50 protein-coding genes, 2 tRNA genes and 1 pseudogene are annotated in these 56,878 nt (G+C 69.6%); 34 read left to right on the plus strand and 19 right to left on the minus strand.

Going from position 1 to position 56,878, the window contains the following annotated elements; all coding sequences use genetic code 11:
* Positions 1–51 precede the first annotated feature (51 nt).
* Positions 52–201, minus strand: a complete 150-nt coding sequence (locus AB0I15_RS40280) for a putative ATP-grasp target RiPP (protein ID WP_358108094.1) — start codon at positions 199–201, stop codon at positions 52–54.
* A gap of 163 nt (positions 202–364) precedes the next feature.
* On the opposite strand from AB0I15_RS40280, the gene AB0I15_RS40285 reads away from it, so the two are divergent.
* The 4 genes from AB0I15_RS40285 to AB0I15_RS40300 are packed head-to-tail and all read left to right on the plus strand — an operon-like array spanning position 365 to position 4,504.
* Entirely contained in the window at positions 365–913 is a 549-nt protein-coding gene (locus AB0I15_RS40285) for a PadR family transcriptional regulator (RefSeq protein WP_358108097.1), read from the plus strand.
* Entirely contained in the window at positions 888–1,565 is a 678-nt protein-coding gene (locus tag AB0I15_RS40290; protein WP_358108387.1) for an ABC transporter ATP-binding protein, read from the plus strand. The genes AB0I15_RS40285 and AB0I15_RS40290 overlap by 26 nt, the downstream gene beginning before the upstream one ends.
* Positions 1,562–3,646, plus strand: coding sequence for an FtsX-like permease family protein (locus AB0I15_RS40295; protein WP_358108099.1), 2,085 nt, complete (start codon positions 1,562–1,564; stop codon positions 3,644–3,646). The genes AB0I15_RS40290 and AB0I15_RS40295 overlap by 4 nt, the downstream gene beginning before the upstream one ends.
* 9 nt (positions 3,647–3,655) lie before the next feature.
* Complete coding sequence (locus AB0I15_RS40300) at positions 3,656–4,504, plus strand: patatin-like phospholipase family protein (protein ID WP_358108102.1); 849 nt, start codon at positions 3,656–3,658, stop codon at positions 4,502–4,504.
* Positions 4,505–4,506: 2 nt separating this feature from the next.
* Here AB0I15_RS40300 and AB0I15_RS40305 read toward each other — a convergent pair whose 3' ends face one another.
* Both AB0I15_RS40305 and AB0I15_RS40310 read right to left on the minus strand, forming a co-directional pair.
* Positions 4,507–5,322 (minus strand): alpha/beta hydrolase, encoded by an 816-nt coding sequence (locus tag AB0I15_RS40305; RefSeq protein WP_358108105.1) that lies wholly within the window; start codon positions 5,320–5,322, stop codon positions 4,507–4,509.
* 70 nt (positions 5,323–5,392) lie between these two features.
* Positions 5,393–6,535, minus strand: coding sequence for a cytochrome P450 (locus AB0I15_RS40310; RefSeq protein WP_358108107.1), 1,143 nt, complete (start codon positions 6,533–6,535; stop codon positions 5,393–5,395).
* A gap of 96 nt (positions 6,536–6,631) precedes the next feature.
* Between AB0I15_RS40310 and AB0I15_RS40315 the strand changes: the two genes are divergently transcribed.
* Entirely contained in the window at positions 6,632–7,111 is a 480-nt protein-coding gene (locus tag AB0I15_RS40315; protein ID WP_358108110.1) for a MarR family transcriptional regulator, read from the plus strand.
* Between the two features lie 83 nt (positions 7,112–7,194).
* Complete coding sequence (locus tag AB0I15_RS40320) at positions 7,195–8,097, plus strand: hypothetical protein (RefSeq protein WP_358108113.1); 903 nt, start codon at positions 7,195–7,197, stop codon at positions 8,095–8,097.
* 60 nt (positions 8,098–8,157) lie between these two features.
* Here AB0I15_RS40320 and AB0I15_RS40325 read toward each other — a convergent pair whose 3' ends face one another.
* Positions 8,158–9,753, minus strand: a complete 1,596-nt coding sequence (locus AB0I15_RS40325) for an SMI1/KNR4 family protein (RefSeq protein WP_358108116.1) — start codon at positions 9,751–9,753, stop codon at positions 8,158–8,160.
* 212 nt (positions 9,754–9,965) lie between these two features.
* Here AB0I15_RS40325 and AB0I15_RS40330 point away from each other — a divergent pair, with 212 nt between their 5' ends.
* Entirely contained in the window at positions 9,966–10,670 is a 705-nt protein-coding gene (locus tag AB0I15_RS40330; protein WP_358108119.1) for a DUF4097 family beta strand repeat-containing protein, read from the plus strand.
* Between the two features lie 34 nt (positions 10,671–10,704).
* On the opposite strand, the gene AB0I15_RS40335 is transcribed toward AB0I15_RS40330, so the two are convergent.
* Positions 10,705–11,745, minus strand: coding sequence for a trypsin-like serine protease (locus AB0I15_RS40335; protein WP_358108122.1), 1,041 nt, complete (start codon positions 11,743–11,745; stop codon positions 10,705–10,707).
* 114 nt (positions 11,746–11,859) lie between these two features.
* The gene (locus AB0I15_RS40340; protein ID WP_358108125.1) at positions 11,860–12,789 is read right to left on the minus strand and encodes a type II CAAX endopeptidase family protein; all 930 of its coding nucleotides are present in this window, start codon (positions 12,787–12,789) and stop codon (positions 11,860–11,862) included.
* A 463-nt stretch (positions 12,790–13,252) separates the two neighbouring features.
* Here AB0I15_RS40340 and AB0I15_RS40345 point away from each other — a divergent pair, with 463 nt between their 5' ends.
* Together AB0I15_RS40345 and AB0I15_RS40350 are read left to right on the plus strand one after the other, a co-directional pair.
* Positions 13,253–14,098 carry a peptidoglycan-binding protein gene (locus AB0I15_RS40345; protein ID WP_358108128.1) on the plus strand — a complete coding sequence of 282 codons (846 nt, stop codon included), beginning with the start codon at positions 13,253–13,255 and terminating at the stop codon, positions 14,096–14,098.
* A 94-nt stretch (positions 14,099–14,192) separates the two neighbouring features.
* Positions 14,193–15,128, plus strand: coding sequence for a SpoIID/LytB domain-containing protein (locus AB0I15_RS40350; protein WP_358108131.1), 936 nt, complete (start codon positions 14,193–14,195; stop codon positions 15,126–15,128).
* A gap of 45 nt (positions 15,129–15,173) precedes the next feature.
* Here AB0I15_RS40350 and AB0I15_RS40355 read toward each other — a convergent pair whose 3' ends face one another.
* The 4 genes from AB0I15_RS40355 to AB0I15_RS40370 form a co-directional block, all read right to left on the minus strand.
* Positions 15,174–16,220 (minus strand): NBR1-Ig-like domain-containing protein, encoded by a 1,047-nt coding sequence (locus AB0I15_RS40355; protein ID WP_358108134.1) that lies wholly within the window; start codon positions 16,218–16,220, stop codon positions 15,174–15,176.
* A gap of 410 nt (positions 16,221–16,630) precedes the next feature.
* The gene (locus AB0I15_RS40360; protein ID WP_358108137.1) at positions 16,631–17,296 is read right to left on the minus strand and encodes an SDR family NAD(P)-dependent oxidoreductase; all 666 of its coding nucleotides are present in this window, start codon (positions 17,294–17,296) and stop codon (positions 16,631–16,633) included.
* 98 nt (positions 17,297–17,394) lie between these two features.
* Entirely contained in the window at positions 17,395–17,916 is a 522-nt protein-coding gene (locus AB0I15_RS40365; RefSeq protein WP_358108140.1) for a MarR family transcriptional regulator, read from the minus strand.
* A 185-nt stretch (positions 17,917–18,101) separates the two neighbouring features.
* Complete coding sequence (locus AB0I15_RS40370) at positions 18,102–18,254, minus strand: hypothetical protein (RefSeq protein ID WP_358108143.1); 153 nt, start codon at positions 18,252–18,254, stop codon at positions 18,102–18,104.
* Positions 18,255–18,270: 16 nt separating this feature from the next.
* Here AB0I15_RS40370 and AB0I15_RS40375 point away from each other — a divergent pair, with 16 nt between their 5' ends.
* The gene (locus AB0I15_RS40375; RefSeq protein WP_358108146.1) at positions 18,271–18,786 is read left to right on the plus strand and encodes a hypothetical protein; all 516 of its coding nucleotides are present in this window, start codon (positions 18,271–18,273) and stop codon (positions 18,784–18,786) included.
* A 102-nt stretch (positions 18,787–18,888) separates the two neighbouring features.
* On the opposite strand, the gene AB0I15_RS40380 is transcribed toward AB0I15_RS40375, so the two are convergent.
* From AB0I15_RS40380 to AB0I15_RS40395, 4 genes are all read right to left on the minus strand, one after another.
* Positions 18,889–21,129 carry an NACHT domain-containing protein gene (locus tag AB0I15_RS40380; RefSeq protein ID WP_358108149.1) on the minus strand — a complete coding sequence of 747 codons (2,241 nt, stop codon included), beginning with the start codon at positions 21,127–21,129 and terminating at the stop codon, positions 18,889–18,891.
* A 182-nt stretch (positions 21,130–21,311) separates the two neighbouring features.
* The gene (locus tag AB0I15_RS40385; RefSeq protein ID WP_358108152.1) at positions 21,312–23,498 is read right to left on the minus strand and encodes a PQQ-binding-like beta-propeller repeat protein; all 2,187 of its coding nucleotides are present in this window, start codon (positions 23,496–23,498) and stop codon (positions 21,312–21,314) included.
* Between the two features lie 10 nt (positions 23,499–23,508).
* On the minus strand, positions 23,509–23,859 hold the full coding sequence (locus tag AB0I15_RS40390) for a hypothetical protein (protein ID WP_358108154.1): 351 nt from the start codon (positions 23,857–23,859) through the stop codon (positions 23,509–23,511).
* A 386-nt stretch (positions 23,860–24,245) separates the two neighbouring features.
* Positions 24,246–24,980, minus strand: a complete 735-nt coding sequence (locus tag AB0I15_RS40395; RefSeq protein WP_358108156.1) for a TetR/AcrR family transcriptional regulator C-terminal domain-containing protein — start codon at positions 24,978–24,980, stop codon at positions 24,246–24,248.
* Positions 24,981–25,077: 97 nt separating this feature from the next.
* Between AB0I15_RS40395 and AB0I15_RS40400 the strand changes: the two genes are divergently transcribed.
* Positions 25,078–26,283: an FAD-dependent monooxygenase gene (locus AB0I15_RS40400; protein ID WP_358108159.1), complete on the plus strand. Its 1,206-nt coding sequence runs from the start codon at positions 25,078–25,080 to the stop codon at positions 26,281–26,283.
* Between the two features lie 36 nt (positions 26,284–26,319).
* On the opposite strand, the pseudogene AB0I15_RS40405 reads toward AB0I15_RS40400, so the two are convergent.
* Positions 26,320–26,439, minus strand: a pseudogene (locus AB0I15_RS40405) (transposase); the annotation flags it as partial.
* 278 nt (positions 26,440–26,717) lie between these two features.
* On the opposite strand from AB0I15_RS40405, the gene AB0I15_RS40410 reads away from it, so the two are divergent.
* Entirely contained in the window at positions 26,718–27,152 is a 435-nt protein-coding gene (locus AB0I15_RS40410) for a recombinase family protein (protein ID WP_358108390.1), read from the plus strand.
* A gap of 300 nt (positions 27,153–27,452) precedes the next feature.
* Here AB0I15_RS40410 and AB0I15_RS40415 read toward each other — a convergent pair.
* Positions 27,453–27,538: transfer RNA gene (locus AB0I15_RS40415), tRNA-Leu, on the minus strand.
* 340 nt (positions 27,539–27,878) lie between these two features.
* Here AB0I15_RS40415 and AB0I15_RS40420 point away from each other — a divergent pair.
* On the plus strand, positions 27,879–28,460 hold the full coding sequence (locus tag AB0I15_RS40420) for a hypothetical protein (RefSeq protein WP_358108162.1): 582 nt from the start codon (positions 27,879–27,881) through the stop codon (positions 28,458–28,460).
* A gap of 257 nt (positions 28,461–28,717) precedes the next feature.
* Positions 28,718–30,841: a chaplin family protein gene (locus AB0I15_RS40425; protein WP_358108165.1), complete on the plus strand. Its 2,124-nt coding sequence runs from the start codon at positions 28,718–28,720 to the stop codon at positions 30,839–30,841.
* Positions 30,842–30,942: 101 nt separating this feature from the next.
* Here AB0I15_RS40425 and AB0I15_RS40430 read toward each other — a convergent pair whose 3' ends face one another.
* On the minus strand, positions 30,943–31,128 hold the full coding sequence (locus AB0I15_RS40430) for a DUF5703 family protein (RefSeq protein ID WP_103957247.1): 186 nt from the start codon (positions 31,126–31,128) through the stop codon (positions 30,943–30,945).
* A gap of 189 nt (positions 31,129–31,317) precedes the next feature.
* Here AB0I15_RS40430 and topA point away from each other — a divergent pair, with 189 nt between their 5' ends.
* The 12 genes from topA (at position 31,318) to AB0I15_RS40490 (ending at position 45,298) form a co-directional block, all read left to right on the plus strand.
* Complete coding sequence (topA, locus tag AB0I15_RS40435) at positions 31,318–34,011, plus strand: type I DNA topoisomerase (RefSeq protein WP_358108169.1); 2,694 nt, start codon at positions 31,318–31,320, stop codon at positions 34,009–34,011.
* Between the two features lie 63 nt (positions 34,012–34,074).
* Positions 34,075–35,361: a metallophosphoesterase gene (locus AB0I15_RS40440; RefSeq protein ID WP_358108172.1), complete on the plus strand. Its 1,287-nt coding sequence runs from the start codon at positions 34,075–34,077 to the stop codon at positions 35,359–35,361.
* Positions 35,362–35,436: 75 nt separating this feature from the next.
* Entirely contained in the window at positions 35,437–35,994 is a 558-nt protein-coding gene (locus tag AB0I15_RS40445; RefSeq protein WP_358108175.1) for a helix-turn-helix transcriptional regulator, read from the plus strand.
* A gap of 141 nt (positions 35,995–36,135) precedes the next feature.
* A complete protein-coding gene (gene tmk, locus AB0I15_RS40450) occupies positions 36,136–38,178 on the plus strand; it encodes a dTMP kinase (protein ID WP_358108178.1) in 2,043 nt (680 codons plus the stop codon).
* A 9-nt stretch (positions 38,179–38,187) separates the two neighbouring features.
* Entirely contained in the window at positions 38,188–39,363 is a 1,176-nt protein-coding gene (locus AB0I15_RS40455) for a DNA polymerase III subunit delta' (protein WP_358108182.1), read from the plus strand.
* Between the two features lie 359 nt (positions 39,364–39,722).
* Positions 39,723–39,980 carry a hypothetical protein gene (locus tag AB0I15_RS40460; protein ID WP_358108185.1) on the plus strand — a complete coding sequence of 86 codons (258 nt, stop codon included), beginning with the start codon at positions 39,723–39,725 and terminating at the stop codon, positions 39,978–39,980.
* The gene (locus AB0I15_RS40465) at positions 39,977–40,600 is read left to right on the plus strand and encodes a permease-like cell division protein FtsX (protein WP_358108188.1); all 624 of its coding nucleotides are present in this window, start codon (positions 39,977–39,979) and stop codon (positions 40,598–40,600) included. Before AB0I15_RS40460 ends, AB0I15_RS40465 begins: the two co-directional genes overlap by 4 nt.
* A 54-nt stretch (positions 40,601–40,654) precedes the next feature.
* On the plus strand, positions 40,655–41,224 hold the full coding sequence (locus AB0I15_RS40470) for a SigE family RNA polymerase sigma factor (protein WP_358108191.1): 570 nt from the start codon (positions 40,655–40,657) through the stop codon (positions 41,222–41,224).
* The gene (locus AB0I15_RS40475) at positions 41,221–42,267 is read left to right on the plus strand and encodes a permease-like cell division protein FtsX (RefSeq protein ID WP_358108194.1); all 1,047 of its coding nucleotides are present in this window, start codon (positions 41,221–41,223) and stop codon (positions 42,265–42,267) included. Before AB0I15_RS40470 ends, AB0I15_RS40475 begins: the two co-directional genes overlap by 4 nt.
* Positions 42,268–42,384: 117 nt before the next feature.
* Positions 42,385–43,221: a regulatory iron-sulfur-containing complex subunit RicT gene (ricT, locus tag AB0I15_RS40480; RefSeq protein ID WP_358108393.1), complete on the plus strand. Its 837-nt coding sequence runs from the start codon at positions 42,385–42,387 to the stop codon at positions 43,219–43,221.
* A 453-nt stretch (positions 43,222–43,674) separates the two neighbouring features.
* Positions 43,675–45,165 (plus strand): alpha/beta hydrolase, encoded by a 1,491-nt coding sequence (locus AB0I15_RS40485; protein ID WP_358108197.1) that lies wholly within the window; start codon positions 43,675–43,677, stop codon positions 45,163–45,165.
* Positions 45,166–45,224: 59 nt separating this feature from the next.
* A tRNA-Thr gene (locus tag AB0I15_RS40490) sits at positions 45,225–45,298 on the plus strand.
* Positions 45,299–45,559: 261 nt separating this feature from the next.
* Here the strand turns inward: AB0I15_RS40490 and AB0I15_RS40495 are convergent.
* Positions 45,560–46,531, minus strand: coding sequence for a hypothetical protein (locus tag AB0I15_RS40495; RefSeq protein WP_358108200.1), 972 nt, complete (start codon positions 46,529–46,531; stop codon positions 45,560–45,562).
* Between the two features lie 753 nt (positions 46,532–47,284).
* Between AB0I15_RS40495 and AB0I15_RS40500 the strand changes: the two genes are divergently transcribed.
* Entirely contained in the window at positions 47,285–48,166 is an 882-nt protein-coding gene (locus AB0I15_RS40500) for a helix-turn-helix transcriptional regulator (protein WP_358108203.1), read from the plus strand.
* Between the two features lie 114 nt (positions 48,167–48,280).
* Here the strand turns inward: AB0I15_RS40500 and AB0I15_RS40505 are convergent, their stop codons facing one another.
* Entirely contained in the window at positions 48,281–48,496 is a 216-nt protein-coding gene (locus AB0I15_RS40505) for a DUF397 domain-containing protein (RefSeq protein WP_358108206.1), read from the minus strand.
* Between the two features lie 165 nt (positions 48,497–48,661).
* Between AB0I15_RS40505 and AB0I15_RS40510 the strand changes: the two genes are divergently transcribed.
* From AB0I15_RS40510 to AB0I15_RS40540, 7 genes are all read left to right on the plus strand, one after another.
* Positions 48,662–49,906 (plus strand): AfsR/SARP family transcriptional regulator, encoded by a 1,245-nt coding sequence (locus AB0I15_RS40510; protein WP_358108209.1) that lies wholly within the window; start codon positions 48,662–48,664, stop codon positions 49,904–49,906.
* A gap of 16 nt (positions 49,907–49,922) precedes the next feature.
* Positions 49,923–52,142, plus strand: coding sequence for a hypothetical protein (locus tag AB0I15_RS40515; protein ID WP_358108212.1), 2,220 nt, complete (start codon positions 49,923–49,925; stop codon positions 52,140–52,142).
* Between the two features lies 1 nt (position 52,143).
* The gene (locus AB0I15_RS40520) at positions 52,144–53,124 is read left to right on the plus strand and encodes a hypothetical protein (protein ID WP_358108215.1); all 981 of its coding nucleotides are present in this window, start codon (positions 52,144–52,146) and stop codon (positions 53,122–53,124) included.
* Positions 53,121–54,152: a hypothetical protein gene (locus tag AB0I15_RS40525; protein WP_358108218.1), complete on the plus strand. Its 1,032-nt coding sequence runs from the start codon at positions 53,121–53,123 to the stop codon at positions 54,150–54,152. The genes AB0I15_RS40520 and AB0I15_RS40525 overlap by 4 nt, the downstream gene beginning before the upstream one ends.
* A gap of 68 nt (positions 54,153–54,220) precedes the next feature.
* Positions 54,221–55,102 (plus strand): serine/threonine protein kinase, encoded by an 882-nt coding sequence (locus tag AB0I15_RS40530; protein WP_358108220.1) that lies wholly within the window; start codon positions 54,221–54,223, stop codon positions 55,100–55,102.
* Entirely contained in the window at positions 55,099–55,806 is a 708-nt protein-coding gene (locus AB0I15_RS40535; RefSeq protein ID WP_358108223.1) for a vWA domain-containing protein, read from the plus strand. Before AB0I15_RS40530 ends, AB0I15_RS40535 begins: the two co-directional genes overlap by 4 nt.
* A 335-nt stretch (positions 55,807–56,141) precedes the next feature.
* Positions 56,142–56,555: a hypothetical protein gene (locus AB0I15_RS40540; protein ID WP_358108226.1), complete on the plus strand. Its 414-nt coding sequence runs from the start codon at positions 56,142–56,144 to the stop codon at positions 56,553–56,555.
* The last annotated feature ends 323 nt before the right edge of the window (positions 56,556–56,878 follow it).

Genomic DNA, 56,878 nt, shown 5'->3' on the forward strand with positions numbered 1-56,878 from the left:
TAGGTGAGGACCGGCGTGGCGGGCCGTACGGCCCGCCACGCCGGTCCTCACCTAGATCAGCCACCACTCGTAGGGCACGTCGTCGAGGGTCCAGGCGCTGGCCTGCCACTCCTTCTTGCGGCTGCCCGCCACGTCGCCGAGCTCGGCGTCGGTGAGCTCCGCACCCTCGAAAGGCAGGTCGTCAATCGTGATCTTCGACATCTCGTTCCTTCCGGCCGCCCCGCGGCGGCCTGCACATCGGCTTGCGTCGAGAAATCTAGGAACGGCGTCTTGGAAGTCACTTGGGATCTACTGCGCCTCAGGCGAAACCGATCTTGACCTGGGTCTACCCACTGGGTATACCCGGTGTGTATAGTCCGCTGGTATGACCGTCTCGCACACCCTGCTGGGGCTCCTGGAGGAGGCCGACCGCCACGGCTACGACCTGAAGCAGGCCTACGACCGCCGGTTCGGCGCGGCCAAGCCGATCAGGTTCGGGCAGGTCTACCGCACGCTGGCCCAGCTCGTACGCGATGGGCTGGTCGAGGTCGTCGGCGTGGAGCCGGGAGCGGGCCCCGACCGCAAGCGTTACGCCATCACCCCGGAGGGAGTGACCGACTTGGACCGCTGGCTGGCCGAGCCCGAGGATCCGCAGCCCCAGCTCCAGACGGTGCTGTTCACCAAGGTGACGCTGGCGTTGATGTCCGGCAGGCCCGCCGGGGAGTTCCTCGACGCCCAGCGCCTGCGGCACCTCGACGCGATGCGCGTCCTGACCGCCGCGCGGCGCGAGGCGGTGTCGGCGAAGGACGCCCTGCTGGCCGACTACCGGCTCTTCCACGTCGAGGCGGACCTGCGCTGGATCGAGCACGCGGCGGGCCGGCTGCCCGCCCTGGCCGAGGAGGTCGATGATGACCACGGTCCTGACCGGTCGTGAGCTGCGCAAGAGCTTCGGCCGTACACAGGCGCTGCGGGGCGCGAACGTCTCCGTGTCCGGCGGCGAGATCCTGGCCGTCATGGGCCCCAGCGGGTCGGGCAAGTCCACGCTGCTGCACTGCCTGGGCGGCGTGCTGCGGCCCGACTCGGGCGAGGTGGCCTTCGGGGAGGTCCGGCTCGACCGGCTGGCCGACCGCGAGCGCAGCAGGCTGCGCCGGACGAGCTTCGGGTTCGTGTTCCAGTTCGGGCAGCTCGTGCCCGAGCTGCCGGTGCTGGAGAACATCGCGCTGCCGCTGCTGCTCGAAGGCCGCGCACGGCGGGCGGCGCTGGCGGAGGCGGCCGAGTGGGCGGCCCGGCTGGGCCTCGACGGCCTGTGGGACCGCCTGCCGGCCGAGCTGTCCGGGGGGCAGGTGCAGCTCGCCGCCATCGCGCGCGCGTTGGTCGCCCGGCCCCGGGTGGTGTTCGCCGACGAACCGACCGGCGCGCTCGACTCCGTCGCCGCCGACGAGGTGATGGAGCTGCTCGTCGACACCGTACGCGACCACGACGCCGCCATGATCATCGTGACCCACGAGCCCAGGGTGGCGGCGTTCGCCGACCGCACCCTGATCGTCCGCGACGGGCTCGACGTCCAGCCGGTCGGTGCCCGGTGAACGCCGTCGTGCTGGGCCTGCGCTTCGCCGTCGCCGGTGGGCGCGAGGGCCTGGCCAGGTGGGCGCTGACCGCGTTCGGGGTCGGCGTGGGTGTGGCCCTGCTGCTGCTCTGCCTGACCGGGCAGTCCGCGTTACAGGGGCGGGCGGACAGGTCGGCCTGGCGCGACTCGACGCCGGCCACCCCGGCCACGGCGCCGGACCCGGCGCTCTGGCTCGCGGTCAGCGACCACTACGCGGGCGAGCCGCTGTTCCGGCTGCACGTCGCCGCGCTGGGATCGCGGCCACCGGTCCCGCCGGGGCTCGACCGGCTCCCGGCGGCCGGAGAGGTGGCCGTCTCGCCGGCGCTGCGGCGGCTGATCGAGGCCATACCGCGTGATCAGCTCGGGGCCCGCTTCCCCGGCCGGATCACCGCGACGGTCGGCCCCGCCGCGCTGGCGCACCCCGACCAGCTCATCGCCATCGTCGGACACACCCCGGAGAAGCTGCGCGAGCTCACCGGCGCCAAAGAGGTGCGCGGCATCCAGACGGGGCCGCCCGGCGACTACGCCTTCACCGCCGCCGCCCGGCTCCTGCTCGTCTTCGGCGCGCTCCTGCTGCTCATCCCCGTCGTCGTCTTCATCGTCATGGTCACCAGGATCGCCGCGATCCGCCGTGAGCAGCGCTTCGCGGTGATGCGCCTGGCCGGCGCCACCCGGGTGCAGGCGGCCGTGATGGCGGCGGCCGAGACCGGGCTCGGGGCCGTGACGGGCGCGGTGCTCGGCCTGCCGGCCTACCTCGTGGCCCGCCCGGTCGTGGCCGCGCACCTCACCCACGGCGGGGCGCGTTTCTTCGACGCGGACGTCTCCGATCCGCCCGGCCTCATGGCTCTGGTGCTGGCCGGAGTGCCGCTGCTGGCGATGGCCACCACGGTCGTCTCGCTCCAGGTGACCCCGCTCGGCCTCGGCGCCCGCCCTCCCCGCCGGCGACCGCCCCGGGCCTGGCGGGTGCTGCCGCCGACGGCCGGCGTCGCGGGCCTGTTCCTCGCTCCCGCGCTGGCCGGCGCCGATCCCGACCAGCCCTACCTCGCCTTCGTGGCGCTCATCATGGTGGGCGCGGTCATCGCCGGGCCCTGGATCTGCCTGGTGGCCGCGCGCGCCCTGGCCCGGGCCGGCCGCGCCGCCGGCACGCTCATGGCCGCCCGCCGCGTCGCCGGTGATCCGCGCGGCGCCTTCCGCGGGGTCAGCGGGGTGGTGCTGGCGGCGTTCGTGGTGATGTTCGCGGCCGGGCTGGCACGTCCGGAGCCGGGCGGCGACTTCTACGGCGAACTGCGCGCGGGCGTGGTCGAGATCTTCGTCGACCGACAGCCCGCCGAGCGGCTGGCGCCCCTGATGGGCGCGAACACGGTGGTGATCCGCTCCGGCGGCTGGTCCTCGGTGGTGTCCTGCGCCGAGCTGGTCAGGGTCGTCAACGCCTCCTGTCCGCTGCCCGCCTCCGTACGCGAGCGCGGCCTGGGCCCGTACGCCACGATCGGCGTGATGAGCGCGCGGCTCCTGGAGTCCGGCCCGACCGGCCTGCCGGTGCGCGCCCTGTACGTCACGACCGACGGCACCGTCGCCGCCGAGGAGCGTGTCCGCACCCGGGCCGCGCTCCTCATGCCCCGGGCGATCGTCAACAGCCGCCGCGACACCGTGCTGCAGGAGTCCCGGCTGCAGGCGGAGCTGGGCACGTACGCCCGGCTGGCGGCGTGGTTCGTGACCCTGGTGGCGGGCTGCAGCCTGACGGTCGCCGTCGTGGCGGGGCTGATCGAGCGGCGACGGCCCTTCGCGCTGCTGCGGGCCACGGGCGTGCGGCTCGGGGAGCTGCGCCGGGTCGTGCTGCTGGAGACGGCCTTGCCGCTGGCGATCAGCGTCGCGATGGGCGCGGTGCTGGGCTCCACGGCCTCGTACGCGGTGGCGACGGCCGGCCGCGACCCCTGGTCACCGCCCGGCCTGGACGTCACCGCCGGCCTCGCGGGCAGCGCCCTGGCCGCCCTGGCCATCACGATGGTCGCACTGCCGCTCATGGATCTCGCGACCCGCTACGACGCCGTCCGCTTCGAATGATCCACCGCCATGACCCACAATGGTCAGATGGTGACGAGCGGGATCAGGCGGGCGCTGGTGCTGGGCGGCGGCGGAGTCGCCGGGATCGCGTGGGAGACGGGTGTGCTGGCCGCGCTCGCCGACGAGGGCGTCGACACCCTCACGGCCGACCGGATCATCGGCACGTCGGCGGGCTCCACGGTGGCCGCCCAGATCACCAGCGGGCTGCCCCTGGCCGGGCTGCTCGCCCGCCAGATCGACCCCGCGCTGCAGACGACCGAGCTGAGCAGCGGCGTCGCGGTGGAGGAGCTGTGGGCTCGGTTCCAGCAGATCTACGAGACCCCCGGCGACCCCGCCGAGCAGCGGCGCGAGATCGGCGCGATGGCGCTGGCCGCGTCCACGGTCGGCGAGGCCGAGCGGCGCGCGGTGATCGAGGCCCGGCTGCCCGTGCACAAGTGGCCCGAGCGCGACCTGGTGATCGTGGCGGTGGAGGCGCTCACCGGTGAGCCCCGGCTGTTCGGGCCCGATTCGGGGGTGGAGCTGGTGGACGCGGTGGCGGCCAGTTGCGCGGTCCCCGGCGTGTGGCCGTGCGTGACGATCGACGGGGTGCGCTACATGGACGGCGGCGTGCGCACCGGCACCAACGCCGACTTCGCGGCCGGCTACGACCGGGTGCTGGTGCTGGCCCCGATGCCCGAGCCCGCCGAGCCGGCCTGGGGCCGGCTGGACGGCGCGGTCGAGGTGATCGAGCCGGACGCGGCCGCGCTGGCCGCGTTCGGCGCCGATCCGCTCGCCCCCGAGGTCCGCACCCCGAGCGCCGAGGCCGGCTACGCGCAGGGCCGCGCGGTCGCCGCCCGCGTCGCCGCGATGTGGCGGTAGGGTCACCCCTCCGCCAGCACCTTGCGCAGCACGTCCGCGAACTCCTCCGGGTTCCCCATGAAGCCTCCGTGGTCGCCGGGGAACTCCGCCGTCGCCGTGCCGAGCAGCTCGGCCAGCGCCACCGAGGTCCGGTACGTGCTGAGATGCCCCGACTCGGCCCCGATCCCCACGACGACCCGGGCGGGCCCGGCCTTCAGCGCGGCCACGTCGGGGACGTAGCGGGTGGTGCCGCGCAGCTCGTGTGCGAAGAACCGGGCGCCGTCGGCCACCACCTGGTCGGGCACCTCCGTGGGCGGGGCCACGGGAGCGCCCCCGTCACCCTCGTCGAATCCCGCGCTGCCCATGAACTTCGCGAACGCCGCCCCCAGCCCGTCCCGGTGGAAGGTCTCGATCATGTCGTCCACCTGGGCGCGCTGCTCGGCGGCGTCGGGCAGCAGCTCCAGCAGGGGCGGCTCGTGGGCGACGAGCGTACGCACCCGCCGCGGGTGCCGGGCGACCAGCGCCAGCCCCGTCACCGCGCCCCCGCTGCTGCCGAAGACATCGGCCGACTCGGCGCCGAGCGCGTCCAGGACGGCGGCCAGGTCGTCGGCGCGCAGCTCCGGTGTGGAGTCCTGCGTGGGATCGGCCAGCACGCTGCCCGAGATGCCCCGGGGGTCGTGCGTGACCACGGTGTGGTCGCCCGCCAGCGCGTCGGCCAGCGGCGCGAAGTCCCCCGCCGCCATCGGCGCGCCCGTCACGATCAGCAGCGGCCCCGATCCGCGTACCTCGTAACGCAGCCGCACGTCGGGCAGCTCGAGAAAGTGGGTGGTGGTGGTCATGGCGGGATGGTCCCTTCTGCGGCGGTCTCGTCGGGGATAGGACTCGCGCGGACGGGAGAACTCATCGCTCTCACCCCCGCAACCTGACCGGAAGGGCGGTCAACCGGCCGCCCTGGATCCCGCCGAAGTCGACCTGCCGCAGGTCGGCGTACGGCACCGCGAGGCGGGCGGCGGGGAAGTCCGTGCGCAGGACCTCGACGAGCGCGCGCAGTTCGAGCTGGGCGAGCTGCGCGCCGGTGCAGTAGTGGGGACCGGCGCCGAAGGAGAGGTCCGGCCCGATCGCGCGGCCGGGGTCGGTGTTGATGCCCTGGATGTCGACGAGCACGGGGGAGCGGGCGGGCAGGCGCACCCCGCCGAGCTCGACGTCGGTGGAGGTGAACCGCCAGAGGGTGAAGGGGGCGGGCGCGTGCCGCCGCAGCGTCTCCCGTACGAGGTCGTCGGCCGGGACCTGCGCCCCCGCGTCGAGGACGTGTGCGAGCAGGAACCCGAGCGACGGGTCGGTGGTGAGCTGCCCGGCGTAGATCAGCGTGAAGATCAGATAGTGCAGGTCCGGCTCGGTCAGTTCGGCGGGCACCTGATCGCGCAGCTCGGCCGCCAGCCCGGCCGCGCCCTTCTCCAGCGCGGACGCGGCGAGGTCCGCGAAGGCCGCCATCGCCCGCCCCACCTCCTCGGGGTCGTCGCTGTACATGCTCCGGCAGGCCGCCATGGCCTGGTCGACCCGGTCGAGCGGGACACCGAGCACGTCGCAGACCACGGTGAGCGGGTACCGGGTGGCGAAGTCGGCCATCAGATCGACCGTGTCCTCGGCGTCGAGGCCGGCGAGCAGCTCACGTGCGATCGCGGTGATGCGTTCCGCGTACTCGGCCATCCGCCGGGCCGTGAAGAGCGGGCGGTGCGCCCGCCGCAGCCGCTCGTGCGGCGCGCCGTCCAGGGTGGTGAGGGACGGCTGGGCGGCGGCGGTCGGCTCGAGCCCGGCGGTCCGCGGGTCCCAGTGCGCCGGCGCGTAGGCCGGGTCCTTCACGATGCCGGGATGCACGAGCGCCGCCCTGGCGAGCGTGTCGTCGGTGATGATCCACGCAGGCCCCCCCGCAGGGGCCTCGGCCTGGACGACGTGCCCCGCGGCGCGCAGGGCGGCGCGGGCGGGATGGGGTTCGCCGACGCCGCGCACGGTGACGGCGAAGGGGTCCACGGACACACGGGGTGCTTCGGTCATGTCACTCCTGAAAGAACAGATTGCTGCGTTGCGCAGTAAAAGTATCATGCAATTACTGTGCTATGCAGCAATAGGAAAGATGGGAGCCTGGGCACCATGACCACGAACGAGCGGGAATCCCTGGTCACCGAGCTCACCAAGTCCGCGATCCCCGGCTGGGCGATCCTGGTCGTCCGGCTCAACCGGGTCGTCGCGGAGCGGCTCGGCGTCGCGGAAACCGACGTGCAGTGCCTGCACGTCCTCGACCGCCATGGTCCGGCGACCCCGGGCACGCTGGCCAAGCACGTGAAGCTGACGACCGGATCGGCCTCGCGCATGATCGACCGGCTCGTCGCCGCCGGCTGCGTCCGGCGGGTGGCCGATCCCGGCGACCGCAGGCGGGTGCTCATCGAGCCCACCCAGGAGGGGATCGACCGGGTCGGCGAGGCGTACGCGGGGCTGGTCGCCCGTACCCGGGACGATCTTGCGGGTTTCGGGGACGACGAACTCGCCACCGTGCTCCGGTTCCTGCGGACGGCCGAGCTCAGCACCGCCGCCGAGGTGGAGCGCCTGCAGGCCGCGCCCGGCCGTACATGAGGATTTCCGGCGTTTTCCCATGATCGGTGATCTTCTTCCACTACGATCCGACGTTTCTGATCGTTCGAAAGGAAACGAACCATATGTGGATCGCCTTGGGTGTGATCGCCGTCCTGATCGTGGCCGGCGCGTTGTGGTGGAAGTTCCGAGATCCGCTTAGAGGTGAGGACTTCTACAAGTTTCACGTGGAACGTCAGTGGGCCTGGGAGCTCCTCCTCACCGACGAGCAGGAGCGGGCCTTCATGGCGGGGCTGGAGGCGTACGACGAGGACGTCACGGTCTACCTGAACCGCGAGGCGGGCGTGCTGCGCGTCTACGAGCCGTCGATGATCGTCTCGCTGTTCCTGGTCGCCGAGCAGTTCGCCGCGCTGGGCCCGGGGGCGGTGGCCGACCCGGCGGGCGCCGTACGGCACCTGCTCGACCGCGTCACCCACGCCGAGACCGGCGGCGTGCTGCACCTCGACGACGGCTGGATGCCGGAGGAGCGCGTGGACGGCATGGACAAGTACGACTTCACCGGCGCGATGATGAGCGCCACGCACGCCCAGGGCGTGGACGGCGGCGTCGGCGGCTACGGCGACGAGGACGGCGGCTACGGCCTGCTCACCGTGCTCGTGGAGCTGCCCCAGCACGTGGCCCGCATGTACGACGACGCGCACAGCCACACCTCACCCGACGAGATCCGCAACCGTCTCGACGTCTACAAGGCGGTCGTCCAGGAGCCGGAGCCCGAGTTCGTGGCCGGCCTGGAGAGCGCCGACGCCGAGCGCAGCCGCTTCACCAACACCCTGATGTACGACTACGGCCGCATCCTGGCCGGCTACCAGAGCGCGCGCCCCCACATGCCCCACGCGCAGCCGTCCGACGTCATGGCGGCCGTGATGGCGCGCATGCTCGCCGAGAACCTGCCCGGCATGACCTGGACCCGGCAGCCGTCGCCCGAACAGCACCAGCGCGCCCTCGACCTGATCTCCACGAGAGGCTGACCTCCGCGAGAACCTGCCTGATCCGCTGAATGAGCGGCCTTCGCGAGAGCCGGTCTGAGCTCAGCGGGAGGCCGGCCTCCGGGAATATCGGCCCGTGACGATCCGCAGGTCCGCGGCCTCTCCCGCCAGGTGCTCCGCCCAGCCCACCGCCGTCCGCAGTGACGGCTCGGGCGGGTGGTAGGCCTTGTCGGCGGACCACCACCAGCGCTTCTCCCGGAGCGGCTCCGCGGCCAGCACGGCCGCCGCCAGCCCCGGCGGGCATGTGATCCGCTCCCACTGCTCGCGGCGCAGGCGCAGATAGAGCAGCCCCTTCAGCACCGAGATCGGCGTCAGGTCGGGAACGTCCGCGTCGGCGAGGTCGAGCGCGTACAGGCGGGGACACGACAGCAACGGCGTCAGATCCACCGGGTTGCCGGTGCGCAGCCGCGCCATGCGCAGGGTGCCGTGGCCGGTCAGCGGCGCCAGGTCGACGGTGTCCATGGCCAGGTCGAGCCGCTCCAGAGGTGTGTCGCGCAGCGGGCCCAGGTCGGCGCCCGGACAGTTCTCCACCGTGACCTGCCACAACATCGGCGCCCCGCGCAGGGGACCGAAGTCGGCCCAGGAGGCGTTCATCACCTTCAGCCGCTCGATCCGCGCGTGCAGGCCCGGCATGGTCCCCGCCTGCGCCCCGGTGACCGTCAGCGAGCGGGCCTCATCGCGGGGGCGCTTGATGTCGATCGACAACTCGCCGTCCTCGATCCGGTAGGCCCCCGCCCGTAACGCGGCGACGTGCCGCCGCAGCAGGTCGGTCACCGAGTCGGCGACGTGGACGGGCCCCTCGTCGTGGTGCGGCCCCATGCGGATGACCTGCCCCGGCCGCCCGCCGGGCCCGGGCGCCAGGTCCACGGCCAGGAAGTCGCCGAGGGAGTCGGTGGCGAACGGGATCCAGCAGGGGTGGTCCGACACCCTGCGCACCGCGAGCGGAGGGCCGGAGGCGCCGATCAGCGGATGGTGCCGCCAGTCGTGGCGACCGGCCCACCTGCGGTTCTCCGTACGGCTCTGGTTCTCCAGCATCTCCAGGCCGAACCACGGATGCCGGTCCAGCAGGCCGATGCCGCCGTCGCCGTCGATGTGGGCGTAGAGGGCGCGCAGGTCGGCGGGGAGCGTCACCGGCAGCCGGGACTCGAGCCAGGCCCGTCGCGCCGCCGGCAGCGCGGGCGGGGGCGCGTACGTGTCGCGCCCCAGGACACGGTCGCGCTCCCGCAGGTACGCCCCCAGCAACGCGATCGCCTCGTCCGGATCCCCGGCCGCCACGGCGTCCACCGGACCCGGCTGGAACACCCCGGGCTCCTCCGGCCGCGTGTCCCGGTCCAGCAGATAAAGGAACCCGCCCGCCCCATCCCGCTCCAGCGACCGGCTGAGCACCGCCTCGAACCGCCCCCTGGCCTCCACGACCAGCTCCACGGTGAGCCGCCCGCCCGCCTCGTCGCCCAGCGCGGACAGCTCGGCATGCAGGTCGGCCTCGCCGCCGACGTCGCCGGGCTCGAAGGCGAACCCGTGGTGCCCGGACCCGCCGTCACCGGTCGCGAACCCCCGTAACTCGGCCCGCCGCCAACCCCGGGGTCCCACGGCCGCGATCTTCTCGGCCATGGCGCGAAGCACGCCGTCAGTGATCATTAGCCCAGGGTACGGATCCGGCGCGCTCCCGTCTTGACGAGAACCGGTTCCCTCTGAATTCAGCCGTTACGCGCCCTCCGGACCGTACTCCGCGACCCGGCTTTCCAGCATCGAACAGAGCACACCACCGGCCGATGCCCGGGGTGTCTCAGGGGCGTTCTCAGGGACCTCCCCGACGCCGCATGGCCCCGGATGCCGCAGAATCGGGCGTCATGAGGATGAAGAGCGCGGGGATCATCGCGGGTCTGCTGGGGCTGGCGGTGGCGCTGACGGGGTGCGGAGTCGGTGGCCCTGAGGAGAGCGACACCGTGTCGTACGACGTCGGGGACAAGGTCGCGGCCCTCAGGGTCGAGGCCGACGCGGGCACCATCGAGGTGGTGGAGTCGCAGCGGCAGGGCATCCACGTCACCGAGCGGCTGACCTGGCGCAAGAACAAGCCGGAGACCAGCCACCAGGTGCAGGGCGACACGCTGGCCCTGACCTTCAAATGCCCCACGACCTGGGGATTCGGCGCCGTGAGCACTTCTTGCGACGTGAGCTACCAGGTCGAGGTGCCCAAGGGTCTGCGCGTCAAGGCCACCTCCGACTCGGGGACGCTGACGCTGAAGGACCTGTCGGGCGAGCTGGACGCGCAGACCGACTCGGGGACGATCGAGGCGGGTGGGCTGGCGGGCAAGCGGGTGGCCGCGAAGACCGACTCGGGCACGATCGAGCTCACCTTCACCGGCTCGCCCGACAAGGTCACGACCTCCACGGACTCGGGCCGGACCTCGATCCACGTGCCGCAGGGGCCGTACAACGTGGTCGCCAGGACCGACTCCGGCGCCAAGAACATCGAGGCCGCCACCGACCCGTCGGCCACCCGCCAGATCGAGCTGACCAGCGACTCGGGTGACCTCGAGGTCCTGACGCCCTAGGAACCCAGGGGCCCGCCTGACCGCCGCGCGGCGGTCAGGTGATGCGACCGGTCCAGTAGGAGGCCGCGGCCTTGAAGATCGTGTAAAGCCCGGTGTCGAAGTAGGGGGAGATCCCGGTGTCGTGACGACCGTCGCCGTCGGTGTCGGAGACGCCGGTCGTGATGCCGTTGAGGTAGCCGAGCCGCTGCTCCTCGCTGTAGCCCTCCAGCCAGGAGGAGCCGAGCGCGCCGTCGCCGGTGAACGGGGAGTCGACGCCGATGGGCTGGTCGGCGGGAGGGGCGGAGAGGCTCATGGTGAAGGTCGGCCCGGTGGACCGTTCGAGGGTGTCGCCGGTGTAGGGCCGGGTTCCGTCGGGGTGGGGGCCGGCGGGGTAGCCGAAGACGTCGACGGCCGGGGTCGTCGCCTGGTTGAACGCCAGACCCTGGCCGCCGACGATGTCGGCCAGTCTCCCGGTGGTGACCTGCGTCCCCGAGTCGGACGGGACGACGCCGCTGTAGACGTTGACGAAGGCGAAGTCGCGGTCGTGGTCTCCGTACTGGGTGAAGTCGGAGTGGACGAACACCCGCTTCCCGACGTACAGGCCGGACGGGGTGGTGCCGTCGGAGTAGGCGGGCACGAACACCCAGCTTCCGACCGTGGCGGGGGCGCCCTCCATGTCGTACACGCAGTGCGCGGCCGTGGCGACGAGATTGCGGTACTGCGACTGCAGGGCGGTGCCCGAGCACCAATGCGGCAGGCCGTCGGCGCCGACGAAGAACACCTTGCCCGAGGTCCGGGGCGGCTCACCTTCCGCCTCCGGCCCCACCGGATTGACGCTGCCGGGCTTGCCGGGCGGGACGACGGTGCCGGACGTGCGCTCGCCGCGTACCTCGGTCCGCGGCGCGTAGGGTGTGGCGCTCCTGAGCTTGGCGCCCCCGTCGGCGAGCCAGAACGTCGCGACCTGCTGGGCGTCCGCCGTGCTGGAGGCCAGCGGGGCCCACGCCACCACGTCGGCGGCCTCCGCGGGCCCGGCGACGGCGGTGGCGCCCAGCAACCCTAGGCCGACACCCAGCGCGAGCAGCCTGCGTCTCATCATCGATCTCCCCGTTCCCGTCGTGGGCCGCCCCGGCGACGTCCACCAGCACGAAGATCGTAAATCTTGAACGCCGCCCCGGGAAGACTTTATTCGAATCTACATTCGAGTATTCGTTCAGCTCTGAGAGATGGGCTCCGGTGCGGGTTCCCCGGCCGGACGGTAGCCGAGGCGTCCACGGGTCGCGACGAGCACCAGGATCGCCGCCGTGGCGCCCGCGAGCAGGGTGACCTGCGACGCCTGCTCGGCGGTGGCGAGCGAGGGGAACATGTCCGAGTACGCGAGCGACATGAAGTTGTTGACGCTGACGTGCAGCAGCATGATCAGCGGCAGGCTCTGGCCGGTCCGGTTGAACACCCAGGTGACGACCACGCTGAAGACGCAGGCGAAGGCGATGAACTCGCCGACCCTCATCCAGGTGACGTCCGGCCACCCGCCCCATTCGCTCAGGAACAGCGGCAGGTGCCAGATCCCCCACAGCGGCCCGAGAACCAGGGTGGCGCCCAGCGGACCGAACCTGCGCTGCAGGCGGGGCAGGGCGAAGTCACGCCAACCGGGCTCTTCCGCCAGACCGGTGGTGACCATCTGGAGCAGCAGGCCGGGCACGTAGGCCACCAGCACGGCGACGGGAGGCAGGCGGATGTCCCCGTCGGAGACCGCGAGAGCGGTGACGATGATGGCGGCGGGAACACCGAGCGCGGTCACCAGGTACCAGACCCACCCGACCCGCCACTTGGTCATCCGCCCGACCCACCGGCGCACGCCTTCCCTGCCGTCCGCGACGGTGGTCACGATGAACGCGGCGAGGATGGGACCGAGATAGGCGCCGGGGAGAACACCCAGGAACTGCGTGGTGCCGAGCACCGAGGGAAAAGCGAAGTCCAGAACGCCCAGGCCGGTCGCCGAAAGAACGTAGGGCAACCAGGCGACCCAGCTCATCAGGTTGGCCAGCACGAAGAAGCTGATCAGCGGACGGCGGCGGATGAACCCCCGAAGTCCGGTCCGTCCCGGATACTGCTCGGCCCCCGGCCGGCTGTCGACTGCCATTTTCTCTCTCCTTCAGGAGCGCTTCACTGACAGTGATCAGCACACCAGCCGCAGCCCCTCCCGGTCGTTCCCGCGTACAGCCCATTGGAGGTACAGCCAGGGGTACCAAGGAGCGAACGCCCAGCTCAGAGCGTCGGCTTCACAGCGCCGACCGCGAGCCGGAACGGCGGTCGCCAGCACCAGCGCGACGGCCCCTCCGAGTGGATGAAACTTCAACTTCCGGCTCCCAACCGCGGCGCCCGAGCGATAGGCGGCCGACCCGCGAGCTGCTGAACGCCGAGCGGGCGGCCGGGGTGGCGCGCGCGTTCAAGGCGCTGGGCGCCTGTCAACAGCGCGTACGCCCGTACGGAAGAGCCTGTCGAACAGGCTGACAACACCGATCTTCTTGCGGACACGTGAGCTGACCGAAACGGTGGATCCCGCCGCACCGGAACGGCCCACAACCCCCGCACCAGGAGTACTGATGAAGCTGCCCTCATGCGCCGCCGCCCTCACGGCGGGCGTCCTGTTCACTTCGCTGACTGGAGTGTCCGGGGCGTCGGTGGCACAGGCGGCCGACGCTGAGGGCCTTCCGAGCCTGAACATGGAAGCCACGGTCAAGGCGGCCCAGATAGACCCGCGGCGGCCCGACAGCACGCTGACCCCAGGCGCCAGGGCCGGCGTGCTCCTCGTTGAGCAGGCGCTGCGTGACCGAAGCCTCCTCGACGCGAAGTGGGTGGACGGCTACTTCGGCACCACAACGGTCGCCGCCTACGCGAACTACCAGAAGTCGCTCGGCCTCACCGGTCTCGACGCCAACGGTCTGCCGGGTAAGACGTCGCTCACCAAACTCGGTGCCGGCCGCTTCAAGGTCACGGCTCCCATCGACCCGGGCGCCCGGGTGTCCACCGGCGGTTTCGTGATCAACACTCGTACGCGAAGCATGCTGGCCGAGGCGAAGCGGCTGCTCGGCCGCGACCTCAAGCTGGATCAGGGTTCGTACAACCCCGGCGGTGACCCCACGTCCGCCGGCACCCACGACGGTGGCGGCGTCGTGGACATCTCCGTGGAGGGGATGAGTTCCGCCACCCGGACCTCGGTCGTCCGCGCGCTGCGCCGTGTCGGCTTCGCGGCATGGGTGCGCAGCCCCCAGCAGGGCGACTGGCCGTGGCACATCCACGCCACCGCCATCAGCGACACCAGCCTCTCCGGCCAGGCCCAGCACCAGGTCGGTGACTACTACCTCGGCCTGAACGGGCTCGCCGGCCGTGGCCCGGACGACGGCCCGAAGGTGACCATCCGCACCTGGGAGGAGTACCAGCGCCGCTGACGTCACCCGCCCCAGGCTCCGCTGACCATCCGAAACGCAGTCTCCGCGGACAGAACGCACGTTCCGCGGACTCCGCAGACAGAAGGAGAACAGCATGACAACGCTCACCAGGATCCTCACCGCGGCGACCGCCGCGATGGCGCTCGGCGGGACGGTCCTCGCCACCGCATCGCCGGCTTCGGCCGCGGACCGTGACGGTGTCTGTGATACCGGCGAGTTCTGTTATTACTTCAACAGCAACAACCAGGGGTCGGTGTCCGACTTCACCGGATCGGTCGACGATTACGCCACAGCGCAGCCTTCGTGTTACGACTTCAAGGGCCCTGGCGCCGGTAAGGGCGAGTGCATCAAGAATTCCGCCGCCTCCGTGTGGAATCGCAGTAGCAAGACCGTCCGCGTCTATTTCAACAGCGGCCACACCGGCACCTATCAGGACTTCGCCGCGGGCGTCAAAGGCAACCTGAACGCCACCCTCAAGAACCAGAACGCCTCGCACCAGTTCCTCGGCTCCACGTCGCCGACCGGCTGCAAGACCGACGGCACGGACACCAAGCTGCCCACGACGATCCTCGTGTACCGAAAGTCCCTCGATCGTGTGGAGCGGGTGGAGTTCAAGACCTACGTCAAGAACGTCCTGCCGAACGAGTGGGTGTCGAGCTGGCCCGCGGAGTCCCTCAAGGCCGGCGCGATGGCCGTCAAGAACTTCGGCTGGTACTGGGCGCTGCACTCGAACCGCAAGACACCGAGCGGCCAGTGCTTCGACGTCTACGACCACACCTCGAGCCAGGTGTACAAGCCCGGCTCCGCGAAGGCGGTGACGAGCGCCGCGGTGGACGCGACGTGGGGCGCCCGGCTGACGCGTAACGGGAAGATCTTCCGGGCCCAGTACTGCGCCACGACGACGGCGTGCGGCAACTGGGTGGACGGGGACTGGATGTCGCAGTACGGCTCCCGCGACAAGGCCCTGGCGGGCTGGAACTACTCCAGGATCCTCAAGAACTACTACACGGGGATCGTGCTCGGCTCCTGAGCCCGTCCGACTTTCGTTCCCCGCCGTGTCATGCGTGGCGGGGGACTATCGTCCTTCGACGATGATCTGGAAGTTGAGCGGCCGGCTTCCGGGGAATACGACCGTTCCCGAAGCGTCCACCATCTTGAATCGCACGTAGCACAAGCCCGGCTTCCTCGGCGTGGTGATGTCGGTCCGGATGTCGACCGTCTCGCCGGGGCGCGTGTCCTTGATCGGCACGTCGGAAATGGTCTGGCAGTGATCGGCTTGCTGCGCGGGGTCGAGGCGCCGCAGCGAGTATCCCTGCCACGGCACGGTTCCGGTGTTCTTGAGGCGCCATACCTTGGTCATGGTCTTGTCGGCGCCGACGCGCGTGCAGTCGGGGAGCGTGACGTCCGCGATGAACACGGCCGCATCACCCTCGTGCAACGGCAGGGCCGGCGGTGGGTTGGTCGAACGCACCGGGCAACCGGCCGGGGACAACGCGATCGATGGGCTTTCGGCCGGGTTCGGCCCGGCTCCGCCGGGTGTGGAGCCGCGATTGACGGTGGTCACGATGAGGAACACCGCCCCCATGGCGACAGCCGCCGTCACGAACGCCACCGAGAGGGTCAGCCGTAATCGCCCCCTGCTCTCCTGCGCGGGCAGCAGAGGCTGGACGTCGCTAATGATCTCATCGGGCCGCGTCGAAGGCGCGGATACCGAGGTCTCGCCGTCCGGCCAGGACGTTTGCGACCCGACGGCGAGACGTACGGAACGCGGTTCGGCGACGCGTGTGGCGGAGCCCACGAGCCCACCAGACGAATGGTCCACCGAGGTGCCCACGCGGACCGCGGAATCCCCGGTGCTCACCGATCTGACCGCCAGGTTCGCCCTCTCCCAGCGCTCGCGATAGTCGGCCGGGTCCGCGCCGCACACCTTGACGAACTCGACAGTGGTCTCCCAACTCGGGAGCCGGTTACCCTTCGTGGCTTCGTGCAACGTTGTGTGGGAAATCGCGCCCGACCGGCCGGACATCTCCCGGAAAGGCGGATTGCCGACTGAGTTGCGCAGTTCCCGCAGGGCCGCCGAGAAATCCTCGATTATCTCCGCCCGTGCACGCCTGTCGTCCACCGTGCGAAGGTAACAGCACTTACGGTCTTGGCTCAAATCGACCCGGAATCGGCACGAAGGCAGGCAAGATGAGCGCGCAAAAGGCCGTACGGTGCCCTCGTACCAGGCCGAACGCGACGAAGGAGACCGGGCAGCCTCCCCTCTCGCCCAATGCGTTGGATTAGACGATTACGCCTATGAGCCGGCGCGCCACGTTGACCGGAACGCCCTTAGCCTGGCCGCGGCGTCGTACAGGCTTGTGCGGCTGCGGAATTCGTACACGTGGCCTGAACTGGCGTTTCATTTATGTCAGTTACGCGGCGTAACGCGGTCGTTCCTGATTTGTATTGGGTCGGCTCGACTTCATGATTGCGGCGTTGTCGACCAGGATGTGCGCCGATGCCGGACGATCCGCCGGTGACGACTGCTCGTCAGGCGGTGACGAGGTGTTCGGGGCGGTCGCGGCGGGTGTGGAGGTCCCAGTAGACCTGGGCGATGTCGTCGGGGCCGGAGTGCGGGACGCCTGCGGGAGCGGTGGCGCTGGGCAGCAGGTTGATGGCCACGATCGCGGCGTGGACGCCCTGGCCGGCGAGGGCGTTGTGGAGGTTGTGGACCCAGTTGCGCAGGGCGGCCTGGGCCGTGTTCAGGGTGGCGAGCATCGGATACGGGTTGATGGCGCCGCCGCCCGTGGTGTACAGGAGGGTGCCGGTGCCGGCGGCCAGCATGGCGGGCAGCACCGCCTGGGTGGCGGTGACCGCGCCGTACAGGAGGTGCTGGATCGCGGGCTGGAGGTTGTCCACGGTCACCTCCGGCGGGTTGACCATGGTCAGGCCGCTGTGCGGGGAGTATTCCAGGACGTCGATGCCGCCGAAGCGTTCGGCGGCCTGGTCGAGCGCGGCGGTCAGCGCGGGAAGGTCGGACACGTCGGCGAGGAAGCCCGCCGCGGTGGTGCCGGAGGCGGCCAGCTCGGCCACGAGGGCATCGAGGTTGTCCTTGCCGCGGGCGATCAGGGCGACCTGAAAGCCGTGACGGCCGAAGAGCTTGGCGATCGACAGGCCCATGCCGGGTCCGGCTCCGACGATGGCGATGGTGGGCATGCGTCTGCTCCTTGCTACGTGTGGGTGGGCGCGGCGAACTACGCCTGGGTGCGGCGATGGGCGTCCTCAGGCGGGATCTGGTGTGGGCGGGGGAGTGTCTACTCGCCGTTGAGCGGGGGCGCGGCGTCGGGGAAGCAGTCCTCGATACGGGGCATCTCCGGGTCGATGGTCTTGAGGATGCGTTGGGCGATGCGGCCCATCTGCTGCTGCTGGGCCTTGGTCAGCGGGTCGAAGACGAGCCGGCGGACTTCGGCGACGTGCGCGGGTGCGGCGCCCGTGACCTTGGTCCAGCCGTCCTCGGTGAGGGTGACCAGCGTGACGCGGCCGTCGGACGGGTCCGGCCGGCGCGACACCCAGCCGCGTTTCTCCAGCCTGATGACGACATTGGACAACCGGGACAGGGTGCTGGCGGTGTTGACGGCCAGGTCGCTCATTCGCTGGGTGCGCTCGGGCATCATCGACAGGCCGGACAGCACGAGGTATTCGAAGTGGCTGAGGCCCGCGTCACGCTGCATCTGGGTGTCGAGCGCGGCCGGCAGGCGGATCAGCGCGTACGCGAGCGCGTACCAGTGCCGCTGCTCCTCGGCATCGAGCCAGCGCGTCTCCGTCGAGTCGTCCATGCCCACCACCTTAGCTCCAAGCTTGGAGCTCTCACAACTCCACATAACTTTTAGCTTGGAGTGATGCTGTGTCAGCTTCGCTCCAAGGTTGGAGTTAATCCCTGCTGGGAGCGCCCGGCTTGCGCTGGACCGAGGGCTTCGGCGCCGCCACGTACGTGTTCACGGAAGGAAGTGCGATGAGCAGATCAGAGACCAGGCTCCAGGTGGTGTTCGGCGATCTCCGTCACGCCGTCGACGACGTCATCCTCAAAACGCCAGGTCACCATCGAGGAGCTGTTCGCCGCGATCGGATGGCTCCAGCAGGCCGCCGACACCGGCGAGCTGAGCCAGGCGGGCATCCTGTTCTTCAAGACCGTGCTGAAGGCCACCGAGGGCGCCGCCTACGCCCACCCGGAGAAGGACGGCGCGAGCCACTGGGAGATGGAGGGCCCGGCCTACCTCCCCGGCGCTCCGCTGCTGGAGAGCCCCGCCGTGCTGCCCATGCGTCCGGACGAGTCGGGCGAGCCGCTGATCGTCTCGGGAACGGTGCGATCCGGCCTGGAGACCCTCGGCTTCAAGCCGGACCACAGCCCGCTGACCGCCCTTACCCAGGCGCTCGAACTGCCCGGCATGCGCCCCCTGCACATCCACGCCATCGTGTCGGCCGACGACTTCCTGCCGCTGACCACCCAGCTCTACTTCGACGGCGACCCGCTGGTCAGCCGCACCATCGAAGGCCCGGTCCCCGCATCCGCGGTCAAGAGCACCGACCTCCACGACGCCCCGGCCGACTACCGGGCCCGCGGCCTCAACGGCCCGTACCGCACCCTCACCCACGACTACGCCCTGCGATCGGCGATCTCCCGAGCACCCGCACGTACGGCGGCCTGAACGCAGAACCTGACCAACCCCCCGGATCGCGACCATCCCGGCCGACTTTCCATTGGACCCCGGCCACACGCCGGTTGGCTCCGGGTTGCCTTCCGATCTTCCTCAACCTCCGGACGGATCGGATCGCGCCAGGGATGGCGGAGACCCCGACCGTGCGTGGGCGTCTGGTTGCGAGGCGGCGAGATGGTCATGCAAAGTCGCGTGGCGGAACTGGTAGATCGGCCCGACCGCGCGCAGCAGCCCCAGCCGGTGGGCGTCATCGAGAAAGTTCGTGATCCGCCAGGGAAGCTTCCGGTTGAGTGCGAGGTGGCCGGTCGCGATGGTGCAGGCCAGCCATGCGTGATGGCTTCCGGACATGAGCCCCGCGAGCCCGAAGGGGAGTCCGAAGGAGAGCCCGAAACCGAGCCCCACAATGAGCCACCCTTGGACCCCGGACTCGAGCGAGCCCATGAACCCGAAAATCATCCAGCTCGGAAGCCCGCCGGCGAGCCCGACCAGAAGCCCTCGCAGGAGGGTGAGGGTCCTGTCGAATCGCCAACTGGAGGTGGGAGTGCTGAATGACGTGGGAGCGGGTTGCTCGGCCCAATCCATGAGCCCCCTCGCGAGCCCGAACGCGACCCCGCTCGGAAGCCCGACCAGGAGCCCGAACGCGAGTCCGGCCAGGAGCCCGCCAAAGATCATCAACGCGAACCCGAACGCGAGCCCGACCAGGAGCCCGAACGCGAGCCCGACCAGGAGCCCGAACGCGAGCCCGACCAATAGTCCGAACACGAGCCTGAGCCTGATGGCACGCAGGAGAAGGCGCGCACGACCGCGGAGACTGAGGTCGGCATGACCAGGAACATCGCCGGGCCAGGACCCGGCGGAGAACCAGCTCCACGTCGCGCCCACGAGCCCGCCCACGAGCCCGCTCAGCGGGACCATGAAGTCGCCTGGAAGCCCGTCCATGAACAGGCCGAAGAAATAGCCCAGGATCAAGCCCATGAGTCCGCCCATGACCCCGCCCACGAGCCCGAGCGTACGTTTGACCAACTGGTTGGCGTTGGGTGTCGTGCTGGAGATGCGCCACCAGGCGATGTCGCGGGTGACGGCGGGTGGGAAGGCGCGGGCCAGATGGGTCAGGTAGCGGCGGGTGGTGGCCGGGTCGAGCCGGTGGCGGGGCAGGAAATGGCCGCCGGGCCCGGTGCTCGGCGGGCGGGTGTTGACGAGGGAGGGGATCAGCTCGTCGAGCAGGTGGGCGCGCAGCGCGGTGGTGGTGCCGCCGAGAGGGCCGGTCAGGGGTGCCGGGTCGGTGCCGGGGGCGGCGTACACGGTTCGGACGAGCCAGAGGCCGAAAGGGGTGGCGACGATCTCGGTCAGCCCGGAGAGAGCACGGGTTTCTATCGCGGTCAGAACGTTGCGCCAGGCATCGGAGGGGAGGGCGGGCAGGCATGCGCGCAGATAGGCGGCACTGGTCTGCGGGCTCAGCCGGACCGGGGTGATGACGGCGGCGGCGTTGAGAGGGCGTCCGGCCGTGGCCACGGCGGTGGCGAACTCGGTGGTCCGGCTGGTCATGATGAGCTGATCGCCGGCGCTCAGGGAAGCGTTCAGCGCGGTGATGACGGCCGCCCGGGCCTGCTCGCCGATCTCGTCCAGGCCGTCCAGAACCGGCAGGACGTGCCCGCCCGCGACCAGGGCGGTGGCGGCGTCAGGGCCGAACTGGGGGGCTTTCAGCGCGGGGTAGTCCTGGGCCAGGCGATCGGCGAGCCACTCCTGCAGGCGGGGCTGAACGTGCGGGTTCCATCCGGAGAGCGGCAGGAGCACGGGAACCGGGACGGTCTCGCCGTCCTCGGCGGACTCGTGGCCGGCGCGGATGGCGAGCAGGCGCAGCAGCAGTTGTATGGCCAGGGTGGTCTTGCCCATGCCCGGCCCGCCGGTGATGACCAGCCGGCGGTGGGTGAGGGCCTGGAAGTCGCGGGCGAGGGCGGCGATGTCGCCGCTGTGGCCGGTGAAGGTGAAGTCTGTCTGGGCGGCGATGAGTCGGGAAGGGCTCATCACGGTCTCGTTGCCGCTGAGCCGCCAGGAAACTGCGATCGGCTCGGGGTCGTCCAGCGACCGGTGGCGGGCTTCGGCTTTCCACTGCCGCTGGACGAGTTCGGCCAGTGCGTCGGCGGCTGCCGCCGTTTCAGCCCGGCTGAGTGGGCCGGCGGCCGGGCGAAGGCGTCCGGCCCATGTGATCACGGCGGCGATGGCCACCGAGGCGGCGATCGCGACCGCGGACAGGTCGGCCCAGTTGACCTTGTCGCCCGGGTCCAGCCTTCGCCACACGATGAACACGATCGCGCCCAGCAGGGCGACGGTCATGCCAGCGAGTAACCGTGGGCGAATCGGGGGCCTGCTCACCCTGACATCATTGCCGCCACTTGCCAGTCGAGCCACTACCACCACCTGAGCCCGGCCGAGTTGTCAGCCAGGCTCTGTGCCTGCCAGACGGTCAAGATCGGCATCTGCTGCCGCGGCTGGAGTAGGAGCCCTGGCCGCAGGGGTCAGAGGCGGCCCGTCGTAGCGTCCAGGGCATACACCTTGCCATCGGTGCTGCCGACATAGACAAGCCCGTCGACCACCACGGGATTGGACCAGCTGATGTCGCCGAGGGTGGTGTGGCTCCAGCGCACCCGGCCGGTGGTCGCATCCAGCGCATGAACCTTGTCATCGTGGCCGCCGACGTACACCACGCCGTCGGCCACCGCCGGACGGGAGTCGATCTTGTCGCCGGCAACGCGGGTCCAGCGCACCCGGCCGGTGGTCGCGTCCAGGGCGTACACCTTCCCATCGGTGCCACCGACGTACACCACTCCCTTGGCCTGCGCAGGACTGGAAAGGACGGCCCCGCCGGTGGCGCGGGTCCAGGACACCTGGCCGGTGGTCGCGTTCAGGGCGTACACCTTGCCGTCGCCGCTGCCGACGTACACCAGCCCGCCGGCTACGGCCGGGCTGGAGTCGACGGCGCCGCCGGTGGCGCGGGTCCAGCGCACCCGGCCGGTGGTCGCGTTCAGGGCGTACACCTTGTCGTCGCTGCTGCCGATGTACACGATCCCGTCGGCCACCGCCGGGCTGGAGAGGACCGCGCCGCCGGTGGCGCGGGTCCAGCGCACTCGGCCGGTGGCCGCGTCCAGGGCGTACACCTTGCCGTCGCGACTGCCGACGTACACCAGCCCGCCGGCTACGGCCGGGCTGGAGTCGACGGCGCCGCCGGTGGCGCGGGTCCAGCGCACCCGGCCGGTGGTCGCGTTCAGGGCGTACACCTTGTCGTCGCTGCTGCCGATGTACACGATCCCGTCGGCCACCGCCGGGCTGGAGAGGACCGCGCCGCCGGTGGCGCGGGTCCAGCGCACTCGGCCGGTGGCCGCGTCCAGGGCGTACACCTTGCCGTCGCGACTGCCGACGTACACCAGCCCGCCGGCTACGGCCGGATTGGAGTCGACGGCGCCACCGGTCGCATGGGTCCAGCGCACTCGGCCGGTGGCCGCGTCCAGCGCGTGCACCGCGCCGTCGCGACTGCCGGCGAATACCATTCCGCCGGCCACCGCCGGGCTGGAGTAGACGGCGCCGCCGGTGGTGTAAGTCCAGTCCACCCGGCCGGTGGCCGCGTCCAGGGCGTACACCTTGTCATCGCTGCTGCCGACGTACACGACTCCGCCGGCCACTGCCGGGCTGGAGATGATGAAATCGCCTGTGGTGTAGGTCCAGCCGATCGCGCGGGTCGGTGCGGTGGAAGCGCTGGAGGCAGCAGGCGTGCCGCCGGCGGAGCCGGCCGTTTGCGGCCCGGGTGAAGCCGGCGGTCCCCACAGCAGCCAGCCGGCGGTGATGACGACAGAGACTGCGGTGGCGGTCATCGCGGTTCTCCGTCCGGTCCGTGCCTGTGACGGAACGGCGGCGCGACTGGACTCACTGAGGGGTGGATCGGCGGGCCAGGCAGCCCTTGCGGAGGACGCCTGGCTTGGGGGAGCCGGGTTGCGGGTGAAGACAAGCCGGCCGGCGGTGTCGGTGCCACGCTGGTTGGGCTCAGGCAGGCCCCGGCTGCGGAGACGGTGGCGTAGATGCGGGTAGAGCAGGTCCAAGGTGAGCCACTTCGGCCCCTCGGGCAGGCCGGCGCGGACCAGGCCCAGAAGTTCGCCGGTGAAGGAAGTGCAGGCGTTGTCCTGTCGGCCCAGCGGGGGCACATGAGCGGTGTGGTCGCTGGCGGTCAGCGTGTAGGCACCACGGATTCCGGCGCTGTCGGCGACGCCCTCGGCGGACAGCGCCTGGACGGCACGGCCGGAGTAGCAGCAGTCCAGGATCACTACTTTGACCCGTGCGGGGCTGTCCAGCAGCGCCTGACGGAGGCGCTCGTACTCCAGGCCGGTGACGTCGGGATCGCCTTCGTCGGTGCCGGTCAGGGGCAGGCACAGATGCCCGTTTTGCAGGATGATCCCGTGTCCGACAAAGTACACCAGCAGCACATCGGCTGTGTCGCGGGCCAGACGCCGCAAGGTCCGCACCAGGCCGGCCACCTCGGCGGGGTCGGGGATGAGGGTGACCTGCTCCGCCGGCCAGCCACACAGGGTGGGATCTGTCAGGACTTGGTGCAGTCCGGCAAGGCTGTTGGCGGCAGCGGGCAGTGGCCGGAACGCCTTGTCGTCAAAAGTCGAGACACCGATCAGGATTGCCTGGGAGCGGGGGTAGTCAGGCAAGCGGGGCGTCTCAGGGCTCATCGGGCGCTCGCAGTACTTGGCGCAGCAGCGGCGTGATGTCCTGGTCTTTGACCCGCCGGGCGTCTAGTTTCACCTCGCCGGAGGCTTTGACGGTGATGGTGACGTCCGCCCGGCGGGTGGTCAGCCAGACCGTCAGCGCCCGTGACAGGGCCGCGACTGCGCCTGCTGAGCTGAGTGCCAAGACGAGCGTGTCCAAGGCCCCGCCCAGCTCGTCCTCCGCCGCCGGCCTGCGCACGACCCTTACCGTTCCGGTCAGTGCCCGCTCGCTGGTCAACCATTGCCACAGCCCGGTGAACTCCGCTATCTCATCGCCACCTGTGAGCTGGATCTGTGCCTGCATCAGTCACCTCTACACCGATGGGGCTGTCACTCCAAGCAAAGCAGGGGGAGTGAGTCCTGCACAGCGGATTGCATCAAAGGGTGACCAACTGACAACAAACAGTCAATACAAGCAATGCCTTCGCGGAGGACCACTGAAGATCAATCCGCCGTCGGACATCGCACCCGGCGAAGAGGCCAAGGTGCCGCACAGACCGGATCTCGGCCCGGCACCTGCTCGTCAACCGCCACCATTTCGCTCAGCCGCAGCCCGGTTCCGGTGCGCTGATGGGTGGAGGCGCCGAGGACACCAGCAGTTCGGTGCCGACCGTCCCGGCGACGGCTTTCCGGGCCAAGCGTTCGGTCGTCTGTCCCAAGGAGGGCCGGCCACACTGGCCAGGCGCGCCGCTACGTCCGCCGCTGATTCATCAGCGCCTGGATGCCGTCGAGGATCCGACCGAGCCCGAAGGTGAACTCGGCGTCGGCGTCGGCGTCGCTCTGGTCGTCGTCTATGGCCCCGCCCGCGATGGCCGCGCTGACCGCCGGAAAGCGCCGCTCGTCGATGAGCTTCGACAACGCGCTGCCGTAGCGGAACGCCCGGTCCCCCGCCTGCGCCATGCTCACAGCCAGAGCAGCCCAGTTGCGGACGAATCCCCCCAGCAACATGACCACCGACAACTTTTCGCTCTCGGCGAGCCCGGTGTCGCGCAGGTCGCCCAGCCCTCGCTCCAGCCACGCGATCTGGTTGGGTGTGATCGGCGGCCCCGCGATGGTGATCTGCAGGATCCACGGCTGTCGGCGCAACACGTCCAGATAGTCCCGGGACCAGCGGGACAACCCCGCCCGCCAGTCGCCCCCGTCATCACCCGCGGGCGGCAGGCCGACACCGGCGTCCATCATCAGCTCGACCAGTTCGTCCTTGGCCGCGACGTACCGGTACAGGGCCATGGTGGAGACCCCTAGTTCCTTGGCGACCCGCACCATGGACACCGCCGCCATACCTTCGGCCGCTGCCAGCGCGACAGCGGCCGCGACGATCCGCTCCAGGCTGAGACCAGGCTTCGGCCCGGGGTTCGGGCGAGCACGCACCCCCCACGCCGCCTCCAGGCTCGCCGGCAGTCCGGTGCCACTCTCGCCGCCCATCTGACCCCTTTCGATTTCCCGCTTGTGTATAGCATACGCAGTCGCGTATAAGTACTACGCAATCAAGTATAAGCCTTACACAATCAGGAGCGTCGACGTGCACGTCCTCATCTCCGGCGCCGGCATCGCAGGCCAGGCGCTGGCCTACTGGCTGCGTCACCACGGCTTCACCCCCACCGTTGTCGAACGTGCACCAGGGCCACGCCCGGGCGGCTACAAGGTGGACCTACGCGGCGTGGCGGTCGAGGTGGCCGACCGCATGGGCATCGGCGAGCACGTCCGCGCCCGCGCCACCGACATGCGCGGCGGCACCTGGCTCACCCGGGCAGGCAAGCCCGTCGCCAAGCTGAGCGGTGACCTGATCGGTTTCCGCGACCCCGGCGACCTGGAGATCCTGCGCGGCGACCTGGCCGACATCCTCCATCGCGCGACCAGCGGCGACGTCGAGTACCTGTTCGACGACGCGATCGCCACCATCCAGGACGACGGCCGCGGCGTTCACGTCATCTTCGAGAAGTCGCCGCCACGGACCTTCGACCTGGTGGTGGGCGCCGACGGCCTGCACGGCGGCGTACGCGCCCTGGCCTTCGGCCCGGAGACCGGCTGCGCCGAGGGGCTCGGGTTGAGCGTCGCGGTCTTCAGCGTCCCCAACCACCTGAGCCTCGATCGCTGGGAGATGGCCTGCACCGGCGCCGGCCACATCGCCAACCTCTACGGACTGCGGCCGACGTCCGATGCCACCGCACAGCTCTTCTTCCCCACCCCGGACCCTCCGCCCGGCCGCCACGACCGCCCAGCCCAGCAGCGGGCCGTGGCCGACGCCTTCGCGCAACACGGCTGGGAGGTCCCCCGCATGCTCGCCGCCATGCACGCCGCCGACGACTTCTACTTCGACTCCTTGGCCCAGATCCACCTGCCGAACTGGTCGAAGGGCCGGGTCACGCTACTGGGCGACGCGGCCTACTGCCCCTCCCCGGCCTCCGGCCAAGGCACCAGCCTCGCCGTGGTCGGCGCGTACGTGCTGGCCGGCGAGCTCGCCGCGGCGCACGGCGACCACCTGGCCGCGTTCGAGCGTTATGAACGGGAGCTGCGCCCGTTCGTGGAACTGAACCAGCGGCTCGGACGCGACGTGGTCAAACAACTCGTCCCCGCCACCCGCCTGCGGGCCTGGGCGCAGTTCACCATGTTGCGCATGATGCCGTACATGCCAGGCAAGGCCAGGATGATGGAGCAGATCATGAAGCCCATCCGGGAGGCGGCCAACGCCATCACCCTCAAGCCCTATACCCCGGCCCTGCGCTGAAGGCTGCTTGCGCGCGACGTGGGCAACGGCGACGCCCCTGCTGAGGTTGAGCGCCACGGCGGAGAAGACGTGTTCGAGGCCGACCTTCGCCAGTCCCCGGTAGCGGGCCCGGCGGACACCGGTGACCGCGACGGCCTGGCGCATGGTGCCTTCGACATCCGGCGCGGAGCTTGTATGTGCCCCGCCAGCCCTTGGCGCTCTGGCAGATCGCCCGATCACGCGCGCTCATCGAGCCATTCGGAGGCGTGATCGTCGCGAAGTTCTTCGACATCGACCAGTCGCGTTCGATCCCCTGGAGGCGCCACCGGCAGGCGGCGGCGCTGCAGGGCCGCTCCCTTGGCGGCCGACCGCCCCTACGGCTACAGGCTGGCTGACGCTGGCCCTCACCCCAACCCGGCCGCCGCTCCCGTGGCGGGGGAGATTCTGCCACGTTCATCGACGGGTACGGCCTGTTCGCCATTGCGGAGAGGCTGACCCGCAACGGCATCCCCTGCCCGTCCGCCCATGACCCAGGCCGGAACCCACACCGCTCCGGCATCGCCTGGTCCAAGAGCGCGATACGCGCCATCTCGACCGACCCCCGCTACGTCGGCCACCAAGTGTGGAACCGCCAGAGCAAAGACGAAGTCCTGCTACCGATGCCGATTCCCAGAGGAGTACGCCCTGGCCAACCACGTCATGCATCCCCGCAACGTCTACCTGAGAGAGGATCGCGTCGTCCCGCGACTCGACCGCCGGCTCGGCCGGTTGTTCGCGCTGCGCAATGTCGACCAGACCCTCGACGTTCTGACCGCCGCGCAGGACCTGGTTCCGCCCGAGGCCCAAGCTCTCGAGGCGGCACGCCGCCAGATCACGGAGTGCGACCGTAAGCTCGCTCAGCATCGGGCAACCCTTGAGGCGCGCTGCCCCGGCTCTCGTCGCGGGGTGGATCCAGGAGGAACTTGGCCGTAGGAACGCGGCCGAGCAACGCCTCAGCAGCGATGGGGACGTGATGAGCCGGCGGAGAACACACAGACTCGGAGACATGGTGCGGGTGCTCTCGAACGCCGCCCCGACCCGGAAGGGCAAGATCTACGCCGACATCGGTCTGCGGCTGACCTACCACCCGTCAAACAAAAGGTCCTGGTCACGTCTGCTCGTGACCAGGACCCCATAGGCCCACCGGTTTGTGTCCGAGGGGGGACTTGAACCCCCATGCCCATCACTGGGCACTAGCACCTCAAGCTAGCGCGTCTGCCTATTCCGCCACCCGGACTTGGTGCCTGCACGTGGAACCGTCATCCCGCGTCGGCGTGAGTAAGGTTAGCAAACTCTGAGGGGTGCGTCATACCAAGTATCCGCGCCCTCGCCAGAGACCTTCCCCATGGGCCGTGGATGAGGCCGGCGGGAGCCCCCGATGGCGCTTTCGTGGCGTGCCCCAGTGGCCAATGTGCCAGTTGAGGAGGGTTTGGGAGCGGGGGAGTTGGTGAATTCCTGGGTCTCCGCTGAAAAGGCCTTGCGGCCACCTTGGGTGCTGCTACGGTTACGGACCGTTGAGGGGTGAGTCCACGGACCGGCCTCACGACGTGAGGCCGGTTCTGGAGCTGGGAGGGCACGTGACGCGCGAGGCGGTGAAGCAACCGGGGTCGACGACCCCCGCTGCTCGTCGTCTCCGCGTGGCGGAGCCGCTGCAGAAAGTGACCATTGATCGGGCGGGCCGGATGGCGCGGTTCGCGGCCGGTGCCCGGCGGGTCATGGTGCGGGCAGTCGCCACTGGGGCCCTGGTGGCCGCCGGGTGGCTGCTCGCTGTTCTGTACGGCATGCTCACCGCCGCTCCGGCGGCCGCGGAGACCACCGCGGCGACAGGGGCGACCCAGACCGGCGACTTCCTGTCCCTCACCGACCCGGTCCGCGTTTCGGCGTCGGACAACGCCGAGGCCATGGCCGGGCGCACGGTCGACGGGCTCAACAGCCAGCAGGATCCTGGCCTGCCAACACCATCTTCCGCCGGAAAGATCCTGGACACCAATGGCTTGGTGCCCAACGGCGGTGGCAGCGGCCCGTTCGGGTCGGCTGCCGGGGACGTCGCGAGGTCCGTGTTCGACCCGCGGCTCCAGGCAGGGCGCGCCCCCCTGGCGCGCCTGCTTCCCCCCGTCGTCCGCACAGCGGCGGACGACCCCTCTTTCTCACCTGACTGATCCCCGCTTCGGGACGTCGGCCGGTCTTCATGTGATCGGCCTCAGGACATCCGCCGGTCTTCGTGTGATCGGCGATCCCTATCCCTTTCAGTAGCGCGGCGGAGCGTGGCATGAGTCCCTCCGCCCGCGGGTGAAACACGTCAGTTCAGCTGGTTCGCGAATCCGAGGTCTCCGCTGTGCGCGTAGAACCTCGCATGGCCTCGGGCTGCCCGCGAACCGTTCAGGTATCCCCCCAAGAACCACAAGGAGCATTCGCTATGCGTACGTGGGCCAAGGCATCGACTCCTGCCGCACTTCTCGCCGTTGCGGCCATGTCGTTCGGCGGCGGCGGCACCGCGCTCGCCGACACCTCCGGCGACGGGTCAGTCGCCGGCGGCAACCAGGTGGACCTGCCGATCTCCGTGCCGATCGACATCAGCGGCAACTCCGTCGCGGCCGTCGGCAAGTCCGAGGCGACCTCGCAGGGAGGCGCCGAGGTCGTGAACTCGGGCCGGCCCGGCATCTCCGACCGGACCTCGGGCAACGGGTCCGTCGGCGGCGGCAACCAGGTGCACGCGCCGATCAGCGCGCCGATCAACGCCTGTGGCAACGCCGTCTCGCTGTTCGGCAACTCCGACGCGGGCTGCAAGGGCGGGGCCACCGTCCGCAACCAGGGCAAGCGTGGTGCGGGCGGCAACCGTACCTCCGGTGACGGGAGCGTGCTCGGCGGCAACCAGGTCACCGCGCCGATCTCGGCCCCGCTGAACGCCTGCGGCAACGCGGTGGCGATCTTCGGTGACGCGACGGCGGGCTGCAAGGGCGGCGCCAACGTCTACAACACCGGCGTGGGCGCGGGCGGCAACCGTACCTCCGGTAACGGGAGCGTGCTCGGCGGCAACCAGGTCATCGCGCCGGTCAGCGCCCCGGCCAACATCTGCGGCAACGCGATCGCGGTGTTCGGACGGGCGTTCGCGGGCTGCAAGGGCGGCTCGTCCGTCACCAACAACGGCGGCCCGGGCAACCGCTACAAGACCCGCCACGTGGCCCCGGGATCGACGGGCAACGACACCGACGGGCGCTTCGGGGCCGGCAGCGGCAACCAGGTCGTCGCCCCGATCAGCGCGCCGATCGACATCTGCGGCAACGCCGTGGGCAACGCCACCGCCGGCTGCAAGGGCGGCTCGACGGTGCACAACTCCGGCGCGGGCGGCAACCGTACCTCCGGTACGGGCGGCGTGCTCGGCGGGAACCAGGCGGTGGCCCCGGTCAGCGCGCCGATCGACATCTGCGGCAACGCGGCGGCCGTGCTCGGGCACGCGTTCGCCGGGTGCAAGGGCGGCGCCCACGTCAAGAACCCCGGCAGGGGCGCGGGCGGCAACCACACCTCCGGCGCGGGCGGCGTGCTGAGCGGGAACCAGGCGGTGGCCCCGATCTCCGCCCCGATCAACATCTGCGGCAACGCGGCCGCCGTGTTGGGCGCGTCCCAGGCCCACTGCAAGGGCGGGGCGGGCGTCTGGCCGCACGACGGCGTGGGCGGTGGCGGCAACCACACCTCAGGCAGGGGTGGCGTGCTGTCGGGCAACCAGATCGTCGCGCCGATCGCCGCGCCCGTGAACATCTGCGGCAACGCCGCGGCCGTCCTCGGTGACGCCGCCGCCGGGTGCCTCGGCGGGTCGAACGTCGGCACGCCGGGCCCCGACGGCCCTGACGGGTTCGAGCGTTTCGCCCGCGCCAACAGCAAGGTCGCGGCGGCCAAGGGCGGGATGCTGCCCGTGCTGCCCTCCGTCCCGGTCCTCGACCAGCTCCAGGGGGCCGGTTCGGTCAGCGGCGTCACCCAGCAGGTTCAGGACGTCGCCAAGAGCAGCGGGGTGGCCCAGCTCCAGGACGTCAGCAGCGTGGCCGCGCCGCTCCAGGACGTGAGCGGCGTTGGAGCCGTCACCCAGCAGCTCCAGGACGCCGGGAACGTCGGCAAGGTCGCCGAGAACCTCCAGGGCACCGGCCTGAGCGCGCTCCCCCTCGTCGAGGACGCCGCCACCACGGCCGGCCTGCCGCAGCTCCCCGAGCTGCCCGGCCTGCCCGCCCAGGCGCAGACCCCGGCCCAGCCGAAGAAGACCCCGCACTCCGCCCCGGTCGACGGCAAGCGCCGCGCGGTCTCCTCGGGCCCGGTCTCCGCGCTCGACCCGGCGACCGGCCTGGTCGCCTCCACCCCGGCCGGTGGCGCCGTGAACTCGGCCGCCCGCAGCCTGCCGGTCGGTGACCTCGGCCTGATGAGCGCCGAGCAGCCCGCCGGTGTCACGGGCATGAACTCCGGCTCCGTGCTCGCGCTCCTGCTCGGCTCGCTGCTGGCCGCCTCGGCGACGCTGTTCGCCGGTGCCCGCCGGTTCCGGGTCGGCCGGAAGTAAGGAATAGGAAGTACGTAACACCGTTCGCCTCACGTAGGCAGTGACAGACGCTTTGCCCGTTCCGGGGGCGCGGCCCGGGGCGGGCAAAGCCATGTCCGCGGTCAGAGAGTCCTGCGTACTCGCATGATCTTGCGTCGCAGACGTACGTGCCGGCTCCCGTCGGGGTGCACCCGCACGCGCGCCAGCTCCCACTGACCGTACTCCGCGTGTTCGGTCAGCAGTTGACGTGCTGCTTCGCGAGTGAGGTCGCGCGGAATGAAGATATCCATGTAGGAGTAGTCGAGCACAACGATTAGTCTCCAGGGTGAGTCAGGGCGCCATGCCGCTCGCTGGGGCTTATTCTGCGTGCTTGTGGGTGGACCCGGAAGCGAGTGGGTAGCCCGGGGGAAGGAAATTTCCGCGAGTCGGGTTACCTTTCAGATCTATGCCGACTCCCGGTAGGGGGATTGCAAGCGAACAGTGAGGTAGGAAGCAGCGTGCCAGCCAAGAACGGCAGCACCGGCGGAACACGACGCCTGGTGATCGTCGAGTCGCCTGCCAAGGCGAAGACGATCAAGGATTACCTCGGTGCCGGCTACATGGTCGAGTCCAGCATCGGCCACATCCGTGACCTGCCGGAGAAGGCCGACGACATCCCCGAGAAGTTCAAGGGGGCGCCGTGGGCCCGTCTCGGCGTGAACGTCGAGCACGAGTTCGAGCCGCTGTACGTCGTCAACCCCGACAAAAGGTCGCAGGTCAACAAGCTGCGGCAGTTGCTGAAGGATGCTGACGAGCTCTACCTGGCCACTGACGAGGACCGTGAGGGCGAGGCCATCGCCTGGCACCTGCGGGAGGTGCTCAAGCCCAAGGTGCCCGTGCACCGCATGGTGTTCCACGAGATCACCCCGCAGGCGATCCGTGACGCCGTGGCCAACCCGCGCGACCTCAACCTCCGCCTCGTGGACGCCCAGGAGACCAGGCGCATCCTCGACCGCCTCTACGGCTACGAGGTCAGCCCGGTCCTGTGGAAGAAGGTCAAGCCCCGGCTGTCGGCCGGTCGTGTGCAGTCCGTGGCGACGCGGCTGGTGGTGGAGCGCGAGCGGGAGCGCATGGCGTTCACCTCTGCCCACTACTGGGACCTGCAGGCGCTCTTCGACACCAACAAGCCGGAGGAGCGGCCGCGCGACTTCACGGCCACGCTGAGCGCGGTCGACGGCAAGCGGGTGGCGCAGGGGCGCGACTTCGCCAGCACCGGGCAGCTCAAGACGGCCAACGTGCTGCACCTGTCCGAGGCGGCGGCCGGTGAGCTGGCCGGACGACTCCAGGGGGCGTCGTTCGCGGTCAAGTCCGTGGAGCGCAAGCCGTACACGCGTAAGCCGTACGCGCCGTTCCGGACGACCACACTGCAGCAGGAGGCCAGCCGTAAGCTGGGCTTCTCCGCCAAGTACACGATGCAGGTGGCCCAGCGTCTCTACGAGAACGGCTACATCACCTACATGCGTACCGACAGCATCACGCTGTCGGAGACCGCGGTGGCGGCCGCACGTTCGCAGGCGATCAAGCTGTACGGCGCCGCCTACGTGCCCGACAAGCCCCGCGTCTACGCCAGCAAGGTCAAGAGCGCGCAGGAGGCGCACGAGGCGATCCGGCCCTCGGGCGAGGAGTTCCGCACGCCGGGCGAGACCGGGCTGTCGGGCGACATGTTCCGCCTCTACGAGCTGATCTGGCAGCGCACGGTGTCCTCGCAGATGAAGGACGCGGTCGGCGAGTCGATCACGGTCAAGGTGAGCGGCAGGTCGTCGTCGGGTGAGGACGTCGAGTTCAGCGCGTCCGGCCGGACGATCACCTTCTACGGGTTCCTGAAGGCGTACGTCGAGGGCTCCGACGACCCCTCGACCGACCGCGACGACTCCGAGAAGCGGCTGCCCAACCTGGCCGAGGGCGACGCGCTCAGCGTGTCGCGGCTCGACGTGGCCGGCCACTCGACCAAGCCGCCCGCGCGCTACACCGAGGCGTCGCTGGTCAAGGAGCTGGAGGATCGGGAGATCGGGCGGCCTTCGACGTACGCCTCGATCATCGGGACCATCCTCGACCGCGGCTACGTGTTCAAGAAGGGCACGGCGCTGGTGCCGTCCTTCCTGGCGTTCGCCGTGGTCAACCTGCTGGAGCAGCATTTCGGCAACCTGGTCGACTACGACTTCACCGCCGAGATGGAGAAGGTGCTCGACGACATCGCCAACGACCGGGCCGAGCGGGTGCCCGAGCTGCAGCGCTTCTACTACGGGGCCGACGGCGACGAGGGCCTGAAGGAGATGGTCTCCGACCTCGGCGACATCGACGCCAAGGAGATCAGCTCGTTCCCGGTGAAGGGGACGGACATCGTCCTGCGGGTCGGGCGTTACGGCCCCTACCTGGACAGGGACGGCGCCCGGGTCAACGTGCCCGAGGACATGACGCCCGACGAGCTGACGGCGGAGAAGGCCGAGGAGTTGTTCTCGCGGCCGACGGGCGACCGGCAGCTCGGGCACGACCCGGTGAGCGGGCACATGATCGTGGCCAAGGGCGGGCGATACGGGCCCTACGTGACCGAGATCCTGCCCGAGCCGGCCGTCGACGACGACGCGCCCAAGAAGCGGACCAAGAAGGCGGACGCGCCGAAGCCGCGTACGAGCTCGCTGTTCAAGACGATGTCGCTGGACACGATCACGCTCGACGACGCGCTCAAGCTGCTGACGATCCCGAGGCTCGTCGGTGAGCTGGAGGGCGAGGAGGTCGTGGCGCACAACGGGAAGTTCGGCCCCTACCTGAAGAAGGGCGCCGACTCGCGTTCGCTGGCCTCGGAAGACGAGCTGCTGACGGTCACGATCGACCGGGCGAAAGAGCTGTTCGCGCAGCCCAAGCAGCGCGGGCGGGGGCGGGCCGCGGCCGCGGCGCCGCTGCGGGAGCTGGGTGACGACCCCAACTCCAAGAAGCCCGTGGTGGTGAAGGAGGGGCGGTTCGGCCCTTATGTGACCGACGGCGAGACGAACGCGTCGCTGCGCAAGGGCGACGCGGTCGAGGACATCACGATCGAGCGGGCGGCCGAGCTGCTGGCCGAGCGGCGTGAGCGGGCTCCCGCGCCGAAGAAGACCACGACGCGCAAGGCTCCCGCGAAGAAGGCGCCGGCGAAGAAGCCGGCGGCCAAGTCGTAGCGGGCCCACCGGTCGCCCTTCCGGTGGCCGCTGGACGCGGCCGCCGGAAGTAGCATCGTTCATGTGTTCGTGCTGTTCTTCGTGGGCGCGGTGTTCCTCGCGCACTATTACCTGTGGCGCCGCCTGGTGCGTTCGACCACGCGCCCCGGACGGCTGCGCAAGGGGCTGACCTGGGCGTTGGTCGGCCTGGTGCTGCTGGTGGTGGCGACGTTCGTGGGCACGCGGATGGAGCTCGGGCACTGGCTCGCGTGGCCGGGCTTCCTGTGGGTGGCGATCATGTTCTACCTGGTCGTCATCCTGGCCGTGCTGGAGATTCCGCGGGCGGTGGCCGTGCTGGTTCTGCGCAGAGCGGAACGCGGGGCGGTGCCGGAGCCCGTACCGGTTCTGGCGGGCGCCGCCGCGCCGCCCGAGCCCGTCGCGGTCGCGCCGGGCGCGGGTTCTCCGGTCGAGCCCGCGCCGGTCGATTCTGGGCCGGTGGCTGGACCGGTGGCTGGACCGGTCGTGTCCGGGCCCGACGTCGTGAGCAGGCGGCTCTTTCTCGGGCGCACCACCGCCATGATCGCCGGGGTGAGCGCGCTCGGAACGGTCGGTTACGGCGTCACGAGCGCGCTCGGAGATCCCGTGATCGAGCGGGTCAAGGTCACGCTGCCGAAGCTGGACTCGCGGCTCGGCGGCCTGCGGTTCGCCGTGGTGAGCGACATCCACCTGGGGCCGCTCACCGGCATCGGGCACACCGAGCGGATCGTCCGCATGATCAACGCCCTCGAGGCCGACGTGGTGGCGATCGTGGGTGACCTGGTGGACGGGTCGGTGGCCCAGCTCGGGGCGCTGGCGAAGCCGCTGAAGAGCCTTGAGTCCCGCTATGGGGCATATTTCGTGACCGGTAACCACGAATACTTCTCGCCCGAAGGGCCGCAGGAGTGGATCGAGGAGCTCGGCGAGCTCGGCGTACGCTCTCTGCGAAACGAGCGTGTGGAGATCAAGCACCAGGGCGCCGTGCTCGACCTGGCCGGGGTCAACGACGTGGGCGGCGCCGCGGTCGGCGACGGCCCCGACTTCGGCAAGGCGCTCGGCGGCCGGGCGGCCGGCCGGTCCACGGTCCTGCTGGCCCACCAGCCCATCCAGGTCGCCGAGGCCGCCCGCCACGGCGTCGACCTGCAGTTGTCCGGCCACACGCACGGCGGGCAGATCGCGCCGTTCAATCTGGTGGTGAAGCTGCAGCAGCCGGTGGTGTCCGGGCTGGCCACGGTGGAGGGCACGCAGGTCTACGTCACCAGGGGCGCCGGCTTCTGGGGGCCGCCGGTGCGCGTCGGGGCCCCGCCCGAGATCACGCTGCTGGAGCTCCGCTAGCTGACTTTTCGTAATCCGCTGGTCACGCATTGCCATTTTCGGGTAGTATCCGGTCGGATACTTACGGAGGTGGGCATGGTCTCTTCGCCGATGGAGGGGGCGCTGCGGCAGGAGGTCACCTTCTGGGCCGCGCGCGGCGGGCTGCTGTTCAGGCAGGCCAGACAGGCCGCGAGCCTCAACCAGAAGGCCCTGGCCGGCGTCAGCGGCACGTCGAGGACCACGCTGTCCGCCTACGAGCACGGCAGGAAGTCGCCCACGCTCGAGACCGCCGGGCGCATTCTCGACGCGGCCGGGTTCCGGCTGGCGCTGGAGGCCAAGGTGGAGTTCGCGGCGCGGGTGACCGGCGACGGCCGGGCCTTCCACGTGCCCAACCGGCTGCCGAGGCTGCCGGTCGCCGCCGCGCTGGGCGTCGCGCGAGTCCACGGCCGGTCCTACCGGCTGGCCGACCGCGACGAGCGGCGGGTCGCCTACACCGTGCTGCTGTGCGGGGGCGGGCCGCGCGAGCTGCTCGAGCACGTCGACGGAGTGCTGCTCGTCGAGCTGTGGGACGACCTCGTTCTCCCCGGCGAGATCCGGTCCGAGTGGTGGCCATTGGTGGAAGAGGCGCGGCAAGAGTCCGGAGTTATGAATTGATGATGTTTTTGGGGGCCTATTCGAGGTGTGTAACCTGCGCCCGAGCCCGATCACGTAATACCCTCAGCCACGAGCAGCCGGGAATATCCGGCTCCTGCCTTGACCGCCCACTTCCGGCCAACACCTGGATACGCTGAAATCATGACTGCCCCTGGCCGAAGCCGCCCGTCTCATGTGCTGGCCAACGCGTCGTTCCGACGGCTGTGGACGGCCATGTCGGTGTGCAGCCTTGGCGACTGGCTCAATCTCCTGGCGCTCACCGCTCTGGCGGGAAATCTGACCCAGGGCGACTACCGGGTGCAATCGCTGGCCGTCGGCGGTGTGTTCGTCGCGAAGATGCTGCCCGCCGTGCTGCTCGGGCCGCTCGCCGGGGTGTTCGCCGACCGGTTCGACCGGCGGCTGACGATGTTCGCGGCCGATCTGGCCAGGTTCGCCATCGTGCTGTCGATCCCGTTCGTGCACAGCTACCAGTGGGTCATCGTCGCGACGGTCCTGGTCGAGTGCGTGAACCTGTTCTGGGTTCCGGCCAAGGACGCCACGGTGCCCAACCTGGTGCCCAAGGCGCAGCTCGAGCAGGCCAACCAGCTCAACCTGCTGGTGACCTACGGCACCGCGCCGATCGCGGCCATGCTGTTCGCGGCGCTGTCCGTGGTGGGCGACGTGGTCACGAGCGTGGTGCCGTTCATGGCCGGGCGCGACGCCACCGGGCTGGCCCTGATCGTCAACGCCTGCGCCTACCTCGTCTCGGCCTTCCTGATCTTCTCGCTGCGCGACATCCCCAAGCGCGACGGCACCATCTCCACGCCCTCCGTGCTCAAGCAGGTCGTCGAGGGCTGGCGGTTCGTGGGCGGCAACCGGCTGGTGCGCGGCCTGATCATCGGCATGCTGGGGGCGTTCGCCGCGGGTGGCGCCGTGGTGGGCGTGGCCAAGATCTACGTGGAGGCTCTCGGCGGCGGCGACGCGGCCTACGGCGTGGTGTTCGGCGCGGTCTTCGTCGGCATGGCGCTGGGCATGTTCTTCGGGCTGCGGCTGCTGCGCGAGCTGTCGCGGCGGCGGCTGTTCGGCCTGGCCATCACCGTCGCCGGGCTGGTGCTCGTCGCGATCGCGCTGGTGCACAACCTGGTGATCGTGGTCATGCTGACCGTGGTGCTGGGGGCGTGCGCGGGCATCGCCTGGATCATCGGCTACACGCTGATCGGGCTCGAGGTCGAAGACGCGCTGCGGGGCCGTACGTTCTCGTTCCTGCAGTCCACGGCCCGGGTGACGCTGCTGCTGGTGGTCGCCCTGGCCAACCCGCTGGCGGCGATCTTCGGCGAGCACACGCTGCTGCTGGGCGAGTTCAGCTACCGCTTCGACGGGACCAACCTGGTGCTGGTGATCGGCGGGCTGCTCGCGATGGGCGTCGGCCTGCTGGCGCTGCGGCACATGGACGACCGGCAGGGCGTCTCGCTGCTGAGCGACCTGATCGCGGCGGTGCGCGGCGAGCGGTTCCCGGCCGAGGCGGCCGAGCACGTGCCGGGGCTGTTCGTGGCGTTCGAGGGCGGCGAGGGTTCGGGCAAGACGACCCAGTCCCGGCTGGCCGCCATCTGGCTGCGTGACCAGGGCTACGACGTCGTGCAGACGCGCGAGCCGGGCTCCACCAAGGTCGGCATGCGGCTGCGGGCCATCCTGCTCGACGCGGCCGAGCGCGGGCTGTCGGCGCGCTCTGAGGCGCTGCTCTACGCCGCCGACCGGGCCGAGCACGTGGAGAAGGTGATCAGGCCGGCCCTCTACCGGGGTTCGCTCGTGGTCACCGACCGCTATGTGGACTCCTCGCTGGCCTACCAGGGCGCCGGGCGGGCGCTCGACCCCGAAGACGTGTCCAAGATCAACGCCTGGGCCACCGGCGGGCTGGTGCCGCACCTGACCGTGCTCATCGACACCCCGCCCGAGGTGGGGCTGACCAGGCTGGGCGGGGCGGCCGACCGGATCGAGTCCGAGCCGCTGGAGTTCCACGAGCGGGTGCGCAAGGAGTTCCGCGCGCTGGCTGCGGCGGCGCCCGCGCGCTATCTCGTGGTCGACGGCACCCTGCCGCAAGACGTGATCACCCGGCAGATCCAAGACCGGATCAGGGAGATCCTGCCCGACCCGGTGCCCCGGGAGACCGAAGACATCACGGGCACGATGCCGGCCATCCGCGACTAGCCTTACCCCGTGACGGTTTTCGATGACCTCGTAGGGCAGGACCAGGCGATTGCCGTGCTGTCGCGAGCCGCGGCGGCGGCGCGCGAGGTCGTCGAGGGTGGGCGCGGCACGGGCATGACGCACGCCTGGCTGTTCACCGGCCCGCCGGGCGCCGGGCGCGAAGCCGCGGCCCGCGCCTTCGCCGCGGCGCTGATGTGCCACGAGGGCGGCTGCGGCCACTGCGACCACTGCCACCAGGTGCTCATCGGCTCACACCCCGACCTGGAGTCCGTACGCCCCGAGGGCCTGTCCTACAGCGTCAAGCAGACCAGGGAGCTGATCCTGCGCGCGGCCGGGGCGCCGACGCAGGGCCGCTGGCGGGTCATCCTGTTCGAAGACGCCGACCGCGCCACCGAGTCGGCGGCGAACGCCCTGCTCAAGGCCATTGAGGAGCCGCCGCCCCGTACGGTCTGGCTGCTGTGCTCACCCGCCCCCGACGACCTCATGATCACCATCCGGTCGCGGTCGCGCATGGTCAACCTGATCACCCCCGGCACCGAGGCCGTCGCCCACGTGCTGGCCACCCGCGACAGCGTCCCGTGGGACACGGCCACGTTCGCCGCCAGGGCCGCCCAGGGGCACATCGTCAGGGCACGGGCGCTGGCGCTCGACGAGGGCGTCAGGCGGCGCAGGGAAGCGGTGCTGAGCATCCCGCGCTCGCTGACCGGCGTCGGCGAGTGCGTCTCGGCCGCCGAGCGGCTGGTGAAGACCGCCGAGGAGGAGGCCGCCGCCGCCACGGCCACGCTCAACGAGAGCGAGACGACCGAGCTGCGCAAGCTCTACGGAGAGGGCTCCACCGGCAAGGGGCTCAACCGGGGGCTGGTGCGCGGCGGGGCGGGGGCGCTGAAGGAACTGGAGGACCGGCAGAAGTCCCGGGCCACCCGGATCAAGCGCGACTCGCTGGACGCGGCGTTGCTGGAGCTGGTGTCGTTCTATCGCGACGTGCTGGCGATGCAGTTCGGGGCCGCCGGGGTGGAGCTGGCCAATGACGACATCCGGTTCGAGCTGGATCAGCTCGCCCGGTCGTCCACGCCCGAGGAGACTTTGCGGCGGATCGATGCGATCATGCAGTGCAGAGAACGGCTGGGGGCGAACGTCAACCCGCAGATGGCCGTCGAAGCGATGATGTTGGCACTGCGGCCCTGAGGGGTGGACGTTGGTACGCCGCTGGTTATGGCGTGGGGTTGTGGCGGTCGGTGCCGCGGTCGATGGGATGCCCGGCGTCGAATCGTACGTCCACTGGGATCAGAAGACGGCATAGCGCAACTTCGTCGAGCAGATCGCGGACAATGAGTCCCTCCTGGCGGTCATCACGCTTGAGGAGACGCCCGCTTCGTACCGGCTGACGATGCGACCCGAGGTGAATGGGGATGTGGTGAGCCGCAAGCCGGCGCGCATGCGGGGAGTGGCTCAGGTGAGCAACCACCGATGTCTTGTCGCCTCGGCGAAGTTGATGCGTGAGTACGGTCTCCTGGAAGACGTGAACGAAGGCAGGGCCTGTGCGTATGAGCGGTAGCGGGAACCGGGCCGGGTGGCGCGGGTCGGCCCTGTCGGCCCTGTCGGCCGTGGTGGTGCTCGCCGGGCTGCCGGGCGCGGTGAGCGCTGCTCAGGAGCCGTTGCCCTCGTCCGAGGTTCGTGTCAGCGACGAGTGGGAGATCAACGTCTTTCTGTGTACGCCGGTCGCCGAGGGATGCGGCAAGCGGTACGCCACCGCGGCGCAGAAGCGGGCCGTTCGGCGCGTCTTGGAGGGGCGCCGGGGGTGACCGAGGTGCGGTTCGTGGATCGGGCCAGCGCGTACGAGGGCTTTCGCCGGGATTTCGCCCGGCAGAAGAGGGTGTTGAAGACGCCCGCGAAGGATGTGCCGGAGTCGTTCCGGGTGCGGGTGGAGAAGGGGATGACCGGGCGAGATCGCTTGCGGGACGCGGTGGTGCGGCGGCCGGGGGTGTTCAGCGTGGTCGACGAGGCGGAGGTCTACGGGGATCCGGGGTCGCGCCGCCCGGACGTCACGGTCGTTCTCTGCAACGAGGACGACGCCATGGACATGTGCGCGTCCGGTCGTGGTGCCGCGAACCATGCGATGACCACGGCGAAGGAGAAGAAGGCGATCGTCGCGGCGATCGAGGAGATGCGTGAGGTGCAGGAGTACACCTTTACGGATCAGGCTGCGGCCCACCGGGAGTTCGTCGAGAATTTTGAGAGCCTCGCCGGTATCGCCAGGCCCGAAGACATGCCCGAGTCGTACGAGCTGACGATGCGGCCGTCGGCCGACTGGGACGCGGTGATCCGCAGGCTGGCACGCCTGAAGGGAGTGTCCCAGGTGGCCGACAGGAGATGGGCGGAGTCCTGGCGCATTCTGGCCACCGAGTACGGGATCGGCCGGTAGCCTCCCCGGCAAGGGCGGGCGACGGCGCCGATCTGATCGGCGGAAGATAGCCGTGTGACCCAAGCAGCAGACGAGGCTCCCAAGCGTCTCTGTTACGTGGAAGTCGAACTGCTCTCCCAACAACAGGCCCTGGCTCGACAGCGGGTCGATGTGGCATCGATCTTCGCCGAGCACCATGTGGGGCTGGTGCGCCTGGCCCTCATCATGGTCGGCGACCAGGCCACGGCGGAAGACGTCGTGCAAGACGCCTTCGCCCGCACCCACGCCGGCCGGGGCCGGCTGCGTGATGCCGACAGGGCGCTGTCCTATGTGCGCTCCGCCGTGCTCAACGGGTGCCGGTCGGTGCTGCGCAGGCGGGCGACGGTGTTCCGCAAGGCGGTGCCGTACGAGCCGCCCGTCTGGTCGGCGGAGAGTGCCGCGTTGGTGGGCGAGGAGCGGCGGGAGGTCCTGCTCGCGCTGCGCGGCCTGCCCCGCAGGCAGCGTGAGGCGCTGACGCTGCGCTACTACTTCGATCTCGCCGACCAGGAGATCGCCGACACGATGGGCGTCAGCGCGAGCACGGCCAGGTCAACGATCGCGCGGGGGCTGGCGGCCCTCGGCCGAGCGCTTGGGGAGAATTCATGAACAGCCCGGTGGAAGACAGACTGCGGGAGGCTCTGGCCGAGGCGGGGGCGACGGTCGACACCGGCGCGCTGCGGCCGCTGCGAGCTCCGGAGCGGCGGTGGTTCCGGATGGATCTCCGGCTGGTGGCGGTGCCGGTGGTCGTGCTGCTCGCGGGGGCGGCCGCGGTGGCGCTGGGCAGCGGTGATGAGGAGCGGGCGACCGTGGCGAGCCCGGGGGCGGCCACGGGCGACACGACGGAGATGGCCGTCTTCCTGTGCGCGAAGTCGGCCCCCAAGCAGACGGGGTGCAAGGGCCCCACCACGACCGAGCAGATGACGGCGATCGAGCGCATGCTCAGAGAACTGCCGAAGGTGACGACGGTGACCTTCGTGAACGAGGCGGAGGCCTACCGAGACTTCAGGGCCGCGTTCGCGCACAACGATTCGGTGCTGGAGTCGGTCAAGGGCACCGACGTGCCTGCGTCGTTCCGGGTGAAGCTGGGGAAGGGCGGCACTCCGCAGGAGATGCAGAGGGCGTTCGGGAAGCCGGCCGGTGTCCTGAACGTCGTGAACCTCACCTCCTACGCCGCCGCTCAGAAGACCATGGGCGAGTGGCACCTCAGCGCCTTCGTGTGCCAGAAGGGCACGACGTTGCCGGCGTGCGGGGGCGAGCAGACCCGGACGAAGAACGGCGACATCAAGGCCACCAGAGAGGGCGCGGAGGCGACGGACGACGAAAGGGCGGCGATCGAAGCGCTGATCAAGCGGACGCCCGAGGTCGACCACTACGTCTTCGAGGACCAGGAGACGGCCTACCGGAACTTCCAGGACTCCTACAAGAACAACAAGTCGCTCCTCCAGGCGGCCACGGTGGACGACATGCCGGAAGCGTTCAGGATCAAGCTGAAACAGGATGCCGCGCCGGAGGCCCTCGCCAAGGAGCTGAGGGATCAAACGGGAGTGGCCCAGGTCTTCAACCACAGATGCTTGGCTGACCGGTCGATGCTGTTGGAGGACTTCGGGCTGATGCTGCCGGAGAGCAAGGTGTGCCCTACCGCCAAGTGATCGGGCGAAGATCCGCGCGACCACTCCTGACCTACGGCGTATGGACACACGTAATCTGGCAACGAAGGCCGTACGTAACCCCCTAGGCCGTCAGGAGGCGAGCTCGAGCCCATGGGAATGATCATGGCCGTGAGCTTCACCCGTTACGGGAGGCTTTACTACCTCGATCCCGGCGAGCACAGCCCGAAGGTGGGCGACAAGGTGCTCGTGCCGACGGACTCAGGTCCGGAGGTGGCGGAGTGCGTGTGGGCGCCGCAATATACGAGCGAGGACATCGACGGACTCCCGGTGTGCGCGGGGCCGGCGGGGGAGGAACACCTCACCCGTGACGAATCCAACAAGCGCCGCCGGGCCGAGGCCCGGAGCGTGTCCAAACGATTGATCAAACGACACACGTTGCCGATGAAGGTCGTCGGGATCGACTACCTCGACCAGGACAACGTCTATACGGTCTACTTCTCGGCGCCGCACCGGGTGGACTTCCGCGCTTTGGTGCGCGACCTGGCCCGCAACCTGCGGGCCAGGGTCGAGTTGCGGCAGATCGGGCCAAGGGACGAGGCACGGCTCCAGGGCGGCATCGGCCCCTGCGGGCGCGACCTGTGCTGTGCCACGTTCCTGAAGGATTTCGAGCCGGTCTCGGTCCGCATGGCCAAGGACCAGGACCTGCCGGTCAACCCGTTGCGGATCGCGGGCGCGTGCGGGCGGCTCATGTGCTGCCTGAAATACGAGCATCCGCTCTACCAGGAGTTCCGGGCCTCGGCTCCCCGGGTGGGGGCCGGCGTGGAGACCCCTCAGGGGGCCGGGACCGTGGTGGGGCACAATGTGCCGTCCGACTCCGTGGTCGTGCGGCTCAACGATGGCGGGCGGCGGTGCTCGTGCTCGAAGGCGAGCGTGTGCGGGCCGCGGAAGGCGTACGACTCGACGTACGGGGGTGAGCCGGGAGAGGCGGTCTGACGACGGGCACCGGGTCGGGGTGATCGGGTGACCGTGGCGGCGCGTGGTGGGTGCCGTCGGGCGGGTGCCGTCGCCGTGGTGATGGCGATGGTGCTCGCTTCCGCCTGCGCCGACCGACCGAAGTACGGTTCGGCGGCGGATGGGGTGGCGGTCGGTGGGGCTGGGGTCGGTGGGGTGTCGGCCGGGTGGGGGGCTGTTGGCAGCGGAGCCGGTAGCGGCGGGATGGGTGGCAGGGGGACGGGTGATGGGACGGTAGACGGTGGGGGCGCGGATGATGGGGCGACGGTTGGCGGGGTGGTGGGTGGTGGGGGCGCGGTCGGTGAGATGACGGGCGGTGGGGCGACGGTTGGTGGGGTGGCGGCTCGGGGGCTGGGCTGGACGGATTGTGGTGATGGGTTCGAGTGTGCGACGTTGCGGGTGCCGTTGGATCATCGGGTGCCCGGCGGGGAGCAGGTGGAGCTTGCGGTGATCCGGCTGCCTGCCTCGGGTGAGGGGCGGATCGGGTCGCTGGTGGTGAACCCGGGTGGGCCGGGCATTTCGGGCGTGGAGTACGCCAGGGCGGCTCGGGTCATGCTGGGTGAGGAGATACGTGAACGGTTCGACATCGTGGGGTTCGATCCACGTGGGGTCGGAGGGTCGGCGCCGGTTGAGTGCTTGAGTGACCAGGAGCTCGAGGATTTCGTGGCGCTGGACGCCAGCCCTGACTCGGCCGAGGAACGGGCGGATCTGGAGGCGGGGGCGAGGGGGTTCGCGGAGGGGTGCCGGGGGCGTTCTGGGCGGTTGCTGCCGTACTTGGGGACGGTTGATGTGGCGCGGGATCTGGAGTTGTTGCGGCAGGGGCTGGGGGATCAGAGGCTGACCTATCTGGGGAAGTCGTACGGGACGTTTCTGGGGGCGGTTTACGCGGATCTGTTCCCTGGGCGGGTGCGGGCTCTCGTACTCGATGGGGCTCTCGATCCGGCGGTCTCGCGGGCGCGCCTCAACGTGGATCAGGCTGTGGGTTTCGAGCGGGCGCTGCGCGCGTACGTCGGGCAGTGCTTCATGGAAGGGGGTTGCCCGTTCAAGAGCCGGGATGTCGAGGGTGCCATGGCGGAGGTGAGCGACCTCCTGCGGCGTACGGACGAACGGCCTTTGCGGGGGGACGGGGGCGCGCGAGGGGTTGGGGACGGCGTATCGGGGGGTGGGGATGGCGTTCGGGGTGCTGGGGGTGGTGTGGGGGAGGGTGACGGTGGCGAATTGAAGGGTGGGGACGACGTTCGGGGGGCCGGGGGTGGCGTGCGGGAGGGTGGCGGCGGCGTATTGGCGGGTGGGGATGGCGTGCGGGATGCCGTGGACGGTTTGTGGGGGGTTGGGGGTGTGCGGGAGGTGACGCAGTCGTTGGCGACCTTGGGGTTGCTGACGCCGCTTTACTCTCGCGACTCCTGGCCCGAGCTGACCGAAACCCTTCGGCGGGCCTTCCGTGGTGACGGCAGCCTACTGCTGCACAACGCCGACCAGCTCACCGGGCGGAACGACGATGGCACCTACTCCAACCAGACCGAGGCCAACATGGCCATCGGCTGCGTGGACGGCACCTATCCGGTCGCGTACGGGAAGGCGGCGTCGGCGGCGTCGGCTCGGGCGCCCAGGTTCGGGCCGTACATCATGTGGTCATCCCTGCCCTGCGCGTACTGGCCCGTCCCGGCGACCTTCAACCCCCGGCCCCTGACCGCCAAGGGCGCCCCTCCCATTCTGGTCATCGGCACGAAGCGGGACCCGGCGACGCCGTACAGGTGGGCGCGGGCGCTGGCGGGGGAGTTGGAGTCGGGGGTGCTGCTGGGGTTCGAGGGTGATGGCCACACCGCGTACTTCAACGGGTCGGGGTGTGTGGATGAGGTGGTGGAGCGATATCTGGTGACGGGGGCGGTGCCGGAGGACGGGGCGGTCTGTCCGGGCGTCGGATGATCGATGGGAGCGAGAACCCCTTGAACTCCTGTAGACTCTTTCAAGCTGCTGCACAGCAAGCCGCCTTAGCTCAGTCGGCCAGAGCACTTCACTCGTAATGAAGGGGTCTGGGGTTCGAATCCCCAAGGCGGCTCCCAGCTCAAAGACCCCCGCGGTGATCGCGGGGGTCTTTTGCGCACTTGGGGTATGTCGGGCCGCCCCAAAAGGTGGTGAACGCCGCGTCGTCGATGCCTTTCCAGGAGCCGCCCACGTGGGCTCATTGGGCATTCTGGCGCTCGCGAAGTACGGTCGCTGTGGCTTGTTCGGTGCTGACGGCACGAGACTTGTCGTTCTTCGTGCCGGCTTCGATGCGCTTGCCCTGCGCCACGCCCACGGAGCCCTTGATCGTGACGCGCTACGTTGAATCGTCTGGTGTGGTCGCCGTCCGTTCGGGTGAGGGTTCGTGGCGGTCTGAGGCTTGGAGCCAGTTGTGAGAAGGGTTCTCGGTCGCCTGCCATGGGCTGTGGGTGAACTGGTCGGAGGCGTCGGCGAATTCGGCGATGGCGGCGGGGTGGCCGTCCAGGGCGGCGCGACTGAACCAACTGGCCGCCACCCAGGGTTCGCCTCTGCTGCGGTGCGCCAGTCCGAGTTGGTACGCGGCCTCCACATGGCCGCTGTCGCCGGCCAAGCGGTAGAAGAACATGGCCATGCTCAGATGGCCGGGGCGCTGTTGCTGAAAGTCTCGGCCGAACTGATAAGCGAGGTGGGCGGCCAGCGGCCGGTGCTGGGGGTGCTCGAGTAGCTCGGCGGCCTGAGGGTGGCCGGCGTCATGGGCGCGGTGCAGCCAGGAGCGGGCGTCCTCGGGCCAGTCGCGGAGCAGCGCGATGACGGCCAGGCGCATGCAGTCTTGGGCGTTGCGGGGGTCGCTGGCGAACAGCACGCGGATGCCACATCTGCCGAAGACCCGGAGCAGGTACTCCCTTGATGGCGATGTCGGAGCCTCCTCGTGCTCGTCGCTGGATGGGGGAGGCGCGATGACGGAATTGGGCTGGTTGTCGCGAGCTGCGCGCCACAGGTGGTGCCAGGCCTTGATGTCGCCAAGAGGCTGTACGTCCAAGCCGGTCTGCTCAGCAGCCGTGCGACAGGCGGTGACGAAGGAGAACACCCACGGCCATTCCGGTGCACGCTTACGTTTACCGGCCAGAATGTCATGTGTGGTGCTTTCCGCCAGCTCCCTACTGCTGCTTCGCGAGAATTTTCGCAGGTCGGACAGCGAGGGTGATCCTGCCAGTGTGACCAGCTCATTCAACTGGTCGACCAATGTGCAGAGTGCCGCATCGCGAGGTTGTTCAGCCATCGCCCCAAGCCGGAAATGAGTGATCTTCAAGATATGCGTGTGATGGAGGTCATATTGGCATCATTTGGCGACCAGTCTGGCGCAGATCGCATATTCAGCCTCATGTCGAATCGGTGACGACTGAGTCGCCACTCAGGGTCAGGTGCATCGAAGCGGCCAGTCTCTCTTCGACGGTCCGGACGAATCCGGACAAGTTCGGAGACAAGGGGACCGGCGAAGATCGCGGCGAAGGCGGGATGAGGTCGGACGGGGGAGGACAAGGGCGGACAAAGGCGGATAAGGGCGGACGGAGTCAGATGCCGGAGGAGAGGCATTCGGTCCGGGATCGTCCGGAGCCGTGGGGAGGGGTGGACGCCTTGCTCACCGCTGCCGCATGATCGGTGACCGCGCCTCCGTCCCAGAAGCCCCATCCGCGGACGGGCGCCACAATGCAGGCGATCAGAGCGGTTCGCGCTGGCTGGCAGCACCTGCCGAGGTTGGCGGGGGACTGCTGGAGCGTGTGGCTCAGGGGGGCTGCGGCCCCCAACGGTGCCGGTGGTGAGGCGGCTCTGGAGGCGCAAGCAGCGGCACTGCATGCAGAATCGCGCGAATCTGAGCGAATCACTACAAATAGGGACATTGGGGAAACAGGCAGGCAAGCGGTGAAATATGGGTTGGAGACCTATGCCGAACCACTATGGCACCTTGAATAGAGGTGACTCATCATGCTTAAGTGCCCTATCGCACTGAATCAAAATGGTTCAAAGTGACTCGATCTAGTCGGGTCCACAGGATCGGGGACAGATGGAAGACCTCGCAGATGAGGTGGGGAGGCATCGCACCAAGCGCCAGCGACTGGCGGCGGAGCTGCGGCGTCTGCGTGACCTTGCCGGCATCTCCGGGCGGGATCTCGCTCACCGCATCGGCATCAGTCAATCCAAGGTCTCGCGCATCGAGAGCGGCAGCGTGGTTCCCTCGCTGCCCGAGGTGACGGCATGGAGTGAAGCAGTGGAGGCGCCGACTCCGGCGCGGGAGCTTCTCGCCGATCTGACCGAGGCCGCCTTCACCGAGATGCACACCTGGCGGGCGGCCCTGCAGCGGCAGACGCATCTGCAGGACGAGATCCGGGAGCAGGAGGATCAGGCGCGGATGCTGCGGGTGTTTCAGCCGGCAATCGTCCCTGGGCTGTTACAGACCGCGGAGTATGCCCGTCGTGTCTTCTCGCTGTTCGACCCGCCCTACTCGGAGGGCGACCTGCCCATGGTGGTCGCGGCGCGGTTGCAACGCCAACTCGCGCTGTACGACGAGAGCCGCACCTTCGAGTTCCTGATCACGGAGGCGGCATTGCGGCTCCGGCCGGGGCCGGTCCGTCTCCTGCTGGCCCAGTTGGACCGCATCGCATCGCTGAGCACTCTGGAGAACGTCCGCATCGGGCTGATACCGCAGGACGAGGAAGCCGTGGTCTGCCCCCCGCATGGATTCACGCTCTACGAAAGTGACGGCAGCGCGGGTGACAGTTTCGTGGAAGTAGAGGTTACGCACATGAGGTTGACCGTTCGCGATGCGGACGACATTGCGACATACCATCGGCAATGGTCGACGCTGACCGCGATGGCGATTTACGGCGACGCGGCGCGGGAATTCCTCGCGAAGCTGAGCGCCGATATTCGTGTCATGGCCCGATGACCCGCCATGCGCGCCCGTCCGGTCTCGGGGTGGGGAGGTCCGGAACCCACCCCGTAGCCGGGGGAGGCGCCGCGGTCCGTGCACCGCGGCGCCTCCCCTAGGGGCGAACGCGCACTACATCAGGTCGAACTCGCCGGCGTACACGCCGGAGAGGAACGCGTTCCACTCTGCGGCGCTGAAGCGGAGCGTCGGCCCCATCGGGTCCTTCGAGTCGCGGACCCCGACCCAGTTCTTGCCGAAGGCGACCTCGACGCAACCGCCGCCGTGGTCGCTGAAGGTGGCCTTGAACCATGCGGCGTCCGCCCACTCATTTCGCTTGGCCTCGTTCATTTCATTCTCCTTTTCTCGGGGAAGCTTTGTGCCTCCCGCTGGAATTAAGGATTGATTAGCGAGTCAGAGACTGGATGAGTGGACTGATCAGAGGCCGGCCAGAGGTTCGTCATAAAAATTCCCGAAGCGGAGAGAATGGCCATGCGATATCAACTGCTCAGTGGGATGAGGGCTTACGAGGCTGACCGTCAGATTGCCCTCGGAAGCAAGCAGCAGCGACTGTTGCTGGCCCTCCTGCTGCTCGCCGACTGCCAGCCGGTCACCATTGAGCAGCTCATCGACAGGATCTGGGGCGAAAAGCCGATCAGCAGCGCCCGCCCGGTCCTCGCGCAGTACGCCAGCGATCTGCGCAGCCGACTCGGCACGACCCCCGCGGGATCTCCCGTGCTGCCCACGCACGAGATCGGCTATCTGGTGGTGGCCGAGAGGGAGCAGGTCGACGTGCATCGGTTCCATGACCTCGTCAGAGAGGCGCGGCCGCTGCTGCACAACAACGATGCGCGGGCCGTACAGATGTTGCGGGATGGCCTGCGGCAGTGGGGCGGAGACGGTCTGCGGCCAGGTGAGCCGCTCAGTGGGCTTCCCGGCCCCGGTGCGGCCAATGCGCGGACCAGGCTGCTGGAGGAGCACCGCGCCGTGGTCATCGAGTGCCTGGAGGCCGAGCTGCGACTCGGACGCCACACCCATCTGGTGCCCGAGCTCCAGGACCTCGTCGAGACCCGGCCGCTGGACGAGGAGGCGACGCGGCTGTTGATGTTGGCGCTCCATCGCGTCGGCCGGTCGTCAGAAGCCCTGGCCGCGTGCGAGGAACTGCGGCGCAGGCTCATGAACGAGCTGGGGGCCGACCTCAGCCTGCGGGTCCAGGAACTGCGGGAGCGGATTCTCCACCAGGATCCCGGCCTCGAACCGGGAGCAGCCTCCTACACCATCGACTCTTCTGGAGAGAACATGCGATCAGCCGCAGAGATCGGGAAAGACGCCGTCCGCCTCGTGGCCGAGGCCGTCAAAGGCGGCGGGATGGCACGTACGGCCGGTCCGGCTGAGGCAACCGGCGCCGTCCAAGGAGGAATTCCCCATGCTGGGGATTCTTGGGCCGAGCTCTCCTGGGCCGGCCATTCCGTCGAACTGCTGGAGATGATCCGCGTCCGGTTCGCCGGGGACGCGGCCGCGGCGGGGGCGCTCGCCGGAGTCGAAGCCGACCCCGTCGACGCGGCGGCCGTCGCGGCCTTGGAGCGCGTGCTCATCGTGCACCTCGACCGCGACCGGGCCTTCCTGGAAAGCGTCGAGCGCCTGGTCGGGCAGACGTCGCGGACGAAAGCCGGATCGTCGTCGATCGTCGCCAACACGATCAAGAACGCCAGCGTCTACCACGCGCCCGTGCACTTCTCGGGCGACTTCAACATCTCGTGAGAGCGGAGGCCGAAGCATGAGCCAGCCAGTCGACGATCCTCCGGTCAAGGAGACAAGCGATGGGGCGGCGGCGGGAGGGACAGAAGCAGAGCAACCTCCGCAGGCCCGCCAGGACAAGAACGATGATGCGCCGCTCAGCGAAGAGGAGGCGCTGCGGGCGCTCCACCGCAGAGGTGAGGGCGAGGACGAGGCGAGTCGCGCGGAGGCAGCGCAGGCGGCCGCGATCGCGGCCAGTGTCATGGAACGGCTGAACGACGACCCGTTCGGCATGCGGATCGGAACGGTGGCGCTGTTCAACGACTCGGTCAGCTTCGGCGGCGGACTGAACTTCGGCGATGGCGGCCGCCGTACCGGACGCTCGACGGCGAAGATCACCGCCCGGCGGCTCGCCCGCTGGACGGTGGGTCACCTTCCGCTGCCCCGCTTCGACGAGGCATTGCGGATCCTCATCGAACGCCGGCTGCTGATTTTGGCGCTCCCACCCGGAGGACGAAAGGCCACAGGCGTGAATCTGCTGGTCAAGGCGGTGGGAAGGCAAGCGGAAGGCGACTACTACGAGGTGCTGGACGCGTCGGCGCTACAGGACGCGCAATGGAAGCCGCCCGAGCGGAACAGCGGCTACCTGCTCGTCCTTGATGACGCGGCCACCGGCCTGAACCCCCACCTGATCGATGAGCAGTGGATCGACGACATGACGGCCTGCCTGAACGACCAGGAGAGCTACTTGGTCCTGGTGACCGGCCCGCCCCGCGGCGCGCTGATGGAGGCGAAGCGCACCGGGCAGGTCCTGACCAAGCTGGGCGGGCTCGACCCGATACGCCTCATCGAGCGGCACGTCTACGACCACGAGCCGACGCCCGAGGAGTCGACCGACCTGCGCCACCGGCTCATCGAGGCGGGCGCGCTGGAACTCCTGCGCGAGGACACCCGCCTTCGCACGGCGCTGCACCTGGCCACCGTGATCCGCGAGGGCAGGGATCTGGCGGTCAGCATCAAGGAACTGCGTGATCCGACTGGCCGGGTCCATGACTGGTTCAGCCGGCACCGGGAACCCGAGACCATGAGTTTCGCGTTGGCCGCTGCGACGCTCGACGACGCCACTTACCTGACCGTCTCAGATGCCGCCGCACAGCTCTACGACCTGCTCACGCCGCCCGCCGAAGCGCCGCCCGACCTGCGGTTCCGGGAGCAGATCGGCTCCGAGCACCCGTGGATCCACCTCTCATTGGGCTCCGGCAAGGCGCCGGATGACGCGGCGCCGCGCGTCCGCTACCTCAACCCACTCGTCCGGCAGGCCGTGCTCGGCTACGCCTGGACCTACCTGGACGGCCAGCGGTCGGCGCTCCTCGCCTGGATCCGCCGCCTGGTCGCGCACCCGGACATCGGAGTCCGTGCCAGGGCGTCCGTGGCCGCCGGGGTCATCGCCTGGAGCGACTACGACCACGCCCTGCACCGCTACCTGCGGCCATGGGCTCGGCACAGCTCGGTCGTGTTGCGCCAGAGCGCGGCCACGGCCCTCGACGTCGTGGGGGGCCACCCCGACCTGGCGGAGGCAGTGTGGGGCCTGCTCGAAGCCTGGGTAACGGAGAAGGACACCCCCGATCAGCGCAGACAGGGACTGACGGCCGCCGCGGTGCTCGGCGGCAACCTGGGAGCGACGCAGCCGCGACGTGCCGTCGAGGCGCTGCGCGTGCTGTTGGATCGCGATGACTGGGGCACGCTACTGCCGGTCGGCCAGGCATTGTTCTACCTGATGGAGCACGGGCGTGTCGCCGAGGTGCTGCCGGCGCTGCTCGACTGGTCTGAGCCGCAGGATGCGTCGCCGATGGTGACGAAGGCGCTGTCGGCCTTCGTCTTCGTGGCCGCTCAACCGGCAGGGGAGACATTCGGTCGGGCCGGCTATTCGTCCTCGCTGCCGCTCCTGCTGGCCGACGCGGAGGGGCACCGGTCGCAGGTGATCGAACTCTGGGCCCGTGCCCTGACCCGCAGGCCGGTCCAGCAACCGGCCCTCGAGACTCTGCGTGAATACCTGGACCAGCACGCGGACCGCGACAGGACCGCCTACCGCAACGTCCGCGACCTCGTGCTCGCCGTGGCCGCCCAGTCGGGCAGGCACCGGGAGCGGCTGCAGTACCACCTTGACGACTGGGCCAAAGCCGCCAGGCGCCGCGATCACCCCGCCGCGCGGATACTCGCCGAGCTTGGCCGCCCCGCGTACTCGAACGGAAGGACCTGACATGGAGCTGTACACCTACAACCCGATCACGAAGAGCACCAATCTGTCTCTCGTCCTGCCACGTAAGCCCCTGCGCCCGCCCGCGCCAGGGATGGCACTGGTCCTGGCTCCCCGCAAGGGCGAGTTGCTCACGATCCGGCACGGTGAGTCCATCCCGGACGCTTGGTACGGCACCTACCGGCACGTTCACCTGGTGGACGTGACCGAGCACCGGCTGGTCCTGAGCATGCCGCTGCTCAGCAGGGACCCCGCCTTCGGCTTCCCGAGCCTGGTACGGCTGAACTGCCGGGTCGCGGACCCCGCGGAGATAGTGCTCCGCGGCATCGTGGACGTCAGTGGCGCCCTGTACCTGCCCATCCAGCGGATGCTGCGCCGGGTCTCGCGGGACTTCGACATCGGTGAGCTCCACCTGGCCGAGGACGCGCTGACCGAGTCGATGCGCACCTTCACCGGCGACGCCGCGCTCCGGCTCCGAAACGTCACCGTCGAACTGGTGGTCGACAGCAGCGAGATCCTGGCGAGCGGTCGGGCGTACCGCGACATCGAGCGCGAGACCCGGCTCATAGAGATGCGCAGGGAGCGTCATCTGCGCATGCTGCGCAGGGACGGTGCCGAAGGACTGATCGCCGAGATCATGGAGCGCGAGGGCCCACGGGCGGCGTACGACATGATCGCGCACGCCGAGCGTGAGGAACGTCAAGAACTGCTCGCCGCCTGGCAGGCGATGCTCAAGCACTCCGAGGCGGAACGGGAGCCGTGGGAGTCGCTCCAGGCCGAGCGGGCCCTGCGCGATCGCATGAGCGGGGGCTCCTCGTCACCGTTCGGCGGAATCCGCTCCACCCGCCTGCGTGGCACGCTTGGGTCCCCTCAGGCCCTGGACGACGAACCCCGCCACGACAGGTCCGGCGGTGAGAGGAACGGTCATCGTCCCAGCCGGGTCCGCGGCCTGCGGGCGACGAAGATCGAGGACGCGGACGAATGACGGAGGCGCGGATCGACGGCGTCGCCCTCGACCCGCCGGGCGCGGGAACGATCTGGCACTACAACGACGAAGACGTGCTGGCCGTCGGGGTGTGGACGGAACGGTGCGATGGCCGAGGCGAGGACGCCGAGCCGATGTTCGCACACCGCGTCTCAGCGGCCGAGGGGATCGTGGGCGTCTTCGACGGGCTGGGCGGGTCGGGGGCGGGAGCGGCTTGCGAACTGCGCGACGGAACTCGCCGCAGCGGCGCCTGGGTGGCCGCGCGGCTGGTGAGGTACGGCGTGCTGTCGTGGTTCCTCAGGGGGAAGGCGCGGACGGACCCGGCGGAGTCCCTGCGTGCGCATCTGATGGAGCTGTTGGCGGACATGCCGGCACCGGCACCCAGCAAGATCATAAGCCGCATGCGCAGGTGGCTTCCCACGACCATGGCCGCCGCGCACTATCGGCTCAGCGGAGAGCAGGCCGAGTGTCAGGTCTTCTGGGTGGGCGACTCCCGGGCGTACTCGCTGAGCCGCAGCGGAGGTCTGCAGGCGCTCACCAGAGACCACACGAACGAGACCGACTGCCTGGAGCAGTTGCTGCAGGATCCGCCGATGACGAACGTGATCTGCGCCGATCAGGAATTCACGATCGACGTGCACGTCCTGCTCCTGCCGTTGCCGTGCGTCCTGCTCTGCGCCACCGACGGCTTCTTCGGCTACGTCGACACTCCTGCCCATTTCGAGTGGCACCTGCTCAGCACGTTGCAGGCGTCGGCGGACGAGCGGGAATGGGCAGAGCGGCTGGCACGGCAGGTGTCGGGATACACGGGGGACGACGCCTCGCTGAGTCTCGCTGCTCTGGGGTACGCGGGCTTCGGGGAACTGAGGTCGCACTTCGCGCGGCGCTCACAGGAGATCGAGGCGCACTACCGGCCCAGCCACCCGCCGGCCGAGGACACCGCGGTCCGGCAGTGGCGAACGCGTACCTGGGACGAGTATCGGCCGAGCTATGAGCGGCTCATGCCTCCAGCGGTGGAGCCGGTATGAGGTCCGGCGACGTCATCAGGGGATACCGCATCGTCAGCGAGCCGACGAACAGCGGCGGCGGGAGATGCGTGTGGGCCTTCGCCGAGCGCGACCGGCGCCGGTACTTCATCAAACGGTTCCTGGACCCGAAACGGCCCAAGAGCGGGTCTGCGGCGAGCGTACGGTTGCGGCTGCAGGCGTGCGAGGAGTTCGAACGCCGGCATCAAGCGATCATGGCTCGGCTGCGGCCCGACGCGGTCGGCGGCGGCAACCTCGTCCTGGCTTTCGACTTCTTCCATGACGGCGCCTCCTACTACAAGGTGACCGAGCGGATCGACGCCGTTCGTACGCCCCAGCCACGCTCGCTCACGCCTGGGGAGAAGGCCGTGCTGTTGCGCACTCTGGCCTTCAGTCTGGGCCTGCTGCACAGCATCGACATGGTGCACGGAGACCTGAAACCCGGAAACGTGCTGATCGTCAAAAAGCGGCAAGGCGCCTTCTACACCGCCAAACTTATCGACTTCGACGACGCCTACATGTCCGGTCGGCCACCGGCCTCGGAGGACATCGCGGGGGATCTGGTCTACGGAGCTCCTGAATGGCGGCGTTACGTGCAGGGCGACGAGGAGATGCGACCGGAATGGCTGACGACCCGGGCCGACATCTTCGCGCTCGGCCTACTGGCCCACCATTACCTGACCGGCACGCTGCCGGGATTCGGCGACCGATTCGGGTCGCCGGCCGACGCGGTGAACGCCGGGGTGGCGCTACGCGTCGACGACCGTCTGGACGAGCCCATGAAGCGCCTGCTGGGTGCGATGACAGCCAGGTCGCCCGGCGCCCGGCCGGGGATAGCGACGTTTCTGCAAACGCTCAAGAATCCGGCGGTGTGTGAGCTGCGCTCCCGATACGCCACCTCGCCGGGCTCAAGAGTGCGAATCAGCGTACGAACAAAGGAGAACCAGCCATGACCTCAGTCGATGAGTATCGAGGGAACCTGCGGTACGCAGTGGACATCGTCCTCTGCATCGATGTGACCGAGAGCATGGCTCCGGTCCTGGAAACGGTCAAGAAGAGCGCCCTCACCTTCCACGAGCGGTTGAGCATGGTGATGCGCCAGAAAGGCAAGGAGATCAGCCGGCTCCGGCTCAAGGTCATCGCATTCCGCGACTTCGGCGACTTCGCCGAGGACGCCATCGAGGAGACCGACTTCCTGGTCTTCCCTGACCAGGCGGACGAATTCGATGGTTTTGTCCGGCGGCTGCGCCCGTCCGGCGGCGGTGACGAGCCGGAGTCGGGCCTGGAGGCGCTGGCCCTGGCCATCGACGCCCCCTGGGAAAGAGGGCTGGACCGGCGCCGCCACGTGATCGTGATGTTCACCGACGCGTCGGCGCATCCGCTGCGCTCGCCGCAGGCCGTCTCCGCGCACACCTATCCACAGCACCTTCCTCAAGACATGGACGGCCTGTTCGAGCAGTGGGGTTACGCCAAGAGCCAGACAGCCGTCATGGAGAACTCGGCCAAGCGTCTCGTGATCTTCGCGCCTGACGCCTTCCCGTGGACCGACATCACCGAGGAATGGAACATGACTCTCCACTTCCCCTCCACCGCCGGACATGGGCTGGAGGAGCTGGAGCTGGACGAGATCATCGACACGATCGCGAACAGCCTGTGACCGTTCGGGGGCCGAATTGGCGGTGTTCCCTGTGCGATGTGTGGAATGCCGCCGCCGACGCCGCGTGCCAAGGCTGTGACACCCGACGCAGCCTTGTCGCGAGTCCTCAGCCCGACCTCTTCTTCGCCGCGCCACGGGGGCCGGGACCAGGAACGAGGCCGGGATGGGGACCAGGGGGACCGGCGTCATGGGCGACGACTCACCACCCGCCGCCTCCGCCCCATGCCTATCATCCGCCGCCGCGACCCGCCCCTTTCCCGCCTCCGGTATCGGAGCCGGCTCCCCGTCGGCACTCCACCGGCGGCGCCACGGGCTGCCTCGTCGCGATCGCCGTCATGGCCGTCCTTTTTCTGCTCTACGCCATAGCGACAGCCTTGATGCTGAACGCGTCGAGAAGCCCTGTGCCCTCGACCATGCCGCAGTTCGGCACGGTAACCCCGGCCGCCACATGCCCGGTGCACGTCACCCGGCTCATGCCGGACGGCCAGGACGCCGACCTGGTGGCCGGCTACGCAACGGGGAAACACGACGTCATCATCTGCCGCACGCGCCTGGGACAGCCGTACTACTACGGTCAGGTGACCGGCCTCCCCGGCACCGGCCTGCTCATGCCCGCGCAGGAGACTCCTGACGGTTACTTGGCACGCAACGGTTTGTACCGCTACGAGATCCGCGGCCAGGAGGTGATCGTCACCTTGCGCGGACAGGAGTTGAGACGGACGACACTCATCGAGGTCGCGCCCTCGTGACGGATGTGACGATGGCATGGGCGATCATGGAGCCTGATGCTCGATCAGCAGAAGGTCAGGAGCGGTCCGAACGTGAGGGTCTCGCCTCGACCCATGGAGATTTCCATTCCGGGGTGCCGCACAGCCTGTGGGGCAGGCAGGACCGCTGTTCGTACTGGCCTTTCCCCTTTTCGTTCTCGATCCGGAAGGGCGGGTTCTTCGGGGTCGTTTGTTGGGGGTTGTGGTGGTGGGTGGTTTGACAAATGGGTGGGAGGCCGTTTCTAATGATCGGCGTGTCGTGTGACGCCGACCGGGAAGACGGTGGCGGGTGGGCGGCACCGTAA

Origin of the sequence: Nonomuraea sp. NPDC050643 (assembly GCF_040654715.1) — a bacterium.
Lineage (GTDB): Bacteria > Actinomycetota > Actinomycetes > Streptosporangiales > Streptosporangiaceae > Nonomuraea.

Bases quoted from the DNA above. Each gene is read 5' to 3' on its own strand.
- AB0I15_RS40475 (WP_358108194.1), top strand. From the start codon at position 41,221: ATGAACAGCCCGGTGGAAGACAGACTGCGGGAGGCTCTGGCCGAGGCG.
- AB0I15_RS40305 (WP_358108105.1), bottom strand. From the start codon at position 5,322: ATGACCACCACCACCCACTTTCTCGAGCTGCCCGACGTGCGGCTGCGT.
- AB0I15_RS40510 (WP_358108209.1), top strand. From the start codon at position 48,662: ATGAGGGCTTACGAGGCTGACCGTCAGATTGCCCTCGGAAGCAAGCAG.
- AB0I15_RS40425 (WP_358108165.1), top strand. From the start codon at position 28,718: ATGCGTACGTGGGCCAAGGCATCGACTCCTGCCGCACTTCTCGCCGTT.
- AB0I15_RS40525 (WP_358108218.1), top strand. From the start codon at position 53,121: ATGACGGAGGCGCGGATCGACGGCGTCGCCCTCGACCCGCCGGGCGCG.
- AB0I15_RS40500 (WP_358108203.1), top strand. From the start codon at position 47,285: ATGGAAGACCTCGCAGATGAGGTGGGGAGGCATCGCACCAAGCGCCAG.
- AB0I15_RS40345 (WP_358108128.1), top strand. From the start codon at position 13,253: ATGAAGCTGCCCTCATGCGCCGCCGCCCTCACGGCGGGCGTCCTGTTC.
- tmk (WP_358108178.1), top strand. From the start codon at position 36,136: ATGACTGCCCCTGGCCGAAGCCGCCCGTCTCATGTGCTGGCCAACGCG.
- AB0I15_RS40300 (WP_358108102.1), top strand. From the start codon at position 3,656: ATGACCCACAATGGTCAGATGGTGACGAGCGGGATCAGGCGGGCGCTG.
- AB0I15_RS40370 (WP_358108143.1), bottom strand. From the start codon at position 18,254: ATGCCCGCCTGGCTCAGCTCGCCGGTGTCGGCGGCCTGCTGGAGCCAT.
- AB0I15_RS40505 (WP_358108206.1), bottom strand. From the start codon at position 48,496: ATGAACGAGGCCAAGCGAAATGAGTGGGCGGACGCCGCATGGTTCAAG.
- AB0I15_RS40335 (WP_358108122.1), bottom strand. From the start codon at position 11,745: ATGATGAGACGCAGGCTGCTCGCGCTGGGTGTCGGCCTAGGGTTGCTG.
- AB0I15_RS40280 (WP_358108094.1), bottom strand. From the start codon at position 201: ATGTCGAAGATCACGATTGACGACCTGCCTTTCGAGGGTGCGGAGCTC.
- AB0I15_RS40360 (WP_358108137.1), bottom strand. From the start codon at position 17,296: ATGCCCACCATCGCCATCGTCGGAGCCGGACCCGGCATGGGCCTGTCG.
- AB0I15_RS40365 (WP_358108140.1), bottom strand. From the start codon at position 17,916: ATGGACGACTCGACGGAGACGCGCTGGCTCGATGCCGAGGAGCAGCGG.
- AB0I15_RS40285 (WP_358108097.1), top strand. From the start codon at position 365: ATGACCGTCTCGCACACCCTGCTGGGGCTCCTGGAGGAGGCCGACCGC.
- AB0I15_RS40325 (WP_358108116.1), bottom strand. From the start codon at position 9,753: ATGATCACTGACGGCGTGCTTCGCGCCATGGCCGAGAAGATCGCGGCC.
- ricT (WP_358108393.1), top strand. From the start codon at position 42,385: ATGATCATGGCCGTGAGCTTCACCCGTTACGGGAGGCTTTACTACCTC.
- AB0I15_RS40445 (WP_358108175.1), top strand. From the start codon at position 35,437: ATGGTCTCTTCGCCGATGGAGGGGGCGCTGCGGCAGGAGGTCACCTTC.
- AB0I15_RS40395 (WP_358108156.1), bottom strand. From the start codon at position 24,980: ATGGGCGGCGAGAGTGGCACCGGACTGCCGGCGAGCCTGGAGGCGGCG.
- AB0I15_RS40320 (WP_358108113.1), top strand. From the start codon at position 7,195: ATGTGGATCGCCTTGGGTGTGATCGCCGTCCTGATCGTGGCCGGCGCG.
- AB0I15_RS40290 (WP_358108387.1), top strand. From the start codon at position 888: ATGACCACGGTCCTGACCGGTCGTGAGCTGCGCAAGAGCTTCGGCCGT.
- AB0I15_RS40390 (WP_358108154.1), bottom strand. From the start codon at position 23,859: ATGCAGGCACAGATCCAGCTCACAGGTGGCGATGAGATAGCGGAGTTC.
- AB0I15_RS40460 (WP_358108185.1), top strand. From the start codon at position 39,723: ATGAGCGGTAGCGGGAACCGGGCCGGGTGGCGCGGGTCGGCCCTGTCG.
- AB0I15_RS40350 (WP_358108131.1), top strand. From the start codon at position 14,193: ATGACAACGCTCACCAGGATCCTCACCGCGGCGACCGCCGCGATGGCG.
- AB0I15_RS40520 (WP_358108215.1), top strand. From the start codon at position 52,144: ATGGAGCTGTACACCTACAACCCGATCACGAAGAGCACCAATCTGTCT.
- AB0I15_RS40535 (WP_358108223.1), top strand. From the start codon at position 55,099: ATGACCTCAGTCGATGAGTATCGAGGGAACCTGCGGTACGCAGTGGAC.
- AB0I15_RS40310 (WP_358108107.1), bottom strand. From the start codon at position 6,535: ATGACCGAAGCACCCCGTGTGTCCGTGGACCCCTTCGCCGTCACCGTG.
- AB0I15_RS40340 (WP_358108125.1), bottom strand. From the start codon at position 12,789: ATGGCAGTCGACAGCCGGCCGGGGGCCGAGCAGTATCCGGGACGGACC.
- AB0I15_RS40515 (WP_358108212.1), top strand. From the start codon at position 49,923: ATGAGCCAGCCAGTCGACGATCCTCCGGTCAAGGAGACAAGCGATGGG.
- AB0I15_RS40380 (WP_358108149.1), bottom strand. From the start codon at position 21,129: ATGACCGTCGCCCTGCTGGGCGCGATCGTGTTCATCGTGTGGCGAAGG.
- AB0I15_RS40540 (WP_358108226.1), top strand. From the start codon at position 56,142: ATGGCCGTCCTTTTTCTGCTCTACGCCATAGCGACAGCCTTGATGCTG.
- AB0I15_RS40315 (WP_358108110.1), top strand. From the start codon at position 6,632: ATGACCACGAACGAGCGGGAATCCCTGGTCACCGAGCTCACCAAGTCC.
- AB0I15_RS40330 (WP_358108119.1), top strand. From the start codon at position 9,966: ATGAGGATGAAGAGCGCGGGGATCATCGCGGGTCTGCTGGGGCTGGCG.